The sequence below is a fragment of the Dyadobacter sp. CY347 genome, from assembly GCF_021502655.1.
Classification (GTDB): domain Bacteria; phylum Bacteroidota; class Bacteroidia; order Cytophagales; family Spirosomataceae; genus Dyadobacter.
The window spans coordinates 1-57671 of sequence record NZ_JAKFFT010000015.1 but is presented as its reverse complement, the minus strand read 5'-3'; the positions used below and the strand labels follow the sequence as shown (position 1 = coordinate 57671).

The following is a 57671-nucleotide window of genomic DNA, read 5'->3' as shown; positions in this document are numbered from 1 at the left end:
AATGGCTATTGATACTGCTATTATGTCCCGTCCTTTCGGTTAGTGTCTTTTCTAAGCAAATTTATGTTGCGAAAACCGGTAGTGATACTAATAATAGCGGTTTATCAATTGCGTCACCTTTCTTCACGATACAGAAAGCGGCTGACTTGGCTGTCTCCGGAGATGTTGTTAATGTAGGGGCCGGTGTCTATAGGGAAATGGTAGACATGAAAGCGAGCGGAATAACCTATCAGCCCTACAACGGAGAAGCCGTTACCATTAATGGTACAGATCTATTGGTATCTTGGAGCCAAACCACTGGTTCTACCTACCAGGCAACCATGAACTGGGATGTGAATGCAACATGGGGAACAAATCAGGTTTTTTCTGATGGAAAGATGATGGAACTAACTCGATGGCCCGATCAAACATCATCAGATATCGTTATGCCGACCAATGCCAAGGCAGACGGCGTTACAGGATCCGGGAATATATTTACGATAATAGATTCTGATTTTAATGAACCGGCCAGCAGGTGGGTAGGAGCACGAATTTGGGTAAACTTATCAAGGAACGGTAACGACGGACAAGGTTGGACGGGTACTGTTTTATCCATAACCGGCAATTCAATCATGGTAGATTTTGGAGAAGCCCCAAGAATGGGAGATCAGCCTTGGAGCTTAGGACCTAATACAGAATACTATTTATTCAATCCTACAGCTGCGGGTATAAATGCAACCGGTGGAATAAATGCTATACTTGCTAACGGTGAATGGTGGAAGGATGGTAACACATTGTATGTCAAAACGCCGAATGGTGCTAGCCCTAGTCTTACTGGTACAGGTATCAATTTGATTGAAGCCAAACGGAGGCATTTTGGTTTTTGGTGCTCATCTACGCAATCTGGTTACACCATCAAAAATTTCAGCCTGTTTGCCTGTTCAATCACCACAGACAAAGATGCAACCACAAACAGGATTATAGAAGAAGGTGCTCACGATATAATTATTGAGGGATTAGACATAAAATATCCATCCCATCAAACAGATATGAGTGGTAACTGGCAGGATCAGCATTATGCATGGACAGGTGTTGTAGTAAGCGGGAGAAATAACATCATTAAAAATTGTAAAATACGTTATGCTGCTACTTCGGCACTTAGTATCCAGGGATTTAACATTAAGGTATTAAATAACGAGATCCAGGATGCCAATTATATGTGCTCCAACTCTGGTGCCATGAACACTGGTTTTATATGTAAAGATTCAGAAATAGGATATAATAAGATCTGGAATACTACAATGATGGGCATTAATTTCAGGTATTCCCAAAATAGCAATCAAAATGTAAGAGATGTTTATCGTATACACCATAACGAGATCTTTAATTTTATGCGCAGAAGTGGAGATAGCGGTGCAATTGACATATTTGGACAAGATCTGCAATGGGCTCGTATAGACCAAAATTTGATTTATAACACATTAGATGATGCGAAATACGGAGAATTGAAGCATGGAATATACTTGGATTACGGTGGAGATGGAGCAAGATATCGTGTGACTGTAGACCACAATACCATATTTAATGTGAGTAACCCGGTGCTGATAAACCCGGGATCAGATGTAAATGTTTATAATAATGTTTTACTATCACATGGCTTGGGCTCTTATCCGCAATTCTACATATCACTGATTATCAACATCAATAGTGAAACACAAAAAAATATTAGGGTCTACAACAACATAATGAGCCATGTTCCCACAATAAATATATGTTGTGGGAATCCTACACCAATTGATTTGCGAAACAATATTTCTGATGCCAGAGAGGGTGTCCTTACCGCATTATTTGTGGATGCTAGCAGGGGGGATTTTAGTTTAAAATCTACTGCAACCAATGCAATTGACAAAGGAATTTCTGTTGGTATTTACGATGACAATGTACAGGGGATAGCAGACCTAGGAGCAAATGAATGGGGAACATTTTTAATTTCGCCTGATACTACACCTCCTTCTATACCCATTGGATTTATACTTTCCAATATTACAACTTCCAATTTTTTATTAAGCTGGACAGCCTCCACCGATAACATAGCAGTAGCTTCTTATGATATATATGCTAATGGAGTTTTTGTAGTTAATACATCAATTAACTCCGTTAAAATAGATAATCTAACTCCTTCAACCAGTTATTTTATTAGAGTAAAGGCTGTTGATGCGACCGGTAACCGGTCAAACCTCAGTGTTCCTTTTGAAGCTAAAACATTGATAAGCGATGCTGCTGTTGCTTTCGCGGCTAGTAATGTCATTATAGATGGTACAAAAGAAGAAACCTGGTTTGGTACTAGTTACCCTATTGCCTCCTCATTGGTGGGAAGTGCATCAGCCTCTGATTTAAGCGGAAATTGGAATTCTTTATGGGATGCGAATAATCTTTACCTTTTTATAGATGTTACAGATGATATCAAAACAGTTAATTCTGGTTCTGTCTGGTACGACGATGACCGTATCGAGATATTTATAGATGCTGATAATGACAAAGGGACCTCTTACGGCGTTAGAGATTATCAATACTACATCCGGCCGGGAGAAACAAGTATTGAAGAAATACATTATAACGCAACAGCAAATATTCAGTTATCAAATATCAACACGCTGACAGGATATAAGCTCGAATTAAAAATACCGTTTGCAACATTGGGTATTAGCCCAACAGAGTTTAAAAACATTGGCATTGATGTCCAGATTGGTGATGATGATGGTGCGGGGGCGGATGCTAAAAAAGCATGGTATTCCATAGTAGATAGAACCTATCAAGATCCATCATTGCTGGGGACTGCGCAACTTAAAAATGCAGGAGCGGCAGATACAGAAGCCCCTTCTACACCGTTAGGCTTACAGTCATCAGCTATTACACCTAATAGTTTTGTATTATCATGGGCCGCATCTACAGATAACGTTGCGGTGGCATCTTATGAAATATATAAAAATGAAAATTTAATTAAAACGATTACTGCGAATTCTTACACAATTTCAGATCTGTTTCCTGAAACAGTTTATGCGATGACTGTAAAGGCGAAGGACCAGTCGGGGAACACCTCTGCACTAAGCTCTGCATTAAATGTAACCACATTTGCCTTAGGTTCAGAAGCCAAATATGAAGCAGAAGATGCAGTTTTGGCAGGAGGAGCAGAAACTGCAACAAATCATTCTGGATTTTCAGGGACAGGCTTTGCCGCCGGATATGGAACAGAAGGGGCTTCTACAACTTTCACTATTAATATATCCAATGCAGGTATTTACGACATCTTATTAGGTTATGCTAATAATTCTGGGCCTTTACAAAGGTTATCAGTTTATGTAAACGGGGTAAAAATCAAGCAGACTGCCTTACCTTCTACTGGAAGCTGGAGTTCATGGGCTACAAAATCAGAGTCTTTAAGTCTAAATGCAGGTACTAATACTATCAATTATCAATATGACAGTGGTGACGAGGGGAATGTTAACTTAGATTATATTTCCTTTTACCCAACCGGCGGATCCCTACCGGTCAGATTGGCTAGTTTTGAGGTTTTCAACGAAGGAAAGGTAGCAAGCTTGATTTGGTCAACTACCGAAGAAAGTAACAGCAATCGATTCGAAATAGAGCATAGCATTAATGGTAAGGTTTGGGAAAAGATTGGAATACAGGAATCTGTTCACGAGAGTAATCGCATCCAAAAGTATTATTTTACGCATCGGTTTCCATCAGCAAATGAAAATTTATATCGCTTAAAAATGGTGGACAACGATGAAACATATTCATATAGTAGAGTCAGGAGTATGTTCTTTAATGAATCAAACATAGTTATTTATCCAAATCCGACAGCAGATAAAATTTTTCTAAAAGGTTCAAACCAAATTAAATCTGTCTCAGTAATAAATTCAACAGGAGTTGTCGTCTATGAAAATCAAACTTTGAATAGTAACGAACTGAACTTAGGACAGCTTTCAGAAGGATTACACCTGCTTAAAATAAACCTACTAGATAAATCAATTTACATCCACAAATTTCTAATAAAAAGGTAAAAAAATAGCGACAACCTCGGTGTGATTTACACTCACTTCTCCGAATTGGTAAATGAGTTAAGGATAAGTAAAAATGGTTTAGGACTTTTCTTATTGTTGGAAACAGTATGGATCCTACAATGTATTCGGATGGTTATATTGTTTGCAAATTGATGTAAAAGCGAACCAAGTCAATGAGGAATGGATTGATATTACTCAAATTAAACAGGAGAGCCAACGACGTAGTTTTCAAAACTTCAAATTATCAGGATAAGATCGTTTTAAGGATCATTTTATCAACAATTATAAAAAAGCAACTTCAATATTAAAAAAAACCACCCGAATACTCAAAAAGTAATGAGCAGATTTGCATTATACATTTTTGAAAAGTAGCTTCTAATTGACTAAATGTATAAATATATAAAAACTTGTTTAAATAATTTCACTCTTCTCAATTTAGCACTTCAGAACTTCGAACAATTTCCATGAAGTTACTTAAAGATAGATTTTATAGAAATGTTTGGCTTTTAGATTAATATAATGAATACGAAAGAAAGCGGCTTTTTATCCGAAAATATCTGGTTAAAAGATATCAAACTTGTCAAAGAACGACATTCATTAGCTATTTATCGACAGTTGGCAGATTCAATTCTAGATAGCATTGCGGATGCAACAATACAAAAAAATGATATTTTACCCTCCATCAATCAGTTAAGTGCATATTTAGACGTATCAAGAAATACAATTGAGAAGGCTTACCATATCCTTAAAAAGAGTGGATATGTTGAGTCAAGACGAGGTAAGGCATACTATATACATAGTACGGATCCCGCGTTAAACCAAGCATTGTTGGGCTCAACAGATGATCTGAGCAGTCTGTTTGTTAGTATTTATAACTTGCCCGAAGATAAACTTATTGCGGTCGAAAGATTCATAGTTAAACTTTCAATCGAACGAAAAATCAATAGCAAAAAAGTATCAATAGGGGTATAGTATGAGTACGCTGCAAGAGGCAAATTTATATTAATTAACCATTAAGATACAACTATGTGATAGTATGATCAAATTATTAGCTTAAGCTCTAAGAAACCACCCATTAGAAATGTTCACCCATGATAGCCAACGATGAAATCACTTGTTACATACACGAAACTGAGCCTAGGAGTTAAAATAAAGTTTCTACTCAAAACTCGAAATGCAATTCAAACTCTACTTTTCATATTTTTTGGAATAAGTATAGTTGGTTTCCAATCAAACATGCTAGTCCAAAAAAAAGAAGAAGGTTGGGAAGTATATGGTGGCAACAAGGCTGGTAATCGGTATTCAGCATTATCCCAGATAAATACATCTAATGTAGGTCAACTGAGGGTGGCTTGGCAATATGATGCTGCCAAGAGGATCGAGGGAGCTAAGTCTACCAGCCAGCAAATGGAGATCCAGTGTCAGCCGATTGTTGTAAACGGAATTTTGTATGGAACGACACCATCCCTAAATCTTTTTGCAGTCCAAGCTGATACCGGAGAAGAAATATGGAAGTTTGACCCTTTTAAAGACAGTGCACCACGATTTCATGCTAGTCGGGGAGTAACGTATTGGGAAAGCGGGAATGATAAACGCATTTTTTATACTGCTGGAAATCATCTTTACGCAATTAATGCTCTAGATGGCAAACCGGTTAAAAGTTTTGGAACAGATGGCAAGGCTGACCTTCGTAGTGGTGTGACAGGATGGTCGGGTCGAGAAAGCAGCGATATTTCCGTAGATGCAACAAGTCCTGGTGTTGTCTACAAAGATATAATCGTGATTGGCTCGCGCGTTTCGGAATATGGGGATGCGGCTCCTGGCTATATTCGTGCCTTCAATGTGCGCACCGGAAAATTAAAATGGGTATTTCATACCATTCCGCAACCGGGTGAAAAAGGGTATGAAACCTGGCCAAAAAATGCCTGGAAACGTATTGGTGGTGCTAATAATTGGGCAGGTATGGTGCTGGATGAGAAAAGGGGGTCAGTTTATTTCGGAACAGGATCACCTTCGGTAGACTTTTATGGTGCAGCACGCCAAGGCAAGAATTTATATGCCAATTGCGTAATTTCACTTAATATAGAAACGGGTAAGCTGAACTGGTTTTACCAAACGGTCCATCATGACCTTTGGGACCGGGACATTGCCTGTCAGCCAAATTTAGTGACGGTTAAGCATCGAAACAAAAATATTGATGCAGTAGCCCAAGCGACCAAAGACGGATTAATTTTCCTGCTAGATAGAGACACAGGAAAACCGCTTTTTCCAGTAGAAGAGCGACCGGCAATAACCGGGTATACATTGCCAGGGGAACATCCATGGCCAACTCAACCATACCCTACAAAGCCAATACCTTTTGCGCGGCAGGCTTTTACCGAAAACGACATTACCAATATTACACCCGAAGCAACTGCTTTTGTAAAGGAGAAATTTGCTCAAACTCGCTCAGGAAATAAATATCAGACTCCTAGCAAGGAAGGGACACTCTATCTTGGTATAGGCGGCGGAGCAGAGTGGGGAGGAAATGCAGCCGATCCGGATGGTATCCTTTACCAAAATTCAAATGAAATGGCATGGGATTTGAAAATGCTTGATCAAATTGATCAAAAAAGTGATTCTGATGGGAAAAGGGTTTACATGCATAATTGCGCCGCCTGCCACAAGGCCGATCGAATGGGGAGTGGACAGGAATATCCAAGTCTTGTACAAGTAAGTAAAAAATTTGCCATAGAGGATATTAATACCATTATTAAAAATGGACGGGGAAGAATGCCTGCTTTCCAGTACCTCCCTGAGAAAGAACGTCAGCAACTTATTAAATTTCTTCTTGATGATGAATCATCCCAACCGACTGTAATTAGAGAAGCCCACAGCGCGACAGCAGCACCGACTACTGCCGTGAAAAATGGCTTTCCTTACATGGCTCCTTACATTAACAATGGCTGGACAAAGTTTTTAGACCCGAATGGATACCCAGCGGTCAAACCGCCTTGGGGAACACTTAATGCAATTGATCTCAATACAGGTGAATATCTGTGGCGAGTACCATTAGGGGAATTTACGGAACTAACTAAAAAAGGAATTCCCGTTACGGGAACAGAAAACTACGGGGGGCCGATTGTTACAGCTGGCGGATTGATATTTATTGCAGCCACTATGGATGAACGAATCCGGGCGTTTGACAAAAATACTGGAAAGATTGTCTGGGAATATCAGCTTCCTGCTGGGGGGTTTGCTACACCAGTGACCTACATGGTCAATGGAAAACAATATGTAGTGATAGCAGCTGGGGGAGTCAGAAACGGACTTAAGCCTGGTGGCTCTTATATTGCATTCGCACTTCCGTAGTACAACAATCCTATTGGAGCGCTAATGGGTTTTATGTCATTGCTTGAACAAAGAGAGACAGCAAGTCCCAAAAAAATAATTCTTTTACATGAAGCAGTTATATGCTTTTGGATAGTCAAAAGAAATAGATTAATTACTTTTCTCATCCAAGATTTAATTGGTGACATTAAATCTAAATTTTTAAACGACATGAAAAATAGTATACTAAATCGCAGAGACTTCATAAAAGCCGCAGCAACGGTATCGTCGTTTATGATCGTTCCCAGGCATGTCTTGGGAAAAGGCTACCTAGCTCCAAGTGATAAAATTGCATTAGGATTTATAGGCTGCGGCAGACAAAGTGATAGTTTGTTTAATGATTTCATGAATACAATGGAAACTCAGATTGTCGCTGCTTCTGACGTACATACTCAGAAAAGAGACGCTTTTGTTACAAATGCAAATAGATGGTACGCTGAAAACGTGGCCAAAAGGAATTATAAATGCGCTGTGGGCATTGAAGACTTTCGCGAGCTGCTTTCCCGTAAGGATATTGATGCGGTGATTATTGCAGCGCCGGATCACTGGCATGCTTCTATGGCAGTTCGTGCAGCCGAGGCGGGAAAAGACATTTATTGTGAGAAACCGCTTTCATTGACAGTAAAAGAAGGACGAGCCATGGTTAATGCAACCCGCAAACATAATCGTGTTTTCCAGACTGGAAGTATGCAACGTTCTGATAAAGAATTCTCTCATGCTGTTCAGTTAGTCAGAAGCGGTGCAATTGGAATCATCAAGCAAGTTTTTGTTAATGTGGGCGGCCCTCCGAAAGTTTGGGATTTAAAGGAAGAAAAGAAACCCGAAGGCTTAAATTGGGATCTTTGGATGGGCCCGAATGCGATAACCAGACCCTATAATAATGAGCTTGCGCCGCCAATAAACGCATCTTTTTGGCCCAAATGGCGAAATTATATTGATTTTGGTGGCGGCGGCATGACTGACTGGGGTGCGCATATGTTCGACATTGCGCAGTGGGGTTTAGGGATGGACGACAGTGGTCCTGTAGAACTCCTCTATTCCGAGCCGACAAATGGGCTAGTTTATAAATATACCAACGGCGTGGAAGTGATTCACAGGCAAATGGCAGGAATTCAGCATTGCCATTTTGTGGGTTCAAATGGTGAAGTATTTGTAGCAAGAGGCGAATTGCGGACAACTCCGGAAACACTCAAAGGCAAAGTGATAAAAAAAGAGGATTATAAAGTCTATGTAAGCGGTAACCACTACAAAGACTTTTTGAATGCAATCCGAACTAGAAAACAACCGATTTGTGATGTGGAAGTTGGGCATAGGACAGCTTCGGTTTGCAATCTCGGGAATATAGCTTATAGATTACAGCGTTCATTAAAATGGGACCCAAAAAGGGAAGAATTTAAAACTGATATGGAAGCAAACCAACTTTTAGGCCGGGACATGAAAAATGAGTGGAAAGTTTAAATATAGGCAATCAACTTGATGTCTATTAGATCAAATTGATTACAGGCAAGAGGTGCTGACATACTTAGAGCGTGTTTGGCCACTGCAATGATGGTACGGTCTACATCCTTTTCAATTCCCAATCACGCTCTTAAAAAACTGGTTGGATTTCTGGTCAACTGCAATCAAGCTAGAAGCGATATGAAACAGATTAGAAGTTGAACACCACAACTGACTATACCAGAGATTCATAGCATGATTATTCTGACAGTTTTACAATTTTTCATAAATCATCTAGCCTTAGTTAAAATAGGGGTGATCGGACAGATCTATTACTGAAACTTCCAGTAGCGTAGGAAGCCCAGGGCTAGACTTTACAATTTAAAGGCTGCTAACCAGCAATAATGCAGGGCAAATCGAAGCTGATTCCGCTAAATCGCGTGGAAATATTGCAGCAGAAAACGAAACGCATCTGGGAATGAGAATGAGTTTAGAATACGAGGGCTGGAAGAAATGAAAGAAGAAAAGACGAAAAATATTCGTGCGAAACCGAAAAAAACAAACTTTTAAGGCACTGTCAAACAAAACGAAGTAGGTTATTTCAATTAGAAGGTTGCCATAATACTAGAAAAAGAACAGCTATACGTATCTATTTAACATAAGAAAAGTTATATAACAATCCATATGTTACTGTTTTTAGTGTACACTTGCAAACTTCAAAAACATTGGTGGCAATTGTAAAAAAAGGGAATAACATAATCACATATTAAATCGATGCAAGACATTCTATTTAACTTTATATCCAATTATATTTCTCTGACAGAAGATGAAAGGAAAGCTATCGTTTCGTTAGACATATTTCGTTCTGTCAAGAAAGGGACGACCTTACTTAAAGAAGGGCAAAAATCACAAGATTGCTATTTTGTTTTGAAAGGATGTATACGGAAATATTACATGGTAGATGATGAAGAAAAAACTACTGCCTTTTTCACAGAAATGGAAGAATTAACACCGCATTGTGTGAAAAATAATGATCCGTCTGAATATTTCGTAAGTTGTGTAGAAGATACTATACTAACGGTTGCAAACCCTGACATGGAAGTTGAAATATTTACTAAATTTCCAAAATTTCAAATAATGTGCAGAATATTGTTGGAAGAGCTGTTAGCCAAACAACAAATTGATTTTGATGAGTTTAAAACTTCCTCACCTGAACAAAGATACCTAAACTTACTGCAAAAAAGACCGGACCTCATCCAGCGTGTGCCGCAACACCAATTAGCGAGCTATCTAGGTATCAAACCTCAATCTCTAAGCCGACTAAGAGCAAGAATCTCGAAAAAAAGCGAAAGGTAACTTCATTTCTTAACCTAAGTGAACGCTTTTAAATCCTTAGCTAATCTACTTTTGCAGTCTTGGAAACGTAAAGAAGATAGAAATGCAAAAGAAACTTTTAGTCATTGTCTTTGTCTTGGTGATGGTAAGTAACCACCAAATCAAAGCACAGTACGGTAAAACAGACAGCACTTATAAACGGTGGTTTGTTGGCAGCACTATATTTTTATTAGGTAATTTGGCTTCTACAAACCCTCCCAATTTCGCTCAACTTAATTTTGGCTATCGGATTACAGGAAAAAATGTAATTACGCTAGAAGTAAAAACTTGGAAATATGCCTGGCCGAATGGTATTCATCCATTAAACAAAGCATACGGAAAGCAGGATGAAAAATTTCCAGGATATATTCGTGAGTATGGCTTATCAGTGGCTTATCAACGATTTTTTTGGAAGGGTTTATATGTCGAACTTAATGTAATGCCTACTTTGCAAAACTTTGTGAACAAGGGCAAAAAAATTGACAATGGTTTTCAGATTTTTAATACCTACCGCGTTGGTTATCACATAAAACTTTTTAAGGATAGATTTTTTATTCAACCATCAGTTGCAATTACTCACCGTGCTTATCACACAAAAATGCCTGACGGATTTAAACAGTTAGACGATAAATGGTCTAAATTTATCTTTGGAGAACCTGGACTTCATTTTGGGTATAATCTATAAAACTACAATGATTAGATTAAAGCAGGTATTTGTACCAAATACTTGCTTTCCTTGGAAGTTTCTAAATCAATACCCGAAGACAGTGGGATTTTTATCAACTAACATGTAGTATTCCCGACAATCAAAATCATCGTTTATGCCTATATTGATAAAGACACAAACGAAAAAAAATTTACAGTTTTGAGTCTTCGGCTAGCTGTAAAGGGGGAAGAAAGTCTGGGAGAAGGATTGCAAACTTATGGGAAGGGTCAGGCTGTAAGCTTCGCCCAACCCCGATTGAAAAGTTTACACAGTTAATGTGATAGTCCCTTGATTATAGTGAAAGTTGTATATTCAATTGTATTAACCGGAAGATCTTTCAAATCAGGTCTGTCGCATCCAAATATCTATTATACCTTCGTTAAAATCCTGGGGCTTGGACTGTTAGGACAACTATTAGTAATTGCGGTCTATGCCCTGGTGCGTTGGCTATGTAACACTAGCTGCTGGTAGTAACTCGATAGAAATCGTCGAATTTACGGACACCTTGCACCCTAGGGATTGTGCCAGTCGTATATATTCATTGATGTGGAGTCGTGCCTTTACTAACTCTTGGATCCTGAATTCGCTTTTGGCTTCAACTATGCCAAATCTTTCCTGTATACTAAAATTCCTTAATTGATGATATTGGATCTTCTTGGTGATCAGGCTTAACAATAGATCACGTGCATCCTCACATTCGAAGGTGCCTGAAATTAAAGGTACGTCCATATTTTCCATATTTGCCTAATCAGTTTTGGTATATATCACCGAAAATCTCTGGTAGTACGCTTTATTGTAAATTATCCTATATTCACATGCGATATCATCGCCACGCTGCCGGGAATGCTTCCTATAAAAAATTTTAGTTCCGATAAGTCTTCTTGTAACTTTTTAATCTTTTTCTCTCGACTCTTAATATCTTCTTCATTCATTTGATTGCTGATTTTCTGCTCATGGTACTTTATTTTGACTTGAACCAGTTGTGAAACTAGCTCGATAGCATCACTTGCTGGAAATTCACCTTTGATCAGTTGCATTGTCATGATTGATTTGGTTATAATGAATTTGATTGTATGTTCTCCTATGTTTTACAGACTTGATCTATTGCCCTTGACCCAGGGAGAACCCTGGTTTCCCATCGAACGTATATAGATTCTCGGTCTTAATAGAATCGATGTTCTCATTTATGCATCTAGATAGCAGCACGGCTATAAAAGTTTTGCTTATAGCGGCCCCTGGTTCTGCTTGGAACCGGCATCTCCAATGATCTGTGCAAAACGTTTCCTTAAATCCGTTTGGCCATACTTTGATGCCCCGATTTGTAATCATCTTAAGTTCAATGCCCTCCCCTTCAATTTTGCGGACTATACCTGCAAGCTCGTCCGGGTTTGATCCGCCCCAATGGACAAACAGATCCACACCAATCAGTTCTTTTGTTAGCTGCGGTTTGCGCTGATATCGCGGCAGAATAAGTGCTGCGTTTTGCGCATACGTGACAGGCCTCAGTCGAAAGGGATTTTCTCCCAGGTTTAGAATGACTGCCTCTGCAAATTCTTTGGTACCTACTTTTACCTTGCTGGTGTCTTTTTTGAAAATGTCATAGGTGTGTATGCCGTCTTCAATTGTTTTCAGCCACGCGTTCTGCACCTTCTCGGCAACATCTGTCTGGCCTATGTGATTGAGCATCATTACCGCTCCCTGCAATAAACCTGACGGATTTGCCATGTTTCGACCAGCCCTTCGTGGCGCTGAACCATGGATTGCCTCAAACATTGCGCACTCTTCTCCGATATTTGCTGACCCGGCCAGGCCGACTGACCCTGCTATCTGTGCCGCTACGTCGCTGAGCACATCTCCATACAGGTTAGGCATGACCAGTACGTCGAAAGCTTCTGGCGTGTCAGCCAGTTTAGCTGCTCCAATGTCAATAATCCAATGTTCGTTTTCAATGTCAGGGTACTGTGCTGCAATCTCATCAAACACGCGGTGGAATAATCCATCGGTCTGTTTCATAATATTGTCTTTGGTAAAGCAGGTAACTTTTTTCCTTCCTTGCTGCCGGGCGTATTCAAAAGCATAGCGGACGATTTTTTCACATCCTGGCCGGCTTATAAGTTTGAGGCATTGCACTACTTCGTCTGTTTGCTGATGCTCGATGCCAGCGTAAAGGTCTTCTTCATTTTCCCGTATGATGACAAGGTCCATGCCGGGATGCTTTGTACTTACAAAAGGATGAAGGCTAATGCAAGGCCTTACATTAGAATAAAGCCCCAAAAATTTTCGTGTAGTGACATTAAGGCTTTTATACCCCCCTCCTTGTGGTGTTGTGATGGGGGCTTTCAAAAAAATTTTGTTACGTCGGATAGTCTCCCAAGCTTCCGGTGCTATCCCGGCAGCATTTCCGGCCAAGTAAACGGTCTCTCCAACCGTAATTTCTTCAATGTTAATTTTGGCACCGGCTGCTAAAATTATTTTCAAGGTCGCATCCATAATTTCTGGGCCGATCCCATCGCCTTTCGCTACTGTAATAGTTGTCATCCTGGTTAGTTTGATTACAGCCGCAAAGCTATTTTGATCAATTCATAAATTTTTATTTATATTTACAATAGTTGACATAAAATATTTTTATGAATTATACTTTAAACCAACTTCGGATATTCGTAGCTGTTGTAAAAGCGCAGAGTGTCACCAAAGCATCCGAAGAGCTTCACTTGTCACAGCCAGCAGTATCTATTCAGCTCAGAAACTTTGAAGCACAATTCGACATCCCTCTTACTGAGGTAATCGGCAGGAAGATCTACATCACCGATTTTGGACGCGAGATTGCTACGGCAGCCGAAAACATTATCGAACAAGTATATGCCATCAATTATAAGACGATGGCTTACAAAGGACAATTGGCAGGTAAATTAAAAATTTCGGTAGTGTCTACCGGAAAATACGTAATGCCGTTCTTCCTTTCAGAATTCCTAAGTCAGCATGCAGGGATCGAGCTCATAATGGACGTGACGAATAAAAATATGGTTTTAGAAAGTCTTGAAAACAATGAGGTTGACTTTGCCCTTGTCTCGATACTGCCAACTACTATTAATATTGACTGGCTAGATCTTCTGCCAAATAGGCTCTTTCTGGTCGGCAAGGCTACTCAGAAAGTCAAGGATAAAGATGGCTTAGATGGGCAGTTTCAAACCCTGCCTTTAATTTTCCGAGAAAAAGGTTCTGGGACACGGCTGGCCATGGAGCGTTTCATTTCCGCACAAAATGTTTCCGTTGTCAAAAAAATGGAACTTACTTCTAACGAAGCAGTTAAGCAAGCTATCCTGGCAGGGCTAGGCTATTCAATTATGCCTTTGATAGGTATAAGGAATGAGCTAAGTAGCCATCAACTCGAAATTATAGATGTGCCGGGACTGCCAATAGAGACGACATGGAGCATGGTCTGGCTTAAAGAAAAAAAACAGTCACAAGCTTCTCTATCTTTTTTAGAGTTTGTAAAAAAACAAAAGTCTACAATCATTAAGCAGCATTTTAGTTGGTGTGAGCCATATCAAAATTAAACCAATGTAGGTATGAAAGGCCTTTTATAGCAAAAACACCACGTTCACCTTTGCTGCCGGGTGAAATGATGTCACGGCACCATCCGAGCGTAGTCAAGAAATTAACAGGGAAGTGAAGGCTAAGCGGGTTTTGATCATTGATCACAGAAACGATGTAATCAACCATATTGAAGGAAATGTAGATAGTGTATCTATCCTTAGAATTCTCCTAATGAGACATAAGACCGAAGACGCCAGCCTTCGAGCAACGAGCAAAAAGGACTGGAATAGATTATTGTTGAAACAGAATAAAGAAATAATAAAGCACCAAAGAAAAATATTTGAACTTCGTTCCGACACTATCTCATAAACTGTGTTTTGTTAAAAATACAAAAATCGGGATTATAAACCCCGATTTTCATTTACACAGATTTTGAGATAGTGTCTCTGAATCTTTAGTGCAAAACAATTCTGAAAGTCACAGTAGCCGCAGGCCGACTTTACAAGATTTATTGTACAGTTAAAGGTTCATGACTAAGGTTATATTGAACTTTATAGGTGTCCATCAGCGCTAAACCTATATCTGTCGTTTCCGTCCAAATTTAATTTTGACCACGGTTTTTCTGAAATATAAAAGGCGTATTGTGCTACTTAATCATATCAACATCTACTTCGGAATATTTTTTATAGTATTTTTGGAATATTATATTTTATCTTTTCGTAAAATCGTTAGCTTTGTTCAAACGAACTTATACGAAAATGAGAAAAATCTTAACCTATGCAGAAGCTCATGAAATTGTTTCGCCGATGTATGATGTTTTGGCTGATTGCATTCAAAGTAGTTTCGCTGAACACTTATCAATGTGTGATTTAGCTAATCAATTTGGTAGGCCTGTGTCCTATGAAAATCGAACAAAGGCAAATATCATACACGATCACTTAAAGTCGCATGTTGCTGAAAAGTTTACTAATAGCAAGATTTTCGAAGTTGATAAATGGAACAATATATTCGGCGTGAAGGTAAAAGACGACGTATTCATTCGGTTTAATAAAATCAATGAGAGCCGCAAAATCAGCTGTCGTAAGACAAACCAGTATATTAATTATATGAGACAAGGAGAAATACAGGGATTTCCGGCTAGTCCAACTTTGCTCTTTGCAGGATATTTGCCTGATGAAAATTGGACCTCCATAAGAGGTATTTATTTGCTATGCCCTGACAATGAAGACACCCTTCACTGGTCATATGAACTAGACCGTCGAAATAGCAGTGAGCAATTATCAGTATTTGAAAGAAACGAAGGACGCAAAAGGAAGGTCAAGCTTAAACTCACGGACGAAGAAATTTATCAAACACTCAACATCAAGAAATCTGGAACGAATGATTCAGTATGAAATTCAATGAAAAAACATTAACCCTTGCCCGGGAATCACGCGGGTATACTCAAAAGCAACTTTCTGAAAAATCAGGGGTTGCCCAGGGTACTATTTCAAAAATTGAACTGGGCCAGCTTTCGGCTCCTGAGTACTTAATAGAATTGTTCGGTAAGGCCCTAAACTACCCTATTGATTTTTTCACTCAGGATCCTTACTTCTATGTTAGAGGCCACTATCGGTCTAAACAGTCCATATCAGACAAGGCGTCTAAAATGTATTTGGCTAAAATGACAATTGTCGAACGCATTTTTACGACGTTACAGACGGCAGTCGAACTTCCTGAACCTAATGTACCAAGCTGGGATATTGATGTAGATGGTGGAAACCCAGCTATGGCCGCTTTATTTGTAAGGGATAAATGGAAAATACCTAAAGGTCGGATCAACAACCTCACTGAGCTGCTAGAAGACAATGGTATTTTAGTGATGCTATTAGATCTTGGTGAAAAAGACGGTTTTAGTACTTACTCAGACATTAAATATCCGGTCATATTTCTTAACAACAGAAGGACATCAGACCGATTGAGATTTACTTTGGCCCACGAGCTGGGACATTTAGTTTTGCACTGGGGCAAAAAAGACCATGGCCGTGATGAAGAACAGGAAGCACATGAATTTGCGAGCGAACTACTAATGCCCAGTCAAGATATAAGACCTTATTTGAACAAACTCAATTCTAGTACGTTGACTGATCTAAAACGGTATTGGAAAACGTCAATGGCCTCTATTGCTCGAAAGGCCAAAGATCTGGGCACAATAACCCAGGATCAATATTATTATATGATGAAAGGCTTCTCTGCAAATGGCTATCGCAGTTTCGGTGAGCCAGAACTTTTTGAACCTGAAAAGCCAACAATTTTAAGTGATATCGTCGAGCTATATCTCACCGATCTCAACTATACGAAACAAGAGTTGGCTAGTCTTCTGCACCTTTCAATGGATGACTTGGAAGAGTTATTATTCAATAAGCCCCGACTTTTTCAAGTTTCAAGAAATTAAGCCCCAGAAAGGGGCTTAATTAATATGGAAAATAATCTTCATAAGCCCACCAATAAACTTTGAAATCAATTAATACTTCTTCCCGGTTGTCATTTATAACGTAAAAACCAGGCTTGAACTCTCCATCATCAAAACTATTATAAGTTGCTAACGCCTGCTTTTCGCCATCCTGCTTACTTGATAACACTGTCAATAATTTACTATCTTCTGGCAAAGCATCATGAACCGTATTCCAGATAACTGGTTTAATTACTCGCCTGTCTTCTGATATCTCGTCAACCTCAAATTTGGACAGCGACTTTATCTTGGTAAAATATTCATCCCAGTAGGCTGGACTGGATTGTGGATTGGTCTTGTCCTCATAAAGAAAAAATCGCCATACTTCGCCGCTTTCATCCAAATGAATATGCTCACGATTCTTGATCAGCTTTGTTATTTGAAGGGATGTTAATCCCTTATATTTTGTGTGAACGGGAAGTTTATTAAAATCAACTAGAGAAGAAGACTCATTATAGCCGAGTGGTTTATACTCTCTATTAAAAACAGACCAATAACCTTCTTCGTTTTTCTGAATCCCGTAAGGGAGGTTAATCCTAAAAAAATCAGTAAGCGCCATATAAAAAATAGTGGTTTGCAATGATAAGTGCTCTAATGTAAGGTTTCGAGATATGAAGACCAAGCATTTATACAATCGTTTCTAACTCCTTATTAATCCTGGCATAGGTTGTGTTGATATCAGCCTCTATCCTTATTTTCTGTAACTGCATGCTCATACTTTGCTCTCTGTATATATCCTGAAATTCCGAAACATTCCCTTGAATAGATAGTAATATCAGGTTAGCATGCCCGCCAGGTGCAGCATCTTTTCCATTTGTTCAGCACACATATTCGAACAGTTTAGCAAAATATAAACCGCGTTTTAAAAGCCCATCCTAGGGTTGCGCTTCTGTTTGTGTTCTGGCTCCGGTTTGACTTGCTGCGATTGCTCCTTTTTAACTTCCAGGTTCTTGTCCAGCCTGGCCTGTAACTGTTTAGCGGTAAAGCCAACGTCCTGCCCTTTGATCGGAACGCCCTGATAGCTGTAACTGGAATATTTCAGCCTCCCCTCCTCGATCTTGTATTTGCACTCAATCCCTTTTTCTTTCAGCCGCCGCTCCATGTCTTCTGGAGTGTCAGATTCTTCTTTCAAAGCAGCCTTGATTGCCATGTTAACGACCTTTTGCGCTCCCTCCTGGTTGACCGCCACATGACGCAGTTTCCCTTCTTCAAGTTTTTCTAATTTAGAAAACCCAAGCTCCTGCGTGATCTCTTTGCAGATCCGGACATTGCGCGCATAGTTGTGCGAAGTTTCCAACGCCTTGCTTCCGTCCGTCGGCACGCGGTTAATGTAAACATGGATATGCTGGTGCGGCTTGTCGTGGTGCTCGTAAACGGCAATCTGGTGGTCCTTGAGGTCGGCCCCCATTTTTTGACAGTACCGGTTGGCCGTCTCGATCATCTGCTCTCGTGTGGGTTTCTCTTCCGGCTTCCAGCTGATAGAAGAATGCCATACCGGTGTCTTGCACCGGCTGTAAGATGCCTCCTGCTGCATCTCGGCGGCAATGCCCTCCGGGTCACGCGAAACCACGTTATGCGTGACCAGCAGGTCGGCTTTGCCCATGATCTCCTTTCCTTCAACGGTATAGCCAGCGCCATAATGGATCGCGCCGGAAAAGCTCGATCCGATCGATGTTTTGGCGATCATGCTTTTAGTATTTTTTTAAGTTGCTCCAAAACTTCAAGCAAAGGCTTTTCATAAAAAAAACCTTTGTTAGCATACGCGGCCAGCTGGTTCAAATTGGTACCAATGCCTTGCAGGTTCCGCTTTTCTTCCTTCTCAAACCGAGCTTGCACCTGGTGACCGGTGCTCAGCCGGCGCAGGTATTCAGATACGCTCAGGCCGGCAAGGATCGCGTTGGCCTTGATCTGTGCATGCTCCTGTTCGGTGACACGGACCGGGATCATTTTACCCTTGTTTTCTCGCTTGGCTGCACCGGCCTTGCGGGCTTCGTAATGTGGATTCTTCTCATTGTCTTCCATAGCCTAAAATATAAAAAGGTGTCTGTGACACCGGGGTTTGGGGCAGAGCCCCGGCAAGTCAAGGGAGGCACGACCGGTGTGTTTGAAGATGCAAATTTAGAGCGAAGTGAAGAATTTGTATATACAAACACATGGCTTGCTTTACTCTCCTAACGTCCTGCACCCATCCAAAGAAATCGCTTCTTTTACATTTTTGCTACTTTTTAGCCAGCTTTCTTTTATATACAATTGTTTGGATATATATTAGTGTTTTAATAGATATATATTGGAGGTATGAACAAAAAATACGTGATCCAGGCTTTTGAACTTAACCTCAAAGGGCGCTTTGATGTCCTGTACGGGTATTATGGGGATTCACTTTTTGCAATACCTGCACAGATTATGAGCACCCGGATAAAAGATGAACTTGGGATCAATGTTTCAGAGCAATCTATCTATACCCTCAAAAAAAGACTTAAGAAAATTCCAGCTGCAAGTATTGATCCGCTCGTAACTCCTCCCGAGCCAACCCTGCATCTGACTAAAAAACTACCTTCCCAATCTTCCGATCTGGATCCTGGTACTCAGATAGAAAACGAATTAAAAGAATTTGAGAGAAAAAAGATGTCAAGTATTGACCTGGGAGAAAATTTTTAAAAAATAATTGCATTTTATTTATATCAACAACTATTGACATGAAGCAGATTAACCTTATTCTACAATCAAAAGGTGGTGTTGGAAAATCACTTTTTATATGGTTTGTAGCACAAATTGAGAAAGGCAGAAAAACCAATTTTATTGACCTGGACGAAAGTACACAAACCTCTGCGGCCCGGCTTGGAACGGTTGTTGGAAACGAAAGGGTAAGGCCTGTCAGAATACTCAATGAGTATAACAAGATGGAAAGAGATCAAATAGTCGGGCTCCTGGAATCACTGGCAGGCGGAAAGTCAGATCAGTATTTTGTTGACTTTGGGGCACCCGAATCGGCTGAATTTCTCCGGCTTTTGACCGGCGATATAACGGGCGTTGAACTCTATAACGAAATGTTAGAATTGAGGGCTGAACTAAGGTTTTTTGTCATTGTGGCAGGGCGGGATGCGCTGCCTTCCTGTGTTAACTATTACAACGATATTTCAAAGGCACTTGACAGCATCCCTGTGACCATGGTTGTAAACATGGGCACTTTTAACGGGACCGAAAGCGCTGAAAAGGCGATTGCTTCCCTGACCGAGTTAGGATACGCTCCTATCAAACGGTTTGGCGACTTGGGTAGTGGCGCTGCAGTCAAAGAGATCATTGACCTGATCAGCCATCCCGATCCCGATCCTGCCACAATGGGCTTGCTGTCCAGGATGGTCTACAAAAAGAAACAAAAAGAAATTGAAGAAATCATTGCCTGATGGAAAAATCAACACACGTTAAAGAAGAACGCAAGCGCCTGGCAAACAAGTTTAATATCTCTGAATCAGATATTGACCTTGAAATCGTGCCGCTTATGCTTACCGTTGAACAGTCAGTTGCTAAAATTGATCAGGCAACTGCAAAAATTAATGATTCAGTTAAGCCGATCGTTACAAATCACCACTATAACCATGGTACATCTGCATGGACAGTTTTTGCAGCTGCGGCAGGTAAAAACATTGCTGCTCTGGTGGCGGTCATCCTGGTTGCACTACTTTCATGGTATGGTATACATAAATTTCTTACAGATCCCGAGCTAATCGAGCAAGCAGAGCTAAAAGATCAACAAGCAAGTTATGTCTTGCAACATTTCATTCACGATGATCAGGGCAACTTTTACCTCGATAAAAAGCATTATCAGGTCTTGCCCAACAAAGGGATCAAGCTAATCCTGGATTAGATGCGAAACTTTGGCTATGAATATGATATAGATTAGAACTGTCTATTCAGGCCACCATGGCACGGCCAAAAGTGAGATAGGTGCAAAAGAGTTAAATCTCATTAAGGTGACACCAAAAATAAAGAGCTGATCTTATTCTTTACTGTATTTTGTAAATTAATTTCATTAGACCATTAATCTGTCACACCATTGTCATTGAGGATAATTGCTAAATGTCCAATAGCAGGTGTACAATCAATTAATACTTATTTGTTGTGATAGATACTGATACCAAACGTTTGTCCCGGTTAATTGCTCTATTGGCTCTGCTTCAGTCTAAACGCTTGTTCAAAGCATCCGAACTGGCGACCCGTTTTGGCGTGAGCGTGCGAACAATATACCGAGACATGAAGTCGCTGGACGCGGCCGGTATACCACTGCTGACCGAGGAAGGAAAAGGCTACCGACTATTAGACAGTTACCGCCTGCCGCCTGTCATGTTAAGTGAACAAGAGGCCAACGCAATTATTACAGCCCAACATCTAATCTCAGTGAATAAGGACAGCTCGTTGTTAGATACTTACGGCCTGGCTGTTCAAAAAATCAAAGCTGTTTTGGGCCGCACCACTCGTGATAGGGCAAATGTGCTGAATGATCGTTTAAAGATTTATACTAAAACGAAGCCAGTCAGCACGAGCAACCACCTCCCTATCTTACAGAGTGCTTTGACAAACTATCAGCTGATCAATATTGACTACAAGTCGGCTCAAAACGAAGTAACTTCAAGGCAAGTAGAACCTTTCGCACTGCTTCTGAGTACAGAAGCCGATTGGCTCCTAGTCGGTTGGTGTCTATTACGGCAAAGCTTCCGTATTTTTCGGCTTGATCGAATCTCATCTCTTCACGTGCTGAACCTTTACTTTAAGCCTCATTCCATTACACTAAAGCAATATTTCGATACACTTGAAAAATAAATAAAAAGACCCCTGACATACCTTTGTCACACGAGCAGGCTACGTTTGGCCATCATAACAATCATTTATTCTACCAAACGATAAGAGTATGTATATCATTCTTGGAGCAACAGGCCATGTAGGCTCGGCAGTGGCTCAATCACTGCTTGAGCAAAACGAATCAGTAACTGTGCTAACTCATGATCCGAAAAAGTCGAGCGAATGGGAGCTAAAAGGGGCAACCGTATCGGTTGTTGATGTACGCGACATAGAAGCGTTACGCAACGTATTTAAAAAAGGAAAGCGGCTTTTTGTCCTAAATCCGCCAGCTCCCCCATCGACTGACACAGCTTTGGAGGAACGTAAGAATGCTGCTTCTATTCTGGAGGCATTGCAGGGTTCGGGGATAGAGAAGGTAGTAGTTCAATCTACCTATGGCGCTCAGCCAGGAGATAAGATTGGCGATCTGGGAGTACTTTATGAACTAGAAGTAGGTCTGGCTAAAACGGGGATTCCAACCAGCATAATACGAGCGGCTTACTACATGAGCAATTGGGACATATCGTTGCCCACAGCTCAAAAAGAAGGAGAAGTGCATACGTTCTTTCCACCCGATCTTAAACTGCCAATGGCTGCCACAGGCGACTTGGGTCGGATGGCAGCCAAGCTACTCATGGAGCCTATCGGAGAAACAGGTCTGTATTATGTGGAAGGACCCCAACGTTACTCATCGGAGGACGTAGCTGCTGCTTTTGAATCTGCTTTGGGCAGACCGGTGAAAGCTGTACAGACGCCTCACGAACAATGGACTACTGCTCTAAAAGCTGCTGGTTTTTCATCCGAAGGAGCCGATTCGATGGCGGCCATGACGGCTATTACGATAGAAATGATTGAAGGAAAGTCGGAGTTACCCACCGCACCTGAGCGAGGTGCCACCTCATTAGAGAGCTACATCAGCGCAATAGTGGCAGAGAGCAGCAAAAATTAATGTGCTAATCTTATCTGACCTAGTAATATGGAACCATGACTGTATTTTTATCAAGATTAATCAAGAAATCAGATTGGTCCTCGGTTCCAGAAAAAGTCGTTTACATAAAAGTAGTTACCCGATGCTTCTTTGGAAAGTGCCACGCCTGATCGCTTTTTCAGCGGGAATAGGTTGCATTAATGCAATTTTCGCCTAACGAAATTCAGTTGGATAGGCTTTTTTGATGCGCTGATTCCCTGGCCATATATTGATCTATTATCATTCCTACTCACTTTGCAACTTTTTGATCATTTCAAGCCAAACAAGGTTCGGTTCAACCTAATTGTATGCGTTTATCTTTAAAAATCAAACAGGGAGGAAAAAGGAGCTTAGTTCGGCTACTTTTTTAAGTTTGACCTGTATCTATTGAGAACGGTATATTCATTTGATCTGGCGATATAATTTCTGCTAACCCATAATTTATCATGAAAATATTTGTAACAGGTGCAACTGGATTCGTCGGCAGGGCTGTCGTTGAAGAGTTACTTAGTGAGGGCCACCAGGTGGTAGGTATGGTAAGAGACCTGGCCAAGGCAGCGCCATTGACCAAAAAAGGAATGAAAACGGTGGTTGGTGAAATGACCTCTCCTAAAACCTACTTGTCAGCCATACCCTCAGTTGATGTGGTTATACAGACAGCGCAATTAGCAACTAAGGGGCGCTTTACTAATTCAAGCAAGGAGATGGTTAACCAGGCAGATGAGTTAATGACGCTGGCTCTTGCAAATGCTTGCATTCAGCACGATAAAATACTCGTCTACACCAGTGGATGCTTCAATTATGGAGATCATGGTTCTAAATGGATAAATGAACAGACACCTTCAAACCCGTCTCCCTTGGGAGAGGGCCATGCTCATGTAGTGTCTCAGTTGATGGAGTTGTACAAGAGACAGGGGTTAAAACTTATTGTACTTAGTCCTGGTTTCGTTTACGGGCCGGGTGGTTTGTTTAAAGCGTCGTTCTACGATACGTTGAAAAAAGGCCAGCTTCGGGTTTTCGGGAAGGGGAAGAATTACTGGAGTCCCATTCAAGTGACTGATTTAGCCAAGGCTTTCAGTTTGGCCCTAACTTACGGACGCTATGGCGAAGTTTACAACATTGTAGACGATACACCCATCAGTTTGCGTCAACTGATCGACCATATTACAATGACCCTAGAAGTAAAACAGGTGGGGACAATTCCCCCTTGGCTGATTGGCTTGATGATTGGAGGTCCGCTGGTTAAATCGCTTACAAGTTCCTTCCGCGTAAACAACCAGAAAGCAAAAGAAGAATTGAACTGGAAGCCTCAGTATAAATCCTTTGAAGAAGGAATAAAGGGTGTTATGAGAGATCTCAACAAGAGTTCCGATTGACTCAGATTTTATGTTTGGGTAAATTAGGAAATTGTGTTCGCCAAACCGGTTGACTAGTGAACTTTTGACTGGTATAGTTTGACTATATGCAGATCAATGGGTTAGATTAAAAGATTGTACATAAAGTACCGTCTCCCCTATTAGGAAGATTAAATGTTACTTTTTATAAAAATTAACTTTTGTCAAAAAAATCTTATAGGTCTATCTACAGCACTTTAATGGCAGAATCTTGATGCCATCTTCAAAGATGGCATCAAGATTTGAATACAGCTGATATAAGCCTGGCAATTTAGCTACGCGAAACCTGCGGTACTTTTGGTTCTAACTTTTAATTTAACCCTACATTCTAGTTTTATACATCATACCGTAAACCTGGTTGTTAATTGTCTTTTATATCTTACCCTCAAAGACAATGATATTCAACAGAAGTTCTCAGTGGACCTACCAATCCATCTAAAATTAAAATTGGAAAAAGCAACCACGAAAAGAAAAAAGGAGTTGGCTTTAATTGAGATACAGCAAAACGGGTTTACCAAAATTAAACTTGCTGGAGGCAGGCTAAACCCTATTGCCAATTTTACAGGATCGGGTAGTCAGGTTTCTGCGCACTGGCGACGTGGACATTGGAGAAATCAAAAAATTGGTCAGCATCACCAACAGATAAAATTGATTTGGATTATGCCAACCATCGTTGGCAAAGACAACGGAATACCACAACAAGAGCATTTGTATATAAGCAAATAATGAATATTAACATCGGCTCATTCCATTAATGTATCACCAATACGGACCAAAAAAGCAGTTATCTCCTTGCCTGGTTTCCACGGTTTTTGAATGCATCCGGGCCGGAGCAGGAAATTCATCCTGTCCGCTTTGGTTATTACATGAACCGATCTATATAAATGCCTTATTTTTAGATATATCTTTCAAATTAGCCGATCCGGGAAAGAAACGCTGCTGAAAAAATCATAACAGATTAAAATTCCAATTGGAGATGGCCTTTTAGATGTTGCTTTTCTTCATTTCTTAATGACGTATTGGTCATGATAGTGTATTCCTGCTGCTTTACAGAAAGGCGGAACCAGTCACGGGCCGTGATAAACTGATTGGAATGAAATTCTAATCGTATAAAAATATCATCCGAAGGTGCCCGATTGCCCGAAAGAAGCTGGCTAAGCTTGGTTTTATGAATGTTCAGCTCAGAAGCAACTTCATTTTTCTTTTTATGCTGAAGCTCTATATATGATTTAAGAAAGTAAGAAAACCCTTTTTTGGGATCAAACACTTCTTCCTTGATATAATCTTCTATATGAATTTTAAGCTGTAAAAGCTGGCCGTACAACTTTTCCTGATCAGACATTTCAGCTATTCTTTTTTGGCGAATAAGGGCTAATTGCTGATCGGCTTGGCGTTTCTGCTCAGAGCTCATTTGGGCTGGCAACATAAAGCCGTCTACTACATCTTGGGGAGCTACTGCGTCAAGGTTCATGATCGATATAAGTTTGTATAAGATTGTAAAGGGGCCTGCCATCTACGTATAGTTGCTGCCCACCGTCTAGCATACCATACTTCTCCTGGTAATGCCTTACTAACCGGGTCTTGGGCTTTAGCGATACACAAGCCAGGTTGCCATATAGCTTTACAGCTAATCTGCATGCCCAGGCAATTAAACAGCCCGCAATCCGGTCATACTGTTTGTTAGGGCCGACATTGTCACTTCGACTGGTAATCAGGTTGATCTCTATGCGATACTCGAGTGGATAATACGTTAACGACATCACCCCTAAAATAATCCCGCTGTCCGCAATCCGTAATTTCCATAATTCAGTCGCTGCAAAGTCTTTCCAGTTAAAAACAAAGTCTTTTTTAGTCAGCTTTTTCAAGTCGCTGGCTGTTACGGGCTCAATAGTGGCTTCAACAGCCGTAGGCGGGTCATCACTGTTATTGAATAAATACATCTATGTTACATCTGATCAAATTTACAGAAATTGTAAATTATTTAAAAATTTGTAAACAAATATCTAATGACGCTAAGGATTTAGGGTCTCACTGGATATAAGCATTTACCCTCAATTTATATACTTTTTTAAAAGTATATCGGTTGCTGCTGATATCGCAAATTAGGCGAAAATGCAATCCTATGGTTTTAATGGAGGGGTGTTTCTGCGAACTGGTCGCGCAAAATTTGAAGCCGGGCGATAGTCCAATCCAAGCTTATGCATGTGGCTTTCGTTCAGGTCTTTGAAGCCTTCATATTCATGCGAGATCTCAAAATGCCGCCAGCTGCTAGTCTCGGCCATCAGGTCAAACATGGCACGCTGACCATTGCCGTTCGGATCGATGTGTGGGAAATGCACCATATTGCCAGCTGGCAGGTCATTCATATACTCGGCAGCTTTATGGATCATGGCATCACCGTGTATCACCAAAAAGTTATAAGCACCGGGTTTCTGGTCATCAGTCGAAATGAAGGTCAGAAAGTCCATCATTGAATAGAATGCCCGCCAGGACTTCGTGTGCCAGTCGTAAGCGCCATGAATAGTATCCCTAGCCCGAATGATAGTCACATCTTTTGTGCCCACTGTGGTCGTATTGTAACCGGTCCCGAACAGGTTGCCGCGGCCTTCATAACCACCGGATTCGTTGGGCAATGCAAACGCACTATATTTAACCTTCGGAACTTCCTTATGGTAAAATGTAATTTCTTGGAGATAGAGAGCGGCACGTTCCAGATTAATCCCACGGCCAGCCAAATACTTGGCGTGCGCGGTTGGCTCCCGGCGCTTGTAAAGCTTGAAATCGTCAAACGAGATTAGCGTGTAGTGCGGGACTTCGGGTTCCAACTTCTTATACCCGATTGTCGGGGATTGGATAATATAACCCCTTCCCATGACTTGCTCAATATAGCGCAGCGCTTCGGCCACGTCACGAAGATTTGCATAGCGGATGGCAAGATCCAGGATGTTCCCCCCTACCCCTTCGCCGTGGTCATACCAGGCAAGTTTATCAGGTGTCACGACAAAGCTGGCGGTACGCTCATCACCCCAGGGACGCTTATACCATTTCCGACCTCGAACCTCTTTGGCAAAACTATGGCCGAGATTTTCCAGGAACTCATCGAGCGGTATAGATTTTGCGTCCTTTATGTTCATTTTATGCGACAAACTTTCCATTAATAAAAACAATAAAGTCACCTTTGGTTACTTTATTGAACTCCCACTTGTATTCTTCATGCTCGATTTCCTGCCAGTTCTCGAAAAACGCCTGGTAATCTATACGATCTGCTGACGTATCCTAGTAATCACGATGCTTAATATTAGGGATTTTGTTTAGGCAATTCACAGTTTCACTGGCGCGTAGCAAATTGTTTGCCATCACTTTGGCAAACAGGAAAATGTCGTCGTGTTGATTTTTCTTGAAAAACATTTTTTAACGATCTGCCTATTATAGATAGAATCAATAACTAAATAATTAGTTGCCAGCCGCCCACCCCCTCACTCATCAGTTATGCACAATTTTTTCAGCTAATAATAGTGTTTTTTTATTTGTTTTTAAATAAAGGGTTGTGGGACAAAATCACGGTGTCTTTCTCGAGTAAATCACGGTGATTTATGCGACAAAATCACGGTGGATAAGGTACTCTGGACTAGGGTTATGAACATAAATTGTGGATAACTTTGAGGTTTTAGCCGTGAAGTACTCGTTGTTTACAATGTTAAGTAGCTCATTATCAATTGATAAAGTTTAACAAGCTGTTTAAAATTCTAATATACCGTGAAATACTCACGATATATCGGATAACTTTTTGACTTATACATAATTAAATCAATAATCGCGAGTCAAACACGGCGATCCCGTGGGTTACTCGTTATTAACATTGTTAACAAATTGATTATCAAGTTAATAGTAAATATTTCGGGACAAAGTTACGGCTTTCCCGTGGAACACTCGTCATTTACTTAATAACACATTGTAAATCAGTTACTTATTAAATAATATCATTTGCTTTGGAATTGGTGTTGGGCTGTTGTGTAACAACAATCCACGAGTTCCTTTCTGGTCAATTTTCGCATCTGTATACAGCGTTCTAACCAAATCCCATGTCTTCTTAAAATTGGTACGGAAATCAGTCATCCGGGTGTACTCGCCGCCAAACTGATCTTTGAGCGTTTTCCATGCTAGAAATTGCGGCTTCCCCTTCGGTATGCGGTGCAGCCTGTGTGCAAGAAAGCAATACAGATCAATGGCGGTCGCATTATTGCTAAGCGCGGCCAAGTGTGTCTTTGGTAGCGGCACAGCATGCTCCACAAGGTTTTTGAAATACTGCTCTGACAACTCGATCTGCTCTGGCCACCGTTGCTGGTTCTCTGCGCCCTTAAACACGGTGAAACGGCTAACGATCGGCATGTTGGTATTATCCTGCCATTCTGCCCCATCAAACGACAATCTCATGATCGAGTTTGAGAGTCGAGCGATCTGATCCCGTACACCGGCGATCTGGCTGCCCCCGTCCGTCATTCCGATTTCCTTGACAAACTGTGTAAGGTTATTGCTGGACACGTCTATGATGCGGTTCTGGCTCTGCACGGCAATAGCGTTCAGGTTGGCAAGGATAATCCTTGCCTTTGTGCCATATGGCAGCCCCAGATACTCATTTTTGTGGGTTGCTGGATTGACTACAGGCAATGGTATTACCGTCATGGTGAATTTGCCGCTATCAGTCTCCCAGACCTCGCTAGGAGTCAATAGCTCCCGGCGTGGCAAAAATACCTGACACATGGCCGCTGCTTGAAAGAGCATTTCACGATCATCTGGATCTTCCTGGAAAGCTTCATAAATCAGTTTTGACCGGCGTACTGCCACTTTTGACATTCCGTCTGGTTTTGGTTTAGATGATTTTTCAGGCTTCATTTTATCGCTCATATAGTGCTATTTTTAACGTTAATTTTGGAGCAAATTTTAACGTTCTATTGAACGCTATATTTCCGGCGCTCCCTTTCAATTTTCTCCTGTACAGCTTCAATAACCCAGTCATGGACTGAGATCGTTATTTTTCGGCTTCGGCTTTTGGCTGGCCGTTTATCGCGCAGTTCTTTGATAGTTTCCATTTCATCCACCGTCATAATCAGTTTGATGCTTTTGGTGGAATTGGGGTCGCTGGCTTGCTCCTTGCTTTCGACGGTTGTTTTACCGCCTTTATTGATAATCGCGTCGATCTGTTGCTCTGATACCTTTTTCTTAGGCGGTGACAGGGATATTGACATGGCTGATGCGTTTAAAAAGTTCGGTGATTTCGTTAATGGCTTTTGTGTCGGACTTCTCCCCCATCTCAAAGACGGTCAATCCAGATGCTCCCGCATTGGGATAAGCTTTGCGGTTCTTGATCGGACAATCGACAAATGTCATTTGCTCAAGGCCAGCCAAAGCCTGGGACGATTCTCGATTGTCTGCGCTGGTAATATCAGCCCGGTTAAGGAATGTGTACGCGGTCAACGGATTTGCCCGGCCAGACTGGATCTCTTCCAGGATCTCGGTGAACTTGGCCAACGTCCAGATATCGTGGCTTCGTGGCTGGATAGGCACGATTGCAACATCAGATACAAACAAAGCAGCTCTTTGACTAGTTGTATCACGACCTCCTGTATCGATCACAATATGGTCGTACTTGGCCTTCATTGTTTCAACCTGTTTGCGCAGATTTGCGCCGACAAGCTGTACCAATGTATAGCCGACATTTCCTTCCAATGTTTGTTCCCGCCATGCGGTAAAATCACTTGCTGTACCCTGTTCGTCGGCATCAATCAACAGGACGTCAAAACCCTGTTTAGACAGCCATACGGTGAAATGCTCCGCAATTGTGCTGCGGCCGCTCCCCCCTTTTTCGCCTGCTGTTGTGTAAATCATTAGACGTTGGTTTAAACATTAATTTTAACGCCAAAATAGATGTTTAATTTGAAATTACAAAACATGTGAAGAATAAAGCTTTTCTAAACGTCGTATTTAACACTATTTTAGTGTAATTTTTAACGTCAAAATTAGTGTAAATTATAACTTTAAAAATGACGTTTAATTAGATACCAATTTTGAGGGAAAATTCATGGATTAGTGAAACCAATGATCTTGCTACAATTGCCAGTTGATCCGGTTCGTCCGTGATCCGCTGGCACTTTCGCGCTGCCTTGTGGTAGACATTCATAGAGTAGAAGGGATCGAAATAGATGTCCCGCTCGACCACCAATACCTAATGTCGGGTGGCGAACTTCTTCCAACTCAGTGAGTGAGACTTACCAAGCTCAGGTTCACCCATACCAAGATCACACAGATCGAAAGCAATATCCTCATAGAATGGATCAATCTCGAATAGTACTATCGGTGCGACGAGGTATAACATGATGAGTAGGAGAGACTAGTTTTGTGAAAGAGGGTTTTGCGAGAATGTACAACCAAACATGTTAAACGCGTGTCTTCAATTGAAATATTCAATTTGAATAACTGCATATTAGGTAGGCTATGAATTTAAAGATGCGCTATTTACCCCTTTTTTTACTGGTTAGTTGTAACGAAAAGATCCGGGAGTGGAATGCTCGGACAAACTAAGAGACAATTCCGGCTGCTATACAAAATATGACCCAGTCTGTGGCTGCAATGGAAAGACTTACAGTAATGACTGCGAAGCCCGTGCCCATGGTATAAGCACTTTTACTGTTGGCGAATGTGCAAAAAGGAATTCATAAAACTGTCAATGTACCTCCTTGAAGGATTAAGAGTCGCAAATAACATCCGTTCGGCGCACGGCAAACCATAATGAGTAGGGGAGACCTACCTTAGTCGGTACTATCCGAATCCACCTGCTCGGTTTCAACATCACCTTTTTGTGGCATATATCCACCAAAATAGAAACCCGAAACCCTATTTTGCCTTGCTCTAAAGGAAACTCCCTTTCTTGGCATGCCCGGCCCAATAGGATGGTGAAAGGTCGCCGATAACAAATGAATATAAAAGACTGGCACCTCTGGTTTGAATCGATCCACAGTATAGCTATCAATTCTAGTTTGAAGCTGCTTTATTGAATCGTCAAGATCCTTTACATCAGATTTTAAATATCTGTCTAAAATTTCCTGAAAGTACCGATTTCCACCTACCAAAAGGCCGGACACAAGAAATCCATCAATAAGAATTGTTATGTGCATTTGGCCCTCAGTTCCATTCAATGTTCTGACATAGCTTTCTAAGAGCCAGTCATTTTCCTGATGATTAATGGCATTATTTGTCTGCTCGTCCTTGTCTGGTAACATAGATATTTAGATAGATTAATAAGCCTATTTTCTGCACTCTGAAAATTCTAAACTTCTAAAATTGTCATCTCACAAATCAATGTTTAACATTTACGTCGTTGGCTGAGTTTGTGAAAATACTGCTTTAAGCAGAAAGACGTTTTAACAAGCGATGTACTGATGTGCGATGCCAGTGCTGACCTTCATTCCGAAACGTCTCGACAGCTCGTTGGTTCAACTCGTCAGAGATACCGCGCACGCTTGTAATGCCTTCCGCTCTTAATTTTTCGATAATCGGTCGCATGGTTTCTGCAAACTGATCGGCAGCCTTCGCATTTTTTTTACTCTCGATTTCCCGGCCGTGTTTACCCAACTGCACACCGCGACGCTTTGCAGCCTGCAATGCCTCTTTCGTCCGAGTGCTGATCTGCTTCCGCTCGTGCTCAGCAAAAGCGGCTAGCAAATGCACCATCAGGGGATTTGCATGTGGGTTATCAACTGCCAGGAACTCAACCTTACTCTCCATTAAGTTTGCAATGAAAGCCACATTCCGGCCTAGCCGGTCCAGCTTCGCAATGATCAGCATTGCTTTCTCCTTTTTGCACAACAATAAGGCAGCCATCAGCTCTGGCCGCTCATTTTTCTTCCCGCTCTCGATTTCAGTAAATTCAGCTGTGACTTGGTAGCCTTGATGCTGTGCGAACAGGTGCACTGCTTCGTGTTGCGCTTCCAGGCCCAAGCCGCTCTTCCCCTGGCGATCTGTTGAAACTCGAAAATAGGCAACGGCTCTTTTCATATGGCTAAAAGTAGCAATTTATAGGCACTTTGTCCACATGTATACGGTCGTATGTATGTGGACAACATCAATTATAAACACAATAAATCTTGCTTGGTAAAATAAATCACAAAATACAAGGGTATTAGCCTTAGTAGGGGAGAGGTCTCATAAACCGCACAAAGACAAATAAGAGACTAATGGAAAATTTTCTACAAATAAGTATAATTAATAGAAAAATTTCTTGTCAATGCTTTACATTGCACTACTTAATGGAAAGAATTCCAATGATAAGATTACAGGAAATACTTTTTGGGTCTTCGAACAAAACAGAATCTGCCAAAATTAGTTCTTTGGAGAAAAAAGGGGTCATCCGTAAAATAGCCCCTCGACTTTATACATCAAACCTAGAAGAACGGCCGGAAGTTATTATAAAAAGAAATTGGTTCAGAATCCTCTCCAATCAATTTCCGGGTGTAATCCTGAGTCATCGCAGCGCATTGGAATTTGTTCCGGCTGATGGTGAGCATATATTTGTCACATACACCTACACACGTAAGAACCGATTACCTGGTCTTACAATTCATTTTCAGCAAGGCCCTCCCCGGCAAGAAAACGACAACGTATTTTTTGAAAATTTATATGCTTCGCAGGAAGCACGCGCATTTTTAGAAAATATGCAGGAAACCCGTACTAGAAATGATCTTTCAAAAACCCTTTCAATCTCAGAAATTGAAGAAAGGCTTGATCTGATTATTAGATCCAGGGGAGAAAATGCTCTCAATGTTATTCGTGACAACGCTAGGAGCTTGGCCTCAGCCTTGGGGATGGAGAAAGAATTTATTAAACTTAACTATTTGATAGGGACGCTCTTGACAACGGGTGATTCTGAAAGTCTTCATTCACCTGTCGCCATAGCACGGTCTTTAGGAAATCCTTTTGACCCTGCAAGAATTACCTTATTCGAAATACTGTACGCAGCTTTGAGTGGTCGGACCTTCCCTGCTTATGCCGACAAAAACCTTTCATTAAAAGCATATAGAAATTTTGCCTTTTTTGAGAGCTATTTCTCAAACTATATTGAAGGGACGGAGTTTGCTGTTAATGAGGCAAAACAGATTATCCAGACTGAAACGCCGTTGCCTGAACGCGCTGAAGACTCTCACGATATACTGGGCACTTATCAAATCGTATCCGATCGGCACGAAATGGCGATAACTCCCAGTTCACCCAACGAACTTTTGCAACTGTTGCGAAGCAGGCACGCCACATTATTACGAGCGCGCCTTTCTAAAAAGCCTGGGCAGTTTAAAGACAAAAATAATCGGGCTGGTAGTACGGAGTTCGTAGACTGGCAATTGGTGGCCGGTACTTTAAAAAAAGGGTTCGATTGGTATTCGCTACTAAATGAGCCTTTTGCCAAAGCAGCTTACCTGATGTTTATGATTAGTGAAGTTCATCCGTTTCTTGACGGAAATGGTAGAATTGCCAGAGTAATGATGAATGCTGAACTTTCTTCACAAGGGCTTTCTAAGATAATTATTCCTACCGTATATCGTGAGGACTATATGGGCGCGCTGCGAAAACTTACCAGACAACATGATCCGACTGCCTATACTCGAATGCTTTTGAGAACCTTCGAATTCAGTTCACACATCTACGGCGAAAATCAAGCAATCATAGAAAATCACTTGACCAGATCTAATGCCTTTGAAGAACCAGAAGTCGCAAAATTAATAATCATACCACGCTAAGACTTTAACCACAAAGCGAATATTTTACAATTGAACCTGCCCAACCCGTCTAATATGATTCAACGCTGAGATTCTGGTATTTTACGCAATTGTTGCAAAAGAGTCTAATTTTCACATTGCTACTCAGAAGTTTGACAGTTTTACTATGACCTCTTTTGCTAAGGGTTCGGCTGCTTACAACTACCCTTCATTTATAAAGCCCTCTCTACACATTTAATTAGGCTTTATCCTCACTGGCTGTACCTTGGAATAAGTGTTTCGATCTACTTTCATATCAAGGGATAGATACGAGTATTACTCGATAAGATACTAGTGCTTTTTGCCGGTAATATGAAATTTCTGCGATAAATTTTTAAATTTTAAAGATATTTATCGTTCTTTGATTCTCAGATTATTAGGCCGGCCGGTGCTAACAATTCAGTTGCAAGATACTCAACTATAAAAAGGCATCTCTTTATAATTCCAAGCTTGTAGCATCCCCAGTTTACGATATGAAGCACGTTGACAATGAGCGCCATCAAGAAATTTGGCAAGAAACACTTGCTGGAAATCTGGATGCATTCGGAGACTTATTCGACTTGCTAGCCAAAGAATTAATTTCCTATGCATATAAGGTTTCTATGGATCGTGCTTTGGCAAAGGATGCAGTTCAGGACGTGTTTATTTACATCTGGCAGCACAGGGATAGTCTTGCAAAGGAAGTGGATGTACGATTTTACCTATATAGCGCAGTAAAACGGGCAACCGTCCTGCAAATGAGAGCATTCTCCTTAAATGAGCCTATTAGTGAGAACTCAAGCGAAAACCCAGACGATTCGCCAGAAGCTATTTGGGTTAAGGATGAAACTGAAAGCCTGAGAAAGCAAAGGGTCGAAAAGTCCTTAAAAAGTTTATCAGAACGGGAAAGAGAGGTTATTTCCTTGAAGTATTTTTCGAACTTAAAGATTCGAGAAATTGCTGTCGTTCTCAAAATCAAAGAGCAAACTGTTGCAAATACGCTTCAAATCGCACTTTCAAAGCTTAGAAAGCACTTTATATATTTACTATGGTATCTGATTTGTCAGCTTCCGTGATAACTCTTCCAGCCTCTTTGTCAACTATTATTAACGACAGGTTTTAGCTCCCTGCCAACTTATTTACCCGGCACCAAATCTACCTCAAAATAAATTTCAATTTTCTCTGGTAGTAAAACCAGAAATTTCTCTCTGTTATTTGAGAGTCGATAAAGTATAAAATTTCGAAGTAAAAATTATCCTCTACTAGTAATAGAATGAAAAAGTACGTTGATTATACGCCGGAAGAATTTGCAACAGATGAATATTTTATTCAATGGATAAAATCTGCCGACGTAGCTACGGAAACGTTTTGGCAGGATTGGGTTGAAACACATCCCTACAAACGTGGTGATATTGAAAGTGGAAGACAAATTGTTTTGTTAGCAATCCAAGTGACAGACTTCACTATTAGTAATATTGAATTAAGAGATCTTAAAACTTCCATATTTAGCAAGATAGAAAAGCCAGAGAAACCGCAGGTGATTATTCCAATGTATAGGAAGTGGTCTTCAATTGCCGCCTCTATTACTATTGCGGCCGGTTTAGCATATTCGTGGTTTTATTATAACTCTAATAAGCAAATTATTGCAACTTCTGAGAAGCAAGTTGATGTGGTTTCATACGATAAGTCAATCGAGGAACGCAACTTTTCCCAAGTGTCAAAACTGATTAATTTGCCGGATAAAAGTTCGGTAGTACTTAAACCTGGAAGTAAGCTAACTTACTCTTTGCAATTCAATGATAAAATAAGAGAAGTTTATCTTACAGGGGAAGCATTTTTTGAAGTTACAAAAAACCCGGAAAAACCTTTCTATGTACATGCAAATGAAATCACTACAAAAGTGCTGGGTACCAGTTTTAACATCAAAGCATATCTGACCGATCAGCCGGTTTCAGTCAAAGTTAAAACGGGCAGGGTAGCCATTTACAAAAAGGATGATGTGCGTGACATCAATGCAAAACAAAATAATGAGTTAACAGGATTCATTATTACAAAAGGTCAATCCGCGGTATTTAATAAAGGACAATTAAAGCTAATTGAGCCACAGGACGATGCAAAAGAAAGTGTTAATGACATTATGCGACATTTGTCTTTTGATTTTGAAGATGCGAGCATCAAAGATGTATTCAGCCGGATCGAGCAGGCTTACAATGTAAAAATTCAATACGATAATAAGCACCTTGGTGATTGTTCAATTACGGCATCACTTACAGATGAGCCATTTAGTGAAAAGCTACGATTAGTATGTAAAGCGGTACGCGCCGATTACATAATTGAGAATGGACAAGTTTTCGTCACCGGCGGGAATTGCCGATAGATTTCTAATACATTTCCTAGACCTATAAATCATAAACTATATTTATTAGTATGAGCAAAACTCTACATTTCTCGAAGGTATTTAGCTTCGCTGCGACGCTAATGCTATATCAATTCGTATTTGCACCGGTTTTTGGAAACTTCTCTTTCGCAAGTGCGTCCATGGGCCAGGAGGTTTTAACCCAGACGATCACCATCCAGGTTTCAAACAAAAAAATTAAAGAGGTCCTGCACAAAATCGAAGAACGTTCAGATATCCATTTCGTCTACAGTGGTCAGCTCATCGACAGTGACAGAAGAGTAAGCCTGAATCTGTCTAACACGACGCTCGGGGATGTGTTGCAAAAGCTTTTGAAGCCATTGGGTCTAACCTATGAAGTTTCGGGCCGACAGATCGTGCTGGATAGGGAAGAAGCGAGGATACAAAAACCAGCAGCCTTGCCAGCTGATTTAGTGCAGGATATTTTGATTACAGGCAAAATCACCGACGAAAACGGCAATCCGCTCCCTGGCGCGGGTATCACCATAAAAGGCACCCAGCGGGGGACTTCAAGCGATGCAGCAGGCAATTTTTCTGTACAGGTATCTGACAAAGAATCTGTTATGGTCATTTCCTATATCGGTTATAAATCCCAGGAAGTACTTGTCGGCAGTCAAAATGTATTTGCCGTAAAGCTTGCCCCGGCCGATAATGCATTCCGGGAGGTGGTGGTGGTAGGCTATGGTTCCCGCGAGAAAAGGGATATTACAGGCTCCGTATCGAGCATTAAAGCGGACGAAATTTCAAAGAGCAATTACGTGAATCCGGAGATGGCCATGCAAGGCCGCATGACGGGCGTGCAGGTCACCCAGGGTAGCGGGGACCCCAATGCAAGGCCGCAGGTCCGCATCCGCGGCGTGGGTACATTCGGCAACACAGAACCCCTATATGTCGTCGACGGAGTTCCGATCAACGAGTTTGGGAATGGCACCGAAGATGGATTCGTAGGAGATGTCCGTGGAAACGTGAATATCCTATCAACCATTAATCCCGCAGATATTGAATCTATTTCGGTATTAAAAGACGCAGCAGCATCTGCCGTGTACGGCGTTCGGGCAGCGCATGGTGTGATATTGATTACCACCAGAAAAGGAAAATTGGGCAAACCAAAAGTAGATATCAATGTTTCGAAAGGTGTACAAAACATCCGTAAAAAATACGACATGCTGAATGTTCAGCAGCTCACCGATCTCACGCGGGAGGCATATTCAAATAACAAAGACGAAGCAGCTAACCTTCCTGTTGAATTTAATCCTTCTAATCCGGCATACCTGGGTAATCGTCAGACGACGGATTGGGTTACTTCTGGCATTAACAGAAATGCGGTTGTCGAGGATTATTCGGTGCGCATTTCCGGTGGAACGGAGGCAACAAAATATTATGTTTCCGGAGGCTATTCGAGAACAGAAAGTCCAATGGTCAATAATTACCTTGAACGGTATTCCCTGACCACCAATATTGAAACGAAAATCAATAAATATCTTTCCTTTGGGGTGAACAATAGAAGTACATTAACAAAGTCATTAGACAATACTCAAACAGACATTGCGTATTTGGCCGGAACAACTCCCTGGCAACCCATTTACGATCCAAATGGCCCCTACGGTTTTGCTCAATCCTATAAGGTAACATTTAAGAAGAACGATAAATTTGTGCCTACCGATCTGGCTTCTGGTGCGGCGTATGAAATTGATAAGGCCGAAGCGCTCTGGGGTCCTGAGACCAATAAGAATCCATTTGCTATGCAAAGTTTAAACAGGACGGATTATGCTATTATCGGGAATATCGCTAATGGATTTTTACAGGTAGAGCCACTTCCCGGATTGAAATTGAAAGGAACAATTGGATTGAACTGGTTTTACAACAGAAGAAATACATTTGAAAGTTTTGATAATTATTTATTTTCTCAAACACCCAGCAATCCTTACGCAAATAACGACGGAACTTCCAAAGGATCTTATTTCGAGCGTCATACCCGTAATTTGAATTTGATGAAAGAGCTGAGTTTAAATTATAACCGTGTTTTTAAAAGCCACATGCTGGATATTTTGCTAGTGGCGAATCAGCAGCAAAATAGTTACCAGTTTTTGAGCGGCAGTTCTAACCAGATCATTTCTGCCGACCCTCTTTTTCGTACCAATATTGGCGGACCGATTCAGTATACCAATGCCGGGGCATTTCGTGATAGGGAAGCACTTATAGGATATATGGGGCGTGTCAGCTATAATTTCAAGCACAAATATTATTTAGACGCAACCTTAAGAAGAGACGGCAGTTCAAAGTTTGCGCCTGGGTTTAAATGGGGAATATTCCCGGGCGTATCTGCTGCATGGCGCATTAGCGAAGAAGGCTTTATGAAACGTTTTACATTCATTTCAGATTTGAAACTCCGGGCTGGAACGGGCAAGCTGGGAAATGACAAGACAGCCTCATTCGCATTTCTATCGACCGTTTCAAATACACCGGATTATGCCCTGGGATCAGGCAATGGAAATGGAATAGGAACACCAAGGTTTGGCGCAAGTCTTCCTGACTTTCCTAACCGCGATTTATCATGGGAAACTGCCACAACGACCAACATTGGTTTAGACGGTTCTTTGTTTAATAATAAGCTGGGATTTACTGTCGAATATTATAATAAGTTGACTTCGGGAATCCTGCAATCCACGGCAGTGCCGGCAAGTGTAGGGAACCAAAACCAGCCTATTTTAAACATTGCTTCGGTGCGTAACAGTGGTTTTGAATTCCAGCTGAATTTCAACCATCAGATTGGCGATATTCAGTTCAATGCATCGGGTAATCTTACTACGGTCAAAAATGAGGTCGTTAGCGTATTTAAAAATCAGCCATTTGGTGGGGAGTATGGCCGCATTGAGGTCGGTAATTCGCTAAATTATCTTTGGGGATATCAGGTTGGGGGTGTATTTCAAAATCAGGGAGAGATCGATGCCTGGAAAACGAAATATTCAGATGGCAACAACAACAACAACTTCCAGCCTGGCGATATGTACTTCAAAGACGTAATGGGACTTGACGGGGCGGCAGCTGACGGTGTTGTGAATGCCGACGACCGTTCTTTTATAGGTAAAACAATCCCGGGTTATTACTACGGACTAAATCTGGGCGCAAATTGGAAGGGTTTCGATGCTTCTTTGTTTTTTCAGGGGGTAGGGGATGTGGTCAGGTTTAACGACGAACGTGCCGCCTTTGAAAGTATGGCAGGGTCCGGCAACAATTACTGGGCATCTACACTGAACAGATGGACAACAGAGAACCCGTCCACGTCTATGCCGCGGGCGGTCCGATCAGACCCGGCCCAAAACAACCGTTTTTCAAACCGGTTCATAGAAAATGCCGGGTTTCTCAGGCTCAAAAATATTCAACTTGGTTATTCGCTTCCGAAGTCATTCAGTAACAAACTTGGTGGTATGGAAAACTGTCGTATATACATAAGCGGTACCAATTTGCTTACGTTTACTAAATGGACGGGGCTGGATCCCGAAAGCAGGGGTACTATCCCGCCGACGCGTGCCATTCAAGGAGGATTATCTCTCAGTTTCTAATTTCCAAATACGCTATTTATATGAAAACGATATCCAAGCATATACTGCTGCCTCTTTTCGCAATACTTTTGCTGACAACCAGCTGCAAGGAAGAAAACATTGATCTGGTACCACTCAGTATTACCGAGGCATCCTATTACAAGGAAGAGATTGATTTTGATAGATCAGTCCTGGGAATTTATTCAAAACTGACTGATTTGTACTGGTTCAATGTGAACGAACCGATACATGGGTTTTGGTTGCTGCCGGGTGATGATATCACGACGATTGGCACAGAAGCTTTTGAAATATTCGGGACGCTCCAGTCGGCGGATTCCAAAATCAACAATTACTACAGAACCTGCTATCAGCTGATCAACCGCGCTAATATTACATTGGAGAAAATTGACGAGGAAAAAGGGATATATGTCACTCCCAACTTAAAAGATCATCACCGGGGCGAGGCTTTGTTCCTGAGGGGACTGATGTATTTTAATTTATCTAACTATTTCGGTACGTCACCTTTGATCTTGAAAAGGGTTCAAAGCACCGAAGAGATAACACAGCCAAATGCCACCGAAGGATCCCTGTTGGATCAGGCTATTTCCGACTTTCAGGCAGCCGCAGCGCTTCTTCCGGCTGGATGGGACAATGCTAATCGGGGAAGAGCGACAGTAAATTCGGCCAATGGATATCTTGGAAAAGCACTGGTGTACAGGGCCAGTATGAAAAAGGTCGATGCTGACTATCTCAGCGCGATCGCCGCATTTGATAAAATCAAAGGTGTTTCGCTAATGCCCGATTTTGCCTCGAATTTTAACGCAGAGGAAGAGAACAATGCTGAATCATTATTTGAATTTCAGGCATCGCAGCCAGGAGGGTGGGATAATGTCTGGCTTAATAACGATTTTAATAACAATGACGGAGCCATGTCGGCCTATTGGGGATTCTATGAAAACCATTGGAGCCTTTTTGGAGCAGCACCTTATCTTGGCTCGAAAAAATTACTGGCCGCATTTGATCCCGCAGACCCGCGTCTGCCCGTGACAATGGATGCCACCACAAGGGCTATTACCAAATATGTTGCAAAAGATATCAAGTCGTCTTCGGGAGTTGGCTCTCTCAACAATCCCCGGTTGTTACGCTATGCCGATATCCTTTTGCTTAAAGCTGAGGCAATTATCATGTCAAACGGAAAACTGGCGGATGCCGTTCAGCTTATCAACCAGGTCAGGTCGCGTGCGAGAAAAATGAAGCCGAATGGCGTTGTACCGATGGATTATGCCACTACCCAGACTGATAAGAATACAGTCATGGAATGGGTTGCAAATGAGCGTTTCATCGAGTTTGCAGGCGAAGAAGGTTTTAGATGGCTGGACCTGCGGCGGTGGCATATGAATGGCCGCATTGACCTTTCAAAGTGGAATTTTAGCTCAGATCGGTCGGATGTCAAAATATCTGTACCTAAAAATCTATATTATCCAATTCCACTCAATGAAGTTGATTTAAATCCTAATGTCAAGCAAAATCCAGGCTATTAATAGTAATTAGTAGATCCCTATTATTGGAATATGCTGCCACAGATTATGATAAAGAACTTGGTAGTAGTTGACATGTTACCTGTAATTCTAAGAAGCTTTGAACAATTGATAGGAAACGATTGCGCTTGTGAGATTATAGGTTGTTTTACAAGTACTACCTCATTAATAAATACTCATTTACGTGCTACCCCGGATGTCATTATTCTCGGGATAGGCCTAAATAGCACGGCACACGATTTAAATAACTTTCATTATTTGAAAGAATGCTTTCCGACTGCATCTTTAATTGTAAACGACGATTACATTAGTTATCAGACCTTCGACATTTTTATTAATCTTGGTGCCAAGGGCTATTTTGTAAAAAGCAGAATGATAGATGAAGAAGTGATTTACGGAATTAATGAGGTATTGAAAGGAAGAATTTATATATGCAAAGATGTTGAAACTACCTTGAAGATTAACTTAAATAAATTTGATATTTATTTTAAAAGTCTATTGGATATGTCCTGATCGATAATATTACTTCAAACCAAAGTATTATTAGAATGTTTCTGCTGATACAATATAATATGCCATTAAAAGGATGAATAAGAATTTTCATTTGGCCTACATTATTTAATTTATCACTTAACGCTAAAATAAATGGCAAAAAACACTCAGCTAAATTCTTAACGACTTTAATTCAAACTCATGTTTTATGAAAAAATTTTCACCTTTCATCTTATTTCTATTTTTGTTTGTCCAGCAGGTTTTTGCGCAAACAAAAACGGTGTACTTTATTGGGAATAGCGTTACCGATGCCATCAACATTTCCGGACTCAAAAGCCTTTCTGCAACAACTGGAAAGACATTAAACTGGGGCCGTCACATGATTCCGGGAGCTCCGTTAGATTGGATTTGGGACCATCCAGATGGTGGTTTTAGCGAGGAACCATATGGTCTGTATCCTAATGCACTCGCTAATTATACATTCGACGCCGTTTCTTTTCAGCCTTTTGACCGCCGGGATGATGAGGATATAACGGCTATTCAAAATTTTGTCAATGCCGCTGGTGCTAGAAAAGCAACCTGCCAATATTATATCTATCAGCGGTGGCCAAGGGCTCCGAACAATATTGATAACGTATCCGATCCGTCCCTGACTGCCGCGGTTTGGAACTCGGCCTGGACGGCAACATATACAGGTCCTGGAAACTGGGACAACACCGTGGAGACGCGCAGCTACTTTGAAACGTTGACGAGTGGTTTCAGAACAAGTGTATCAGGGATAATAAAGCCATTAATGGTTCCGGTTGGTCAGGTGTTTTATCAATTGAACCTGAAAATGGCAGCGGGCCAAATCCCGGGTTATTCCAAGATCTGGAATGTATATTCAGATGGTATCCACATGAACAATGCGGGAAACTACATCGCCTCCTGTACATATTACGCGACTTTGTTTAAAGCTGACCCACGTGGTTTGAGTGTACCTTCTGAATTTGGCTCGCTAAGCGCCGCATTTGTGACGGCAGTTCAACAGACTGTATACGAGGTTGTTACAGGTTATAAAGATGCAAGCAACAATACTTGGAGCGGATACAATGCTGCATCGGTACCGGTTGCGTCGGTTTCTATCAGCCCTGCTTCAATTACGATCGCAGCGGGCGCTACCACACAGCTGACTGCCACCGTTTTACCAGCAAATGCTACGAACAAAACAGTTCTTTGGTCGTCATCTAACACTGCTGTTGCCACGGTTAGTACCAGCGGAGTAGTTACGGGCGCATCGGGTGGAAGTGTTGTAATAACCGCCACTACCGCAGATGGTGCTAAAACGGCTACCTCGGCAATTACCGTGACCGCAAATACTGGTAATGTTGCCGTAACTAGTGTAGCTGTTACACCAAACTCTGCTAATGTAAACCCCGGCGCCACAACCCAGCTTACAGCAACAATTGCTCCTGCCAATGCCACCAATAAGACAGTTACGTGGAGTTCTTCAAATGCGTCCGTTGCCACAGTAAGCGCAACAGGACTTGTAACAGGCGTTGCCTCTGGAAATGCCACGATCACCGCTACGACGCAGGATGGCAGCAAAACATCTTCTTCTTCGGTGGTCATTAATGCCAAACCTGTTGCCGTCATTTCTGCTTCCGCCACATCCGGAAATGCTCCTCTGACTGTGAATTTTACATCAGGTAGTTCGTCTGACCCGAATAGCGGAGATATTGTTTTGGGATTTGAATGGAATTTTGGTGATGGAAGCGCAAACTCCAATGCAAACTCTCCCTCCAAGACTTTTTCAACGCCCGGAACCTATACCGTCACGCTGAGGGTAGTTGATAACCACGATTTATACAGTAATCCGGTAACGACCACCATCACGGTGAATGGGTCGGGAAGCGCTAGTAATATTGCTGGCAGCGGAACCGCTTACATTTGGAGTGATATCCCATCGGCAAGCTCAACCAGCGATGCTACGAAAACCGCAAATACTGCGATCAACAATGGAAATACCAGCGTCGATGTTGTATTGAACGATGTATCTGCGGACGGCAACTGGCAGGCGGCTGGCATTGTCTGGGCTGCTAACCAGTCGAACGTTGCCTCTGTGAAATTTTTCAATGGAGTATGTGCAGCACTTGCCGATAACGGTGTTTTTTCGGCAAACATAAAACTTCAGTCCAGCTCAAATGGAACAACCTGGGCAGACGTATCTGGCTGGACAGTATCTCCTGCGTATCCGTATTCAACTGCTGCCTCCAATCAGACTTACACTTTCAGCGGTGCAGCCCTGAACAATATCAGGGGTTTGCGCGTGATTGGAAAGGTGCGTACTAATGATTCCTGGTCCATTAAAGTGAAAGAAGTAGAAGTGTACACGGCTGTCGCCAATGTGGCCGTAAGCAGCGTGTCACTTGCTCCTGCAACTTTGTCGGTGAATGTTGGCAGCACAGCAAATCTTACCGCGACTGTCAGCCCGGCGAACGCTACTAATAAGTCTGTTAGCTATGCATCCAGCAATACTGCTGTTGCAACGGTCAATGCAAGCGGGGTAGTAAGCGGCGTTTCTGCCGGAACTTCCACCATAACTGTTACAACGGCTGATGGTGCCAAGACAGCTACAAGCGCCGTTACTGTGTCCGCACCGAGCACCACGGCAACCATCACATTTACAGGGCTGGCCGATGGTCTTTTAGCCAACCCATTTAATGATGCGTCTGGGTATACTCTGTTAGGTACCTATGTTCCTTCCTCAGACAATGACCCATTAGTTGTATTAACAACCGGTAGTAACAAGGTGATCCGTAATAACAACTCCGGCTCGAAGGTGACTTTGACAAAAACCGGAGGTGGCGCATTCAATCTGGCTTCACTGAAACATGCTTCCGATCCATGGGGCGGGCTTGCTGATGCAGTGATTACCGGTACATACGCTGCTGGGGGGACCGTTACTGCCAACATTTCTTCTGCCAGTACCACATTGCAAACTGCTACCCTTAACTGGAATGGCTTGTCGCAGGTGGTAATAGACTTCAACGCAGGCTCGAACAACAGTTATGGAATGCTGGATGATTTTATAGTTTCGTCGGGAACATCCTCAAATGTTGCGGTTGCCAGTGTCAGCTTGTCGCCATCCACCTTGTCACTCGCAGCTGGCAGCACCGGATCGCTGACAGCCACTGTACTGCCTTCCAACGCCACCAATAAGAGTGTCAGTTACACTTCATCCAGCACAGCCGTAGCCACCGTCAACGCAAGTGGCGTAGTTACCGGTGTTGCGGCGGGTAGCGCCACGATTACGGTCACAACAGTTGATGGGTCCAAAACTGCGACGGCAACAGTTACCGTTACTGCCAGCAATGTAGCAGTGACCAGCGTGTCACTTTCTCCGGCAGCAGTGTCGCTTGCAGTAGGAGGTACCGCCGCACTAACGGCCACAGTTTCACCATCCAACGCAACTAACAAGAATGTTACATACAGCTCTTCCAATACCGGGATTGCGACTGTTAGTGCCGGAGGACTTGTTTCTGCGCTTGCAGCAGGTTCGGCTGTCATCACAGTTACAACAGTGAGCGGGGCAAAAACGGCAACCAGTACGATCACCGTTACCGCGCAACAGGCGCAGGCTTCCCGTATTGGTATCAACCTGGCCAATCCAGGTTTGGATTATGGAAGCGATGTGGTTTTTGCCGATGCCATGAAGTCGTCCAGACAGTGGGATAAAATCAATTCTACTTCTACCGACGGGGACGATGCGCCAAAAGATGCCAACTACTGGCCGACCACGGACGCAAGATGCCTTGTATGGGCGGATGCACCCTTGACTCATGGTACTTACAAACTGTATTTCACAGGACAGGCCACAGTTACTACCGGCGACGGAGCACTTTCGAGCATCACTTATAACAGCGCGCTCAATCAGAGTACAGCCGACTTAACTATTTCACAGGGAAATAGCGCGTTGTATTTATCATTTATAAACACAAAACGTACATCGGCAAGCGCGACCAATACAGGTGTTACAAATGTGAAGCTAATGCGCCCAACCTCACCCGGCAGCACACAAGCTTATCCCGAAAACAAGCTTTTCTGCGATGACATCATCAGTCAGATGGCCCCATTTAAATGCGTGCGAAGTATAGGATGGGCAGCAGTCAATTGGAATCAGGACTCACTTTGGGCTGACAGGACACTTCCACGCCATGCCCGCCAAAGTCCCCCCACAGGTGGGAAAGCTTATGGATGGGAAGGTCGTGGTGCTTCTTACGAGTATCTGATCATGTTCGCTAACCAGGCCCAAACCGATCTTTGGTTGACGATCCCACACAAAGTGACGGATGATTACGTAACCAAACTTGCCCGCATGTGTAAATACGGCAGTGACGGTGTGAATCCTTACACTTCCACACAATCAAATCCTGTATTCCCGCCTCTGAATGCAAATTTGAAGCTGTATGTGGAATATTCCAATGAAACCTGGAACGATGACTTTTCACAGACCTGGTACATTTATGCAAAGGGCAAAACGAACAATGCGGTAAAATTTGACGGAAACGATAGCGAATACGAATGGGGAATGAGATATCGGGCACTTAGGTCTGCTGAAATCAGCATGCTTTTCAGAAACGTTTTTGGATCTGAAATGATGAACCGGGTCCGTCCGCTGTTCTGTACCCAAAGAACGTATTTGGGACGTACAGCTCAAAGTATGCTCTTTATGGATGCGTACTTCAATAAAAGGGATTCCCGCTCGACATGGAATGACCCGCATCCGGTAAATTATTATTTCTATGGATTTGGCGGTTCGTTTTACTGGAACACCGAAGGACCCGTTAATATAAATACCATCTGGAATAGTGGATCTTTTAATGCAACTGCGAGCTACAATGATGAATACGGCAATCCTGCAGGCTTTTATGATGTCAGTATGACAGAATCGGGCTGGGCAAAGCAGTTTGGACTTGCTTACATTAATTATGAGGGCGACAGTCATCCGCACTTCGATGGTGATGAGATCGTGATCCGTGCTTCGAAAAGTGGTGTTTGGGATAGTAGATGGTACCAGAATACGCTCGACCACCTTAACGTGCTTAACCAGGTGGATGCCGAACTATCATGCTTCCTGAGCTTGAATGGAACTGGCGGAGTGGACTGGTCTATTCGTAACCTTTTGAACCCGTCCAACTCGCCTCAACTGGCCGCAATCAACTTTTCAATCGGTAACAATGTGGGTGTAACTGCCGGGACAATGGCCCCATTTACTTTACCTGGTGCTGCCTTTACAACAGCAGGGCTATGGGAATGGCCGAAATTAAGTGCGACAGGGTCGACTACGATCGTCTCCAATACAAACGATTTCTCACGGTCATACCTTTATCGTCTTCCAACTTCGGGCACCTACAATGTGAAGGTTCAATACAGCACAACCAGCACCGCCACGCTGATAATTGAAAATCTGGGGCAGGTGATTGCTAACGTGAACCTGGCCAACACCGGCGGGGCTACGCTCACAACGGTACCGGTCAATTTTATGGGATCGTCGAACAAGGCTTATTCCATACGTCTTGTCACTACCGCCGGATCGATCAATATCCAAAATGTGATCATGGCAAGTGGCACTGCATCGCCGTTGCCGGTTCAGCTGGTGAGTACTTCGGTTGAGAAAGTATCAGGAAACGAAGGGGATCAGTCGCTTTACAAATGGCAGACCGCAGCAGAGGTAAATACGGATCGCTTTGTGATCGAACGGAGCCTGAATGGGAAAAACTGGACGCAAATCGGGGAGGTAGCGGCTAGTGGAGACAAATCGGCACTGACCGACTACACATTCACCGATGACGCCCCGGCTAACGGAGACAATCTCTACCGCCTGCGGATGGTGGATAAGGATGGCACCTATTCATTCAGTCGCGTGCAATCCCTCGCCTTCGAACATGCCATTAAACTGTACCCCAACCCGGTGAGCGACAAACTTCAAATCCAGGGGGCGAGTAATGCCAAAGTGCAGGTTCTTAATAAGTCGGGAAGGGTTATGATAAATTGGACAGCCATGCCTGCTGAAGGTATCGATATGCAAGGATTGCGTTCCGGAATCTATCTGATCAAAATCATAGATAAAAACGGAGCAAGTTCAGTGCAGAAGATAGTCAAAGAGTAAATGCATATTCCCGGTTTGACTTTGTGTTAGACCGGGAATTCTATTCTAATGAAGCAACTCCATTTTCATTAAATTACCAGACATCCTTTCGATAATGCTCGCCAAATTAACCCGCTATTATCTACTTCAACAGATAAATACAATCATTCTGAATCAATAAAGTATTAAAATGACTGATTTTAAGAATATTAGAATGAGAAACAATATCCATATCCTTGGTTATGGACTGATAGGTGCGGTCCTGATCCTTTGTAGTTCGTCATCCATTAAAAAGCGTGCAACGCTGGCAGACGTTATCCATGTGCCGGAAGGTTACACAATTGAAGTTGTGGCCGATTCGAGCTTGGTTGCCTATCCGATGTTTGGTTATACAGATGAAACCGGCCGCCTGTTTTTGTTCGAATCCACGGGAAATGTGTATGACAAAACCCAGGATGCACTGACCGATCCAAAATTCAGGGTGAACCTGCTGGAAGACAACAATGGAGATGGGGTTTATGACAAGAGCACGATCTTCGCCGATAAAGTAGGCTTCCCGCAGGGAGGTTATTTTTACAAGGGTAGTTTGTACATATCTTCTGCCCCCGACCTGTTAAAGCTGACCGATACAGATGGAGATGGTGTGAGCGACAAACGTGAAGTGGTGCTGACGGGGTGGACATTGAATGTAAATGCAAACAGCCTCATCGGTCCGTTCATGGCACCCGACGGCTGGCTTTATCTGACCAGCGCCATTAATGGTTTTGATGTAACTACCAAAGAAGGCAAGAGGCTGAAAGGAGAAACATCCCGCATCTGGCGCGTGCGCCCGGACGGAACGCAGCTCGAATGGGTATCGGCCGGTGGTATGAACAACCCGGTTGAACTTACCTTCACCGAGGCTTCTGAACCTATCGGAACCGAGACGTATTTTACGGATCCGAAGGCAGGACAGCGGGATGCATTGGTATATTGGACAGAAGGCGGTATTTATCCGAAACCCAATAAAAACATTGATCGCGACAGCCTGGTGCGTACCGGTGATTTGATGCCGGTCGTTTCCAAATATTCGCGCGTGGCGCCATCGGGCATTGGACGGTATCGCGGCACGGCTCTGGGAGATGGATTTAAGGGAAACCTTTTCAGCGCCCAGTTCAATACGCACCGTATCCTTCGGCACAAGCTGTTTCGGGACGGAGCATCATTCCGCACCGAAGATGAAGTTTTCATGTGGACCGACAGGGAAGATTATCACCCTACCGACGTGCTTGAAGATGCTGACGGCAGTTTGCTGGTGGTTGAAACAGGAGGATGGTTTATCAAAGGCTGTCCGCTCTCGCAGGTATCCAAGCCCGAACTAAAAGGTGCGATTTACAGGATTCGCAAAAACGGAATAAGCAGACCGGAAGATCCTTATGGAAATAAAATACAATGGCAATCATTACAAGCTGGCGACCTGGTAAGCTATCTGGCAGATGCCAGGCCATTCGTAACAGACCGGGCGGTTCAATGGATCGTGACGCAGGGCGATAAAGCAGTGACGCCATTGATCAGTTTATCGCAAAAAACGCCTAATGCTGATGTGCGGACGAAGGTCATTTTTGCCCTGTCCCGGATCGGGACCGACAATGCATTGGCGGGCGTCCGATTGGGTTTGAATGATGAAAACTTGCAAGTGCGCGTGGCAGCGGCACGGGCCGCCGGGCTGGCAAAGGATGTTAAAGCTGTTACAAAACTAGCCGCTCTCGTTCAGAAAAACGATCCTGCTGTAAGAAGGCAGGCCGCCACAGCACTTGGCCAAATCGGTGCGCCACAAGCTGTTCCTGCATTAATAACCGCTTCGGGAATAGCGTCTGATGCATTTGTCCGTCACGCTGTTATTTATGCTTTAATCACGCTCAATCGCCCGGAAGAAGTGAAAAAGGGACTGAGCAGCCCGTCGCCGAGGATACGGGAAGCAGCGCTGGTCGCACTCGATCAGATGCCTGGGAAACCATTAAAGGCCGGACAGGTAATTCCCCTGTTATCCGATAAGAGCCCAGGTTTACAGCACACCGCACTTTGGGTAACGTCGCACCATCCTGAATGGTCGAATGACATCCGGGCGTTCCTTTCGGCGCGTTTGAAAAAAGGTGTGCTTACGTCGGGAGAAAAAGATTCATTCCGGGACATTTTGATTGCATTCAGCGCGGATCAGGCGATCCAGCAGTTTATAGCCGATCAGGTGTCCACAGCGACGCAGGATCAAAAGTTATTTTTGTTGCAGGTCATGGGTGCAAGCCAGATGAAAACTTTCCCGCAAGTTTGGGTTGACCAAATCTCCAAATTGCTTTCATCCAATGAAAATGCACAGATAAAAATGGCTGCACTGGATCTGGTTCGACTGGGTGGTATCAAATCGCTGGGCAGCACGATCAGGAATGTTGTTGACAACGATAAAAATCCGCAAGAGCTACGGACCGAAGGCTTATCCATCCTGCTCGAAGCCGCACCCAAGCTATCGGAATCAGACTTTAAATATCTGTATGGACAATTAAATGGTAAAAACGAGGCGCCAGTCCGTTTGCAGGCCGCGACCGTGCTGACACAGGCTGAACTTTCAGAGGAACAGTTGTATCAGATCGCGACAGATTACCTTCCAAAGGCTGACGTCTTTATACTTCCCAGACTGGTTAACATTTTCAAGGGCAAGCATTCGGCAAAAATCGGTCTGGCGCTGGCAAGTACGCTGATGAACACAACTACGCTCGACAGTTTCACCGAATCAAGCTTGCGGACGATTTTTGATCAGTATCCTGACGAAGTTAAACCTGAGGTAAATAAGCTTCTAGCGAAACTTAACCTAGTGCAGGCCGACAGGATTAAATACCTGCAATCGCTTGAAAGCCAGGTTTCCAAAGGCAATCTTGAAAACGGCAGGCAGCTGTTTTTTGGTAAGGCGATCTGTTGGGGATGCCACATGATCGGCGCGGAAGGTGGAAAACTGGGCCCCGACCTGACGTCCATTCAAAACGACCGCTCGACGCATGATCTGCTGGAAGCGATCATTTATCCCAATGCAAGTTTTGTGCGGGAGTATGAGACTTATCAGATCAAAACCAAAACTATTGAATATACCGGCGTAATCCAGGAGCAATCTCCTGAGGCTATCATGCTCAAAACCGGGCCCCAAACGACCATCCGTATTCCCAGAAAAGATATTGCTTCCACCAAAGTGATGGATGTATCCATGATGCCACAAGGTTTGGATAAGCTGCTGACGGAGCAAGAAATGGCCGATGTGATGGCCTTTTTAATGGGGCAGGATCAGGATCCAAGTAAGGACAAAGTTTTTCTTAGGTAATCTCTATTACCAGCCAACTCTCCATTTAGCGCTCTAAAATTTTACAGATGAAAAGAGATACGTTTATTAAAAATGGCATATTGGCCAGTGCCGCAATAGCCAGTGGACTTTACACGGATGCAATTTCCCAATCAAGCACTTCTGAAAAACCATTCAGGACTAAATTTTCACCTGAGTTTGACATATTCGCCAAAGCCGGCGGCAAAGATCCGATTGATCAGATCAAATGGGGCCATGATCAGGGATTCCGAGCATGGGAAAATACATGGCTCAAAAGTAAAACGGTTCAGGAGCAAGAGAAGATCAGCAATGCCATTCAAAAACTGGGAATGGAATTCGGCCAGTTTGTAGGGACGATCACTTTTAAAGAGGTAACATTCGCCGGAAACAACAAAGAGCTTCGCGACAAGGTGCTTAGTGATGTAAAAGAGTCTGTGGAGGTCGCTAAACGCATGAATACCAAGTACGTTCACAATGTATTAGGCTTGGCAGATCCGAAAATGCCCAAGGATTTTCAGATGGCCAATGCTATTGAATTGTTGAAACAAGTTGCAGATATCTACGAACCGCACGGAATTATTACCGTGATGGAAACAATGAACAGCAAAGTGGACCATCCCGGCATGTTTCTGCACGAAATTCCACAAGCTTATATGCTTGCAAAAGCAGTGGGGAGTCCCAGTGTAAAAATACTTTTCGACTTTTACCACGTTCAGATTGAAGAAGGTAATGTGCTTGCCTTACTTGATCATGCATGGGATGAAATTGCTTATCTCCAGATCGGTGATGCTCCTGGCCGGTACGAGCCTACAACAGGCGAAATCAATTACGTAAATGTTCTTCGTCACGTCGCTGACAAAGGCTATAAGGGTTTTATGGGAATGGAACATCGCATTAAAAGGCCTGGAATTGAGGGAGAGTTGGCAGCATTAAAAGCTTACCGAGCCATTGATCCCATATAGCAGCTGATTTTCATTTCGTAAAATTTAGCGTCTTATCACAATTACCATGAAACCAAAACTGTTAAAAATGTCTCGTGACATTCTAAATTCTTTTAGCATACGGCAGGATAAAGTACCCTATTTTTTAAAGAGTTGGCATTATCATTCTGAGATTGAGTTGGTACGTATTGAAAAAGGAAAAGGTACGCAATTTGTTGGCAACAATATTTACCGATTTGAAGAAGGAGACTTGTTTTTGATAGGATCTAATCTCCCTCACTGTTGGCGATGTGACGAGATATATTATAAAAATAATCCCGAAGTATTGGCCGAAGCTAAGGTTGTCCATTTTTTAGAAAATTGCTGGGGAGAACAATTTTTAGACTTGCCAGAAAATAAGAATTTAAAAAACTTATTGATTGAAGCAAGAGCAGGACTAAAAATCTTAGGAAAAACAAATATTGAAGTTTCAAAAATTCTCGAAAAATTGATTCATGCAAAAAACACTACCAGAATTATTCTAATTCTACAAGCGCTAGATATTTTATCACAATCGAATGAAATAGAGATTCTTTCAAGCCCAGTATTTAATTATAACGAAGATATTCAAGCGCAAAAAATCAATGATGTATTTAATTTTACAATGATTAATTTTTATAGAAAAATTACTCTTGAGGAAGTCGCAGAGGTTGCTAATATTAGCCCTACCGCATTTTGTAGGTTATTTAAGAGCGTCACAAAAAAAACATATTCTCAATTTTTAAATGAGGTTAGAATAAGACAAGCGTGTAAGTTATTAATCGAAGACAAAAAAAACATCAACTACATATGCCACGAAACAGGATATAATAACTTTTCAAATTTCAATGCACGCTTTAAGGAAATAACAGGAAAAAGCCCTTTACAATATAGAAAGACTTTCCTACATTAACCAAAATTGAGTATTGTATTATTATACAAACACTCTTAGAAAATTCCTTTATACCCCTATTAAATACTGATAATTCACTTATCCAATTAGAATGAGCAAATCGATATTGTTAATTTTATTCAATATATTACTTTTCGTATTAAGCCCAATACGTTTTTGTCTTGCTCAGCAAAAACCTATGTTACTTTGGTTTGAAAAGCCCGCATATCAATTACATCCTTTTTCTTACAATCAAAAAGTCTTTAAAATCAATTTTCATTTTGAAAATAAAGGTTGGAATGAAGCACTTCCAGTTGGGAATGGTCGCTTAGGCGGAATGGTATTTGGCGGAGCTCTAAATGAGCGTATACAATTAAATGAGGAATCTCTTTGGGCAGGACATGCACAAAATACAATAAATCCATTGTCCAGAGCAAACCTGCCACAAATACAAAAATTACTTTTTGAGGGTAAAAATGATGAAGCAGAGAAACTAGCAAATAAGACAATGATGGGTAAGCCCCTATCTATAAAATCTTACCAACCCTTGGGAGATTTACTAATTGACATGGACCATTCCTTGGAAGATAGTCTATACAGTGACTACAGGCGTTGGCTTAGCTTAGATTCGGCGGTTGCCGTTACTAGATTTACCTATCAGGGAAAAAAATACAGGAGGGAGGTATTTGCATCACATCCGGATCAAGTTATCGTAGTCAAACTTTCATGCGATAAGCCCGAATCTCTCAATTTAAATATACGTTTAACAAGAGAGAAAGATGCATTAACAAAACCTTTAACTTCAGATAATAACTCGTTAATGCTAAACGGTAGAATTTCGTTAGACGTTGCAAATAGGCATGGGGAGCAAGGCATGAGTTTTAGCGCAATCTTAAAAGCAATAAACAAAGGAGGTTCAGTATCCGTAACTGATGACGGAAGCATGCATGTAGAGGGTGCTACAGAAGTTATACTCTATCTGGTTGCTGCGACCAGTTATGGGCAGAAAGATCCAGAAACTTACTGTAATTCACTAATTACTAGACTGTCTGACAAGAGTTACAATGAAATTAATAAAGACCATATAAATGATTTTAAATCCTTGTTTGATCGTGTTAAGATCAATCTTTCAGCCGCTGCTAATGCAATGGAGCTTCCTCAGGATCTGAGGATGAGCAGAGCTCGTACTACCGAAGTAGTGGATCCTTACCTTTCCGAATTGTTATTTCAATACGGAAGATATCTACTCATTGCATCTTCTCGGGAAGGCGACTTGCCAGCTAATCTACAAGGCCTATGGAACCAAACGCTATTACCTCCCTGGAATGCGGATTACCATACCAATATTAATTTACAAATGAATTATATGGCATCTGAAGCAGTTAACCTCGCAGAATGTCATAAACCATTATTTACATTAATGGACTCCTTAGCCAAGCATGGAAAAATAACTGCCAGGCAAATGTATAATGCAAATGGCTGGGTAGTACATCACTTAACAGATGTTTTTTGGAGAACAACTCCGTCTGATGGCGTACAGGGCATATGGCCAATGGGGCAGGGTTGGCTATGCCACCATATTTTTGACCACTATCTATATTCTGGTGACAAAAACTTTCTAAAAGAAGTTGCGTTTCCATTAATGAAAGGAGCGGCTCAATTTTATTTGGATTTTTTAAAGCCTATACCAAAAGGCCTACCGCTGGCTGGTTATTTAGTGACAAGTCCATCACATTCCCCGGAGAACGCTTTTGAAAAGAAAGACGGAAAGCAATATCAATTCACTTATGGTTCAACTATGGATATAGAGATATGTCATGAGCTGTTCGAAAACTGTTTACAAGCGATCGACGATTTAAGCAAACCAGGAATGCCTTTTGAAGCTCAATTGAGAAAAAGAGTTGAATTTGCTTTGAAACATCTTGCTCCTTTACAAACCAGTAAGAAAACGGGCACTTTACAGGAATGGATAGAAGATTACGAAGAACCAGAAATTGGTCATAGACATATATCTCATTTGTACGCTTTGTATCCATCAACCCAAATTAATTATAAAACTCCCAAATTGTATTTAGCGGCTCGCAGATCCTTGGAGAGAAGACTTCAAGGAAACCCTAACGCCACGATAGAAGAAGCTGATAATAGGTACGGCAGTTACAGTAGTTATCTTGATGGAAAAAGCTCAGGTGGTTGGTTAAGCAACTGGGTAAGCTTAATGTGGTTGCGTTTAGGTGAGGGTGAAAAAGCGTATAGCCACCATCAGTATCAGTTAAAATATGGTTTACAAGACAACTTTTTCGGATGGGCGTACCAGCTTGATGCAACCTTCGGATCAACTGCGGTCATTGCAGAAGTGTTATTACAAAGCCACACAGGCGCAATAGAGTTGCTACCAGCTCTACCGAAAGCCTGGCTTACGGGAAGTGTGACAGGATTAAGAGCAAGAGGAGGATTTGAAGTAGATATTTCTTGGGAGAATAATAAATTAAAGTCTGGTACCATAAAAGCGACCAGAACAGCTCTCTGTTCTCTAAAAATAAATTCTTCTGTTAAAATCTACCAAAATGGCCAACAAGTCCTTTTGACCAAAAATACATCGAATGAAATTGCATTTCATGCCGTACAGAACGGCATTTATCAAGTTGCATTAGAATAATGATGATCCTTGTGCCTACAAATTTTCATCAGCTCTGAAACTATAAACTTAACTGTTACCAATTTATTTAATTATGAAGGAAAATAAAGAGTCTAGGATGACTAAAATATAATGAAAGCAAATGAATTCTAAGGTCGCCCAACGACCTTGTTCACAGCTTCCAAGACAAAGCACTGCAAGGTCTCTATGACAGCAAAAATTGGGTGGTGTTAACAGAGTATTCGCTTCGACGCTAGCACTTATGGAATCCATGCTCGAATATGAGCGGAAGAACCCTCTTGAAGGCAAAGTCCCAATAATTCTTAATCTGACCTGCTTCCTGGCTACTGTTAATGGCATGGGAAAAGGTCAGAGAGCTTTATATAACTCTTCCATTGTGCTGATACTTATCTTAAAATTTTATCAAAGAGATTATTAATAGTAATCTCCGTCTCTGATATTATAATGCTTTAGTACTGGAATTAATTCAGGATGGTCTGCCCGGCCGCCCGGTGAATTGTTTTATAGTTGTATACCATAGCTTTACAGCCCCTTGGCACGCGCTGATCAGCCTTTGCTAACTAGCTTTTTTGGCAAAAAAGTCTTATTAATGTTAGAAAAACAAAGTTATGAGGCCAATAATACAACCTTCAGGTCACGCTGAGAATCAGCTTTAGCTAACAACTATCCGATTACTGACTGTTGTTAGCTAATGCCACTCGCTCATTCATAGGCCAGCTATTCAAGTCTTTTAAGAATATTTCTCCATCTCGGCCAAATGCTGCCGGCCCACAGAGGTTAAAGTTATCCAATTGAAAATTACTTTCCTTTCCACGACTCACCTAAGAGAGGTTTTTCTGCTTGATCCACGAATTTGATCCCTTCCAAGGTGAATTCTAATTGATTGAATCTCAAATCTGTCTCCTTATTTGCTCAAAGATTCTTGCTCTTTCATGACATCAGCAGACGTTCGTGACAAGTTGATGGACTCCCCAGCAAGAATCAACGAAGACTAGGAATAAACATGGATAAAATAACATCAAAATATGCTAATTATATGAAATTCACCCCCTAGGCAAAGTACTATTTTTGCTTAAATTATTTCTAATACATGGGCATGCTACTTTCGGATAAACCGCTTACAACCTGAATTATTAGGTATTATTTTAAACACATGATGAACCTTTAGGTAACCTTCGTATGACAAAAATTAGACTAGGCTTTATTTACTTCATGACACTGATTTTTTCTGTATATCAATCGGGTTCACTACTCGCGCAGTCATCAGGAACTTCAATAAAGGGGAAAATAGTAGATGAAAATAACTCATCGCTAAGTGGTGTATCAATTGTAGAGCAGGGAACAAGTAATGGAACGGTTACGGACATAAATGGTGAATACTTTCTCAATGTGAAATCAAAGGAATCGGTATTGGTGTTTTCTTATGTTGGATATCTTGCAAAGCAAGTAACAGTGGGTTCGCAGTCTGTATTGAATGTACAACTGGAAAATGATTCTAAGGTTTTAGATGCCGTCGTAGTCGTTGGTTATGGCTCTCAAAAGGCTAGAGATGTAACTGGAGCGACAGCGAAGGTAAGTAGCGCTCAAATTAAGGAAATGCCTGTACTAAGTTTAGATCAGGCTTTGCTGGGGCGTGCTGCAGGCGTTCAGGTTACTGAAAATTCCGCTGAGCCCGGTGGCGAAATTTCTATTAAGATTCGTGGAATTGCATCTATTACAGGATCTAGCGAGCCGCTTATTGTGGTGGATGGAATACCAATGTCA

42 protein-coding genes (1 of these 42 running past the window's edge) are annotated in these 57671 nt (G+C 42.0%); 28 read left to right on the top strand and 14 right to left on the bottom strand.

What is annotated here, in order from left to right; all coding sequences use genetic code 11:
* The 6 genes from L0659_RS25895 to L0659_RS25870 form a co-directional block, all read left to right on the top strand.
* A protein-coding gene (locus tag L0659_RS25895; protein ID WP_235129520.1) for a sugar-binding protein crosses the window boundary here: on the top strand, positions 1 to 4046 show its 3' portion. It extends 40 nt beyond the left edge of the window; only the last 4046 of its 4086 coding nucleotides appear in the window; its start codon lies beyond the left edge, outside the window; it ends in the stop codon at positions 4044 to 4046.
* A gap of 519 nt (positions 4047 to 4565) precedes the next feature.
* Positions 4566 to 5018, top strand: a complete 453-nt coding sequence (locus L0659_RS25890; RefSeq protein ID WP_235129519.1) for a GntR family transcriptional regulator — start codon at positions 4566 to 4568, stop codon at positions 5016 to 5018.
* Positions 5019 to 5150: 132 nt separating this feature from the next.
* Positions 5151 to 7397 (top strand): PQQ-binding-like beta-propeller repeat protein, encoded by a 2247-nt coding sequence (locus L0659_RS25885; RefSeq protein ID WP_235129518.1) that lies wholly within the window; start codon positions 5151 to 5153, stop codon positions 7395 to 7397.
* Positions 7398 to 7586: 189 nt separating this feature from the next.
* Entirely contained in the window at positions 7587 to 8873 is a 1287-nt protein-coding gene (locus L0659_RS25880) for a Gfo/Idh/MocA family protein (RefSeq protein WP_235129524.1), read from the top strand.
* Positions 8874 to 9626: 753 nt separating this feature from the next.
* Entirely contained in the window at positions 9627 to 10208 is a 582-nt protein-coding gene (locus L0659_RS25875) for a Crp/Fnr family transcriptional regulator (RefSeq protein ID WP_235129517.1), read from the top strand.
* 82 nt (positions 10209 to 10290) lie between these two features.
* Positions 10291 to 10911, top strand: a complete 621-nt coding sequence (locus tag L0659_RS25870; protein ID WP_235129516.1) for a hypothetical protein — start codon at positions 10291 to 10293, stop codon at positions 10909 to 10911.
* Positions 10912 to 11732: 821 nt separating this feature from the next.
* Here the strand turns inward: L0659_RS25870 and L0659_RS25865 are convergent.
* Together L0659_RS25865 and L0659_RS25860 are read right to left on the bottom strand one after the other, a co-directional pair.
* Positions 11733 to 11969: a hypothetical protein gene (locus tag L0659_RS25865; protein WP_235129515.1), complete on the bottom strand. Its 237-nt coding sequence runs from the start codon at positions 11967 to 11969 to the stop codon at positions 11733 to 11735.
* Between the two features lie 64 nt (positions 11970 to 12033).
* On the bottom strand, positions 12034 to 13470 hold the full coding sequence (locus tag L0659_RS25860) for an NADP-dependent isocitrate dehydrogenase (RefSeq protein WP_235129514.1): 1437 nt from the start codon (positions 13468 to 13470) through the stop codon (positions 12034 to 12036).
* A gap of 89 nt (positions 13471 to 13559) precedes the next feature.
* On the opposite strand from L0659_RS25860, the gene L0659_RS25855 reads away from it, so the two are divergent.
* The 3 genes from L0659_RS25855 (at position 13560) to L0659_RS25845 (ending at position 16903) form a co-directional block, all read left to right on the top strand.
* Positions 13560 to 14489, top strand: coding sequence for a LysR family transcriptional regulator (locus L0659_RS25855; RefSeq protein WP_235129513.1), 930 nt, complete (start codon positions 13560 to 13562; stop codon positions 14487 to 14489).
* Positions 14490 to 15227: 738 nt separating this feature from the next.
* Positions 15228 to 15863, top strand: coding sequence for a hypothetical protein (locus tag L0659_RS25850; RefSeq protein WP_138368477.1), 636 nt, complete (start codon positions 15228 to 15230; stop codon positions 15861 to 15863).
* Positions 15860 to 16903, top strand: coding sequence for an ImmA/IrrE family metallo-endopeptidase (locus L0659_RS25845; RefSeq protein WP_235129512.1), 1044 nt, complete (start codon positions 15860 to 15862; stop codon positions 16901 to 16903). The genes L0659_RS25850 and L0659_RS25845 overlap by 4 nt, the downstream gene beginning before the upstream one ends.
* 19 nt (positions 16904 to 16922) lie before the next feature.
* Here the strand turns inward: L0659_RS25845 and L0659_RS25840 are convergent, their stop codons facing one another.
* The 3 genes from L0659_RS25840 to L0659_RS25830 form a co-directional block, all read right to left on the bottom strand.
* Complete coding sequence (locus L0659_RS25840) at positions 16923 to 17519, bottom strand: hypothetical protein (RefSeq protein ID WP_235129511.1); 597 nt, start codon at positions 17517 to 17519, stop codon at positions 16923 to 16925.
* Positions 17520 to 17822: 303 nt separating this feature from the next.
* A complete protein-coding gene (locus L0659_RS25835) occupies positions 17823 to 18647 on the bottom strand; it encodes a relaxase/mobilization nuclease domain-containing protein (protein ID WP_235129510.1) in 825 nt (274 codons plus the stop codon).
* Entirely contained in the window at positions 18644 to 18982 is a 339-nt protein-coding gene (locus L0659_RS25830) for a plasmid mobilization protein (RefSeq protein WP_235129509.1), read from the bottom strand. The genes L0659_RS25835 and L0659_RS25830 overlap by 4 nt, the downstream gene beginning before the upstream one ends.
* A gap of 273 nt (positions 18983 to 19255) precedes the next feature.
* Between L0659_RS25830 and L0659_RS25825 the strand changes: the two genes are divergently transcribed.
* The 7 genes from L0659_RS25825 to L0659_RS25795 all read left to right on the top strand — a co-directional run bounded on the left by L0659_RS25825 (position 19256) and on the right by L0659_RS25795 (position 24883).
* A complete protein-coding gene (locus tag L0659_RS25825; RefSeq protein ID WP_235129508.1) occupies positions 19256 to 19618 on the top strand; it encodes a hypothetical protein in 363 nt (120 codons plus the stop codon).
* 38 nt (positions 19619 to 19656) lie between these two features.
* The gene (locus tag L0659_RS25820) at positions 19657 to 20364 is read left to right on the top strand and encodes a hypothetical protein (RefSeq protein WP_235129507.1); all 708 of its coding nucleotides are present in this window, start codon (positions 19657 to 19659) and stop codon (positions 20362 to 20364) included.
* The gene (locus L0659_RS25815) at positions 20364 to 20825 is read left to right on the top strand and encodes a hypothetical protein (RefSeq protein ID WP_235129506.1); all 462 of its coding nucleotides are present in this window, start codon (positions 20364 to 20366) and stop codon (positions 20823 to 20825) included. Before L0659_RS25820 ends, L0659_RS25815 begins: the two co-directional genes overlap by 1 nt.
* Positions 20826 to 21079: 254 nt before the next feature.
* On the top strand, positions 21080 to 21778 hold the full coding sequence (locus L0659_RS25810; protein WP_235129505.1) for a YafY family protein: 699 nt from the start codon (positions 21080 to 21082) through the stop codon (positions 21776 to 21778).
* Positions 21779 to 21866: 88 nt separating this feature from the next.
* Complete coding sequence (locus tag L0659_RS25805; protein WP_235129504.1) at positions 21867 to 22745, top strand: NmrA family NAD(P)-binding protein; 879 nt, start codon at positions 21867 to 21869, stop codon at positions 22743 to 22745.
* Positions 22746 to 23209: 464 nt separating this feature from the next.
* The gene (locus L0659_RS25800) at positions 23210 to 24139 is read left to right on the top strand and encodes an NAD(P)-dependent oxidoreductase (RefSeq protein ID WP_235129503.1); all 930 of its coding nucleotides are present in this window, start codon (positions 23210 to 23212) and stop codon (positions 24137 to 24139) included.
* Between the two features lie 465 nt (positions 24140 to 24604).
* A complete protein-coding gene (locus tag L0659_RS25795; protein ID WP_235129502.1) occupies positions 24605 to 24883 on the top strand; it encodes a hypothetical protein in 279 nt (92 codons plus the stop codon).
* 232 nt (positions 24884 to 25115) lie between these two features.
* Here L0659_RS25795 and L0659_RS25790 read toward each other — a convergent pair whose 3' ends face one another.
* From L0659_RS25790 to L0659_RS26605, 7 genes are all read right to left on the bottom strand, one after another.
* Positions 25116 to 25628 carry a helix-turn-helix transcriptional regulator gene (locus L0659_RS25790; protein ID WP_235129501.1) on the bottom strand — a complete coding sequence of 171 codons (513 nt, stop codon included), beginning with the start codon at positions 25626 to 25628 and terminating at the stop codon, positions 25116 to 25118.
* Positions 25618 to 26097: an N-acetyltransferase gene (locus L0659_RS25785; protein ID WP_235129500.1), complete on the bottom strand. Its 480-nt coding sequence runs from the start codon at positions 26095 to 26097 to the stop codon at positions 25618 to 25620. The genes L0659_RS25790 and L0659_RS25785 overlap by 11 nt, the downstream gene beginning before the upstream one ends.
* Positions 26098 to 26277: 180 nt before the next feature.
* Positions 26278 to 27291, bottom strand: coding sequence for a hypothetical protein (locus tag L0659_RS25780; protein WP_235129499.1), 1014 nt, complete (start codon positions 27289 to 27291; stop codon positions 26278 to 26280).
* 829 nt (positions 27292 to 28120) lie between these two features.
* Positions 28121 to 29062 (bottom strand): replication protein RepA, encoded by a 942-nt coding sequence (locus L0659_RS25775; protein WP_235129498.1) that lies wholly within the window; start codon positions 29060 to 29062, stop codon positions 28121 to 28123.
* Between the two features lie 44 nt (positions 29063 to 29106).
* Entirely contained in the window at positions 29107 to 29403 is a 297-nt protein-coding gene (locus L0659_RS25770; protein WP_235129497.1) for a hypothetical protein, read from the bottom strand.
* Positions 29378 to 30043: an AAA family ATPase gene (locus tag L0659_RS25765; RefSeq protein WP_235129496.1), complete on the bottom strand. Its 666-nt coding sequence runs from the start codon at positions 30041 to 30043 to the stop codon at positions 29378 to 29380. The genes L0659_RS25770 and L0659_RS25765 overlap by 26 nt, the downstream gene beginning before the upstream one ends.
* Positions 30044 to 30380: 337 nt before the next feature.
* A complete protein-coding gene (locus L0659_RS26605) occupies positions 30381 to 30530 on the bottom strand; it encodes a DUF2958 domain-containing protein (RefSeq protein ID WP_409019494.1) in 150 nt (49 codons plus the stop codon).
* A 184-nt stretch (positions 30531 to 30714) separates the two neighbouring features.
* Here L0659_RS26605 and L0659_RS25760 point away from each other — a divergent pair, with 184 nt between their 5' ends.
* Complete coding sequence (locus L0659_RS25760; RefSeq protein ID WP_235129495.1) at positions 30715 to 30873, top strand: Kazal-type serine protease inhibitor domain-containing protein; 159 nt, start codon at positions 30715 to 30717, stop codon at positions 30871 to 30873.
* 90 nt (positions 30874 to 30963) lie between these two features.
* Here L0659_RS25760 and L0659_RS25755 read toward each other — a convergent pair whose 3' ends face one another.
* Both L0659_RS25755 and L0659_RS25750 read right to left on the bottom strand, forming a co-directional pair.
* Positions 30964 to 31434 carry a hypothetical protein gene (locus L0659_RS25755; protein WP_235129494.1) on the bottom strand — a complete coding sequence of 157 codons (471 nt, stop codon included), beginning with the start codon at positions 31432 to 31434 and terminating at the stop codon, positions 30964 to 30966.
* A 124-nt stretch (positions 31435 to 31558) separates the two neighbouring features.
* Positions 31559 to 32209 carry a recombinase family protein gene (locus L0659_RS25750; RefSeq protein WP_235129493.1) on the bottom strand — a complete coding sequence of 217 codons (651 nt, stop codon included), beginning with the start codon at positions 32207 to 32209 and terminating at the stop codon, positions 31559 to 31561.
* 251 nt (positions 32210 to 32460) lie between these two features.
* Here L0659_RS25750 and L0659_RS25745 point away from each other — a divergent pair, with 251 nt between their 5' ends.
* The 11 genes from L0659_RS25745 to L0659_RS25695 form a co-directional block, all read left to right on the top strand.
* Complete coding sequence (locus tag L0659_RS25745) at positions 32461 to 33942, top strand: Fic family protein (RefSeq protein ID WP_235129492.1); 1482 nt, start codon at positions 32461 to 32463, stop codon at positions 33940 to 33942.
* Positions 33943 to 34433: 491 nt separating this feature from the next.
* Positions 34434 to 35015: an RNA polymerase sigma factor gene (locus L0659_RS25740; RefSeq protein ID WP_235129491.1), complete on the top strand. Its 582-nt coding sequence runs from the start codon at positions 34434 to 34436 to the stop codon at positions 35013 to 35015.
* A 197-nt stretch (positions 35016 to 35212) separates the two neighbouring features.
* Positions 35213 to 36316 carry a FecR family protein gene (locus L0659_RS25735; protein ID WP_235129490.1) on the top strand — a complete coding sequence of 368 codons (1104 nt, stop codon included), beginning with the start codon at positions 35213 to 35215 and terminating at the stop codon, positions 36314 to 36316.
* Between the two features lie 50 nt (positions 36317 to 36366).
* Positions 36367 to 39918, top strand: a complete 3552-nt coding sequence (locus L0659_RS25730) for a TonB-dependent receptor (RefSeq protein ID WP_235129489.1) — start codon at positions 36367 to 36369, stop codon at positions 39916 to 39918.
* 20 nt (positions 39919 to 39938) lie between these two features.
* Complete coding sequence (locus L0659_RS25725) at positions 39939 to 41438, top strand: RagB/SusD family nutrient uptake outer membrane protein (RefSeq protein ID WP_235129488.1); 1500 nt, start codon at positions 39939 to 39941, stop codon at positions 41436 to 41438.
* Between the two features lie 697 nt (positions 41439 to 42135).
* Complete coding sequence (locus L0659_RS25720; RefSeq protein ID WP_235129487.1) at positions 42136 to 48078, top strand: Ig-like domain-containing protein; 5943 nt, start codon at positions 42136 to 42138, stop codon at positions 48076 to 48078.
* Positions 48079 to 48271: 193 nt separating this feature from the next.
* Positions 48272 to 51400: a PVC-type heme-binding CxxCH protein gene (locus L0659_RS25715; protein WP_235129486.1), complete on the top strand. Its 3129-nt coding sequence runs from the start codon at positions 48272 to 48274 to the stop codon at positions 51398 to 51400.
* Positions 51401 to 51447: 47 nt separating this feature from the next.
* Positions 51448 to 52362 carry a hydroxypyruvate isomerase family protein gene (locus L0659_RS25710; protein WP_235129485.1) on the top strand — a complete coding sequence of 305 codons (915 nt, stop codon included), beginning with the start codon at positions 51448 to 51450 and terminating at the stop codon, positions 52360 to 52362.
* Between the two features lie 46 nt (positions 52363 to 52408).
* Complete coding sequence (locus L0659_RS25705) at positions 52409 to 53272, top strand: AraC family transcriptional regulator (protein ID WP_235129484.1); 864 nt, start codon at positions 52409 to 52411, stop codon at positions 53270 to 53272.
* A 91-nt stretch (positions 53273 to 53363) separates the two neighbouring features.
* Positions 53364 to 55907 carry a glycosyl hydrolase family 95 catalytic domain-containing protein gene (locus tag L0659_RS25700; protein ID WP_235129483.1) on the top strand — a complete coding sequence of 848 codons (2544 nt, stop codon included), beginning with the start codon at positions 53364 to 53366 and terminating at the stop codon, positions 55905 to 55907.
* Positions 55908 to 57086: 1179 nt separating this feature from the next.
* Positions 57087 to 57671 (top strand): carboxypeptidase-like regulatory domain-containing protein (locus L0659_RS25695; RefSeq protein ID WP_235129482.1); only part of this gene is annotated, 585 nt, incomplete at its 3' end.

Coding starts and splice junctions, on each gene's coding strand:
- L0659_RS25700 (WP_235129483.1), top strand. CDS start 53,364: ATGAGCAAATCGATATTGTTAATTTTATTCAATATATTACTTTTCGTA.
- L0659_RS25845 (WP_235129512.1), top strand. CDS start 15,860: ATGAAATTCAATGAAAAAACATTAACCCTTGCCCGGGAATCACGCGGG.
- L0659_RS25725 (WP_235129488.1), top strand. CDS start 39,939: ATGAAAACGATATCCAAGCATATACTGCTGCCTCTTTTCGCAATACTT.
- L0659_RS25885 (WP_235129518.1), top strand. CDS start 5,151: ATGAAATCACTTGTTACATACACGAAACTGAGCCTAGGAGTTAAAATA.
- L0659_RS25770 (WP_235129497.1), bottom strand. CDS start 29,403: ATGTCAATATCCCTGTCACCGCCTAAGAAAAAGGTATCAGAGCAACAG.
- L0659_RS25715 (WP_235129486.1), top strand. CDS start 48,272: ATGAGAAACAATATCCATATCCTTGGTTATGGACTGATAGGTGCGGTC.
- L0659_RS25830 (WP_235129509.1), bottom strand. CDS start 18,982: ATGGAAGACAATGAGAAGAATCCACATTACGAAGCCCGCAAGGCCGGT.
- L0659_RS25870 (WP_235129516.1), top strand. CDS start 10,291: ATGCAAAAGAAACTTTTAGTCATTGTCTTTGTCTTGGTGATGGTAAGT.
- L0659_RS25755 (WP_235129494.1), bottom strand. CDS start 31,434: ATGTTACCAGACAAGGACGAGCAGACAAATAATGCCATTAATCATCAG.
- L0659_RS25730 (WP_235129489.1), top strand. CDS start 36,367: ATGAGCAAAACTCTACATTTCTCGAAGGTATTTAGCTTCGCTGCGACG.
- L0659_RS25735 (WP_235129490.1), top strand. CDS start 35,213: ATGAAAAAGTACGTTGATTATACGCCGGAAGAATTTGCAACAGATGAA.
- L0659_RS25865 (WP_235129515.1), bottom strand. CDS start 11,969: ATGCAACTGATCAAAGGTGAATTTCCAGCAAGTGATGCTATCGAGCTA.
- L0659_RS25805 (WP_235129504.1), top strand. CDS start 21,867: ATGTATATCATTCTTGGAGCAACAGGCCATGTAGGCTCGGCAGTGGCT.
- L0659_RS25835 (WP_235129510.1), bottom strand. CDS start 18,647: ATGATCGCCAAAACATCGATCGGATCGAGCTTTTCCGGCGCGATCCAT.
- L0659_RS25825 (WP_235129508.1), top strand. CDS start 19,256: ATGAACAAAAAATACGTGATCCAGGCTTTTGAACTTAACCTCAAAGGG.
- L0659_RS25800 (WP_235129503.1), top strand. CDS start 23,210: ATGAAAATATTTGTAACAGGTGCAACTGGATTCGTCGGCAGGGCTGTC.
- L0659_RS25765 (WP_235129496.1), bottom strand. CDS start 30,043: ATGATTTACACAACAGCAGGCGAAAAAGGGGGGAGCGGCCGCAGCACA.
- L0659_RS25720 (WP_235129487.1), top strand. CDS start 42,136: ATGAAAAAATTTTCACCTTTCATCTTATTTCTATTTTTGTTTGTCCAG.
- L0659_RS25790 (WP_235129501.1), bottom strand. CDS start 25,628: ATGAACCTTGACGCAGTAGCTCCCCAAGATGTAGTAGACGGCTTTATG.
- L0659_RS25785 (WP_235129500.1), bottom strand. CDS start 26,097: ATGTATTTATTCAATAACAGTGATGACCCGCCTACGGCTGTTGAAGCC.
- L0659_RS25775 (WP_235129498.1), bottom strand. CDS start 29,062: ATGAGCGATAAAATGAAGCCTGAAAAATCATCTAAACCAAAACCAGAC.
- L0659_RS25820 (WP_235129507.1), top strand. CDS start 19,657: ATGAAGCAGATTAACCTTATTCTACAATCAAAAGGTGGTGTTGGAAAA.
- L0659_RS25740 (WP_235129491.1), top strand. CDS start 34,434: ATGAAGCACGTTGACAATGAGCGCCATCAAGAAATTTGGCAAGAAACA.
- L0659_RS25855 (WP_235129513.1), top strand. CDS start 13,560: ATGAATTATACTTTAAACCAACTTCGGATATTCGTAGCTGTTGTAAAA.
- L0659_RS25890 (WP_235129519.1), top strand. CDS start 4,566: ATGAATACGAAAGAAAGCGGCTTTTTATCCGAAAATATCTGGTTAAAA.
- L0659_RS25875 (WP_235129517.1), top strand. CDS start 9,627: ATGCAAGACATTCTATTTAACTTTATATCCAATTATATTTCTCTGACA.
- L0659_RS25815 (WP_235129506.1), top strand. CDS start 20,364: ATGGAAAAATCAACACACGTTAAAGAAGAACGCAAGCGCCTGGCAAAC.
- L0659_RS25850 (WP_138368477.1), top strand. CDS start 15,228: ATGAGAAAAATCTTAACCTATGCAGAAGCTCATGAAATTGTTTCGCCG.
- L0659_RS25860 (WP_235129514.1), bottom strand. CDS start 13,470: ATGACAACTATTACAGTAGCGAAAGGCGATGGGATCGGCCCAGAAATT.
- L0659_RS25710 (WP_235129485.1), top strand. CDS start 51,448: ATGAAAAGAGATACGTTTATTAAAAATGGCATATTGGCCAGTGCCGCA.
- L0659_RS25780 (WP_235129499.1), bottom strand. CDS start 27,291: ATGAACATAAAGGACGCAAAATCTATACCGCTCGATGAGTTCCTGGAA.
- L0659_RS25880 (WP_235129524.1), top strand. CDS start 7,587: ATGAAAAATAGTATACTAAATCGCAGAGACTTCATAAAAGCCGCAGCA.
- L0659_RS25745 (WP_235129492.1), top strand. CDS start 32,461: ATGGAAAGAATTCCAATGATAAGATTACAGGAAATACTTTTTGGGTCT.
- L0659_RS25840 (WP_235129511.1), bottom strand. CDS start 17,519: ATGGCGCTTACTGATTTTTTTAGGATTAACCTCCCTTACGGGATTCAG.
- L0659_RS25705 (WP_235129484.1), top strand. CDS start 52,409: ATGAAACCAAAACTGTTAAAAATGTCTCGTGACATTCTAAATTCTTTT.
- L0659_RS26605 (WP_409019494.1), bottom strand. CDS start 30,530: ATGTTATACCTCGTCGCACCGATAGTACTATTCGAGATTGATCCATTC.
- L0659_RS25750 (WP_235129493.1), bottom strand. CDS start 32,209: ATGAAAAGAGCCGTTGCCTATTTTCGAGTTTCAACAGATCGCCAGGGG.